The organism is Paenibacillus sp. FSL L8-0333 (assembly GCF_037965665.1).
Lineage (GTDB): Bacteria > Bacillota > Bacilli > Paenibacillales > Paenibacillaceae > Paenibacillus_AQ > Paenibacillus_AQ odorifer.
The window spans coordinates 2,422,201-2,479,871 of sequence record NZ_CP150186.1; the positions used below are offsets into that span (position 1 = coordinate 2,422,201).

General features: G+C 43.7%; 56 protein-coding genes and 1 tRNA gene (2 of these 57 only partly in view). 41 read left to right on the plus strand and 16 right to left on the minus strand.

Annotated features, from left to right (window positions below):
• The 8 genes from NYE72_RS10605 to NYE72_RS10640 form a co-directional block, all read left to right on the plus strand.
• Nucleotides 1-1,529, plus strand: partial view of a heparinase II/III family protein gene (locus NYE72_RS10605; RefSeq protein WP_076100860.1) — the 3' portion only. It extends 550 nt beyond the left edge of the window; only the last 1,529 of its 2,079 coding nucleotides appear in the window; its start codon lies off the left edge, out of view; its stop codon occupies nt 1,527-1,529.
• A gap of 2 nt (nt 1,530-1,531) precedes the next feature.
• A complete protein-coding gene (locus NYE72_RS10610; protein WP_076100858.1) occupies nt 1,532-3,826 on the plus strand; it encodes a DUF4962 domain-containing protein in 2,295 nt (764 codons plus the stop codon).
• 56 nt (nt 3,827-3,882) lie between these two features.
• Complete coding sequence (locus NYE72_RS10615) at nt 3,883-5,439, plus strand: extracellular solute-binding protein (RefSeq protein WP_076100857.1); 1,557 nt, start codon at nt 3,883-3,885, stop codon at nt 5,437-5,439.
• 213 nt (nt 5,440-5,652) lie between these two features.
• Nucleotides 5,653-6,051, plus strand: a complete 399-nt coding sequence (locus NYE72_RS10620; protein ID WP_339211764.1) for a hypothetical protein — start codon at nt 5,653-5,655, stop codon at nt 6,049-6,051.
• Between the two features lie 143 nt (nt 6,052-6,194).
• A complete protein-coding gene (locus NYE72_RS10625) occupies nt 6,195-7,367 on the plus strand; it encodes a serine hydrolase domain-containing protein (protein ID WP_038569878.1) in 1,173 nt (390 codons plus the stop codon).
• A gap of 48 nt (nt 7,368-7,415) precedes the next feature.
• Nucleotides 7,416-8,237, plus strand: coding sequence for an ABC-2 family transporter protein (locus NYE72_RS10630; protein ID WP_036689371.1), 822 nt, complete (start codon nt 7,416-7,418; stop codon nt 8,235-8,237).
• A complete protein-coding gene (locus tag NYE72_RS10635) occupies nt 8,234-9,016 on the plus strand; it encodes an ABC-2 family transporter protein (protein WP_036689373.1) in 783 nt (260 codons plus the stop codon). Before NYE72_RS10630 ends, NYE72_RS10635 begins: the two co-directional genes overlap by 4 nt.
• Before the next feature lie 34 nt (nt 9,017-9,050).
• Nucleotides 9,051-10,049: an ATP-binding cassette domain-containing protein gene (locus tag NYE72_RS10640; protein WP_244886461.1), complete on the plus strand. Its 999-nt coding sequence runs from the start codon at nt 9,051-9,053 to the stop codon at nt 10,047-10,049.
• Here NYE72_RS10640 and NYE72_RS10645 read toward each other — a convergent pair.
• Nucleotides 10,040-10,609 carry a TetR/AcrR family transcriptional regulator gene (locus NYE72_RS10645; protein WP_036689376.1) on the minus strand — a complete coding sequence of 190 codons (570 nt, stop codon included), beginning with the start codon at nt 10,607-10,609 and terminating at the stop codon, nt 10,040-10,042. The genes NYE72_RS10640 and NYE72_RS10645 overlap by 10 nt on opposite strands.
• A gap of 163 nt (nt 10,610-10,772) precedes the next feature.
• Between NYE72_RS10645 and NYE72_RS10650 the strand changes: the two genes are divergently transcribed.
• The 3 genes from NYE72_RS10650 to NYE72_RS10660 are packed head-to-tail and all read left to right on the plus strand — an operon-like array spanning nt 10,773 to nt 12,986.
• A complete protein-coding gene (locus tag NYE72_RS10650; protein WP_036689379.1) occupies nt 10,773-11,711 on the plus strand; it encodes a 2-dehydropantoate 2-reductase N-terminal domain-containing protein in 939 nt (312 codons plus the stop codon).
• A 27-nt stretch (nt 11,712-11,738) separates the two neighbouring features.
• Nucleotides 11,739-12,380 (plus strand): histidine phosphatase family protein, encoded by a 642-nt coding sequence (locus NYE72_RS10655; RefSeq protein ID WP_036689381.1) that lies wholly within the window; start codon nt 11,739-11,741, stop codon nt 12,378-12,380.
• Between the two features lie 15 nt (nt 12,381-12,395).
• Entirely contained in the window at nt 12,396-12,986 is a 591-nt protein-coding gene (locus NYE72_RS10660) for a class I SAM-dependent methyltransferase (RefSeq protein ID WP_036689384.1), read from the plus strand.
• A gap of 70 nt (nt 12,987-13,056) precedes the next feature.
• On the opposite strand, the gene NYE72_RS10665 is transcribed toward NYE72_RS10660, so the two are convergent.
• Nucleotides 13,057-13,152: a sporulation protein YjcZ gene (locus tag NYE72_RS10665; RefSeq protein WP_197069771.1), complete on the minus strand. Its 96-nt coding sequence runs from the start codon at nt 13,150-13,152 to the stop codon at nt 13,057-13,059.
• 112 nt (nt 13,153-13,264) lie between these two features.
• On the minus strand, nt 13,265-14,665 hold the full coding sequence (locus tag NYE72_RS10670) for an RsmB/NOP family class I SAM-dependent RNA methyltransferase (protein WP_339211765.1): 1,401 nt from the start codon (nt 14,663-14,665) through the stop codon (nt 13,265-13,267).
• Between the two features lie 157 nt (nt 14,666-14,822).
• On the opposite strand from NYE72_RS10670, the gene NYE72_RS10675 reads away from it, so the two are divergent.
• The 4 genes from NYE72_RS10675 to NYE72_RS10690 are packed head-to-tail and all read left to right on the plus strand — an operon-like array spanning nt 14,823 to nt 20,546.
• Nucleotides 14,823-15,959 carry a glycosyltransferase family 4 protein gene (locus NYE72_RS10675; RefSeq protein ID WP_036689393.1) on the plus strand — a complete coding sequence of 379 codons (1,137 nt, stop codon included), beginning with the start codon at nt 14,823-14,825 and terminating at the stop codon, nt 15,957-15,959.
• Between the two features lie 6 nt (nt 15,960-15,965).
• Nucleotides 15,966-17,318, plus strand: coding sequence for a DNA repair exonuclease (locus tag NYE72_RS10680; RefSeq protein WP_339211766.1), 1,353 nt, complete (start codon nt 15,966-15,968; stop codon nt 17,316-17,318).
• On the plus strand, nt 17,308-19,113 hold the full coding sequence (locus NYE72_RS10685; RefSeq protein ID WP_339211767.1) for an AAA family ATPase: 1,806 nt from the start codon (nt 17,308-17,310) through the stop codon (nt 19,111-19,113). Before NYE72_RS10680 ends, NYE72_RS10685 begins: the two co-directional genes overlap by 11 nt.
• Nucleotides 19,110-20,546 (plus strand): hypothetical protein, encoded by a 1,437-nt coding sequence (locus NYE72_RS10690; RefSeq protein WP_339211768.1) that lies wholly within the window; start codon nt 19,110-19,112, stop codon nt 20,544-20,546. Before NYE72_RS10685 ends, NYE72_RS10690 begins: the two co-directional genes overlap by 4 nt.
• Here NYE72_RS10690 and NYE72_RS10695 read toward each other — a convergent pair.
• Entirely contained in the window at nt 20,533-21,654 is a 1,122-nt protein-coding gene (locus tag NYE72_RS10695) for a membrane protein (protein ID WP_038569894.1), read from the minus strand. The genes NYE72_RS10690 and NYE72_RS10695 overlap by 14 nt on opposite strands.
• A gap of 196 nt (nt 21,655-21,850) precedes the next feature.
• On the opposite strand from NYE72_RS10695, the gene NYE72_RS10700 reads away from it, so the two are divergent.
• The 3 genes from NYE72_RS10700 (at nt 21,851) to NYE72_RS10710 (ending at nt 23,176) form a co-directional block, all read left to right on the plus strand.
• Nucleotides 21,851-22,423 (plus strand): xanthine phosphoribosyltransferase, encoded by a 573-nt coding sequence (locus tag NYE72_RS10700; protein WP_038569895.1) that lies wholly within the window; start codon nt 21,851-21,853, stop codon nt 22,421-22,423.
• A 101-nt stretch (nt 22,424-22,524) separates the two neighbouring features.
• Entirely contained in the window at nt 22,525-22,842 is a 318-nt protein-coding gene (locus NYE72_RS10705; protein ID WP_036689410.1) for a hypothetical protein, read from the plus strand.
• A gap of 115 nt (nt 22,843-22,957) precedes the next feature.
• On the plus strand, nt 22,958-23,176 hold the full coding sequence (locus NYE72_RS10710; protein ID WP_036689413.1) for a hypothetical protein: 219 nt from the start codon (nt 22,958-22,960) through the stop codon (nt 23,174-23,176).
• 96 nt (nt 23,177-23,272) lie between these two features.
• Here NYE72_RS10710 and NYE72_RS10715 read toward each other — a convergent pair whose 3' ends face one another.
• A complete protein-coding gene (locus NYE72_RS10715; protein WP_051491615.1) occupies nt 23,273-23,719 on the minus strand; it encodes a hypothetical protein in 447 nt (148 codons plus the stop codon).
• 182 nt (nt 23,720-23,901) lie between these two features.
• Between NYE72_RS10715 and NYE72_RS10720 the strand changes: the two genes are divergently transcribed.
• A tRNA-Leu gene (locus NYE72_RS10720) sits at nt 23,902-23,985 on the plus strand.
• 934 nt (nt 23,986-24,919) lie between these two features.
• Here the strand turns inward: NYE72_RS10720 and NYE72_RS10725 are convergent.
• The 3 genes from NYE72_RS10725 to NYE72_RS10735 are packed head-to-tail and all read right to left on the minus strand — an operon-like array spanning nt 24,920 to nt 26,861.
• Nucleotides 24,920-25,603 carry a hypothetical protein gene (locus tag NYE72_RS10725; RefSeq protein WP_339211769.1) on the minus strand — a complete coding sequence of 228 codons (684 nt, stop codon included), beginning with the start codon at nt 25,601-25,603 and terminating at the stop codon, nt 24,920-24,922.
• Nucleotides 25,603-26,493 carry an ABC transporter ATP-binding protein gene (locus tag NYE72_RS10730; RefSeq protein WP_339211770.1) on the minus strand — a complete coding sequence of 297 codons (891 nt, stop codon included), beginning with the start codon at nt 26,491-26,493 and terminating at the stop codon, nt 25,603-25,605. Before NYE72_RS10730 ends, NYE72_RS10725 begins: the two co-directional genes overlap by 1 nt.
• A complete protein-coding gene (locus tag NYE72_RS10735; RefSeq protein WP_339211771.1) occupies nt 26,490-26,861 on the minus strand; it encodes a GntR family transcriptional regulator in 372 nt (123 codons plus the stop codon). The genes NYE72_RS10730 and NYE72_RS10735 overlap by 4 nt, the downstream gene beginning before the upstream one ends.
• A gap of 200 nt (nt 26,862-27,061) precedes the next feature.
• Between NYE72_RS10735 and NYE72_RS10740 the strand changes: the two genes are divergently transcribed.
• Nucleotides 27,062-27,871: a class I SAM-dependent methyltransferase gene (locus NYE72_RS10740; RefSeq protein ID WP_036689424.1), complete on the plus strand. Its 810-nt coding sequence runs from the start codon at nt 27,062-27,064 to the stop codon at nt 27,869-27,871.
• Here the strand turns inward: NYE72_RS10740 and NYE72_RS10745 are convergent.
• Entirely contained in the window at nt 27,863-29,110 is a 1,248-nt protein-coding gene (locus tag NYE72_RS10745; RefSeq protein ID WP_339211772.1) for a S8 family peptidase, read from the minus strand. The two genes, NYE72_RS10740 and NYE72_RS10745, sit on opposite strands and share 9 nt — an antisense overlap.
• A gap of 166 nt (nt 29,111-29,276) precedes the next feature.
• On the opposite strand from NYE72_RS10745, the gene NYE72_RS10750 reads away from it, so the two are divergent.
• The 11 genes from NYE72_RS10750 to NYE72_RS10800 all read left to right on the plus strand — a co-directional run bounded on the left by NYE72_RS10750 (nt 29,277) and on the right by NYE72_RS10800 (nt 37,815).
• On the plus strand, nt 29,277-29,648 hold the full coding sequence (locus tag NYE72_RS10750; protein ID WP_051491616.1) for a hypothetical protein: 372 nt from the start codon (nt 29,277-29,279) through the stop codon (nt 29,646-29,648).
• Between the two features lie 194 nt (nt 29,649-29,842).
• The gene (locus NYE72_RS10755; protein ID WP_339211773.1) at nt 29,843-30,544 is read left to right on the plus strand and encodes a hypothetical protein; all 702 of its coding nucleotides are present in this window, start codon (nt 29,843-29,845) and stop codon (nt 30,542-30,544) included.
• Nucleotides 30,545-30,569: 25 nt separating this feature from the next.
• Entirely contained in the window at nt 30,570-31,121 is a 552-nt protein-coding gene (locus NYE72_RS10760) for a GNAT family N-acetyltransferase (RefSeq protein ID WP_036689430.1), read from the plus strand.
• 233 nt (nt 31,122-31,354) lie between these two features.
• The gene (locus NYE72_RS10765) at nt 31,355-32,392 is read left to right on the plus strand and encodes an ABC transporter substrate-binding protein (protein WP_339211774.1); all 1,038 of its coding nucleotides are present in this window, start codon (nt 31,355-31,357) and stop codon (nt 32,390-32,392) included.
• Nucleotides 32,393-32,408: 16 nt separating this feature from the next.
• Nucleotides 32,409-33,398 (plus strand): iron ABC transporter permease, encoded by a 990-nt coding sequence (locus tag NYE72_RS10770; RefSeq protein ID WP_051491618.1) that lies wholly within the window; start codon nt 32,409-32,411, stop codon nt 33,396-33,398.
• Nucleotide 33,399: 1 nt separating this feature from the next.
• Nucleotides 33,400-34,179, plus strand: a complete 780-nt coding sequence (locus NYE72_RS10775) for an ABC transporter ATP-binding protein (RefSeq protein WP_076100835.1) — start codon at nt 33,400-33,402, stop codon at nt 34,177-34,179.
• A 44-nt stretch (nt 34,180-34,223) separates the two neighbouring features.
• Nucleotides 34,224-34,751: a pyridoxamine 5'-phosphate oxidase family protein gene (locus NYE72_RS10780; protein ID WP_076100833.1), complete on the plus strand. Its 528-nt coding sequence runs from the start codon at nt 34,224-34,226 to the stop codon at nt 34,749-34,751.
• A gap of 3 nt (nt 34,752-34,754) precedes the next feature.
• Nucleotides 34,755-35,198, plus strand: coding sequence for a DinB family protein (locus NYE72_RS10785; protein ID WP_076100832.1), 444 nt, complete (start codon nt 34,755-34,757; stop codon nt 35,196-35,198).
• A 166-nt stretch (nt 35,199-35,364) separates the two neighbouring features.
• On the plus strand, nt 35,365-35,772 hold the full coding sequence (locus NYE72_RS10790) for a MerR family transcriptional regulator (RefSeq protein WP_051491619.1): 408 nt from the start codon (nt 35,365-35,367) through the stop codon (nt 35,770-35,772).
• A gap of 68 nt (nt 35,773-35,840) precedes the next feature.
• The gene (locus NYE72_RS10795; protein WP_081382578.1) at nt 35,841-36,770 is read left to right on the plus strand and encodes an alpha/beta hydrolase; all 930 of its coding nucleotides are present in this window, start codon (nt 35,841-35,843) and stop codon (nt 36,768-36,770) included.
• A gap of 454 nt (nt 36,771-37,224) precedes the next feature.
• Nucleotides 37,225-37,815 (plus strand): TetR family transcriptional regulator, encoded by a 591-nt coding sequence (locus tag NYE72_RS10800; protein ID WP_036689440.1) that lies wholly within the window; start codon nt 37,225-37,227, stop codon nt 37,813-37,815.
• Nucleotides 37,816-37,929: 114 nt separating this feature from the next.
• Here NYE72_RS10800 and NYE72_RS10805 read toward each other — a convergent pair whose 3' ends face one another.
• Nucleotides 37,930-38,262 (minus strand): hypothetical protein, encoded by a 333-nt coding sequence (locus NYE72_RS10805; protein ID WP_339211775.1) that lies wholly within the window; start codon nt 38,260-38,262, stop codon nt 37,930-37,932.
• A 68-nt stretch (nt 38,263-38,330) separates the two neighbouring features.
• Between NYE72_RS10805 and NYE72_RS10810 the strand changes: the two genes are divergently transcribed.
• From NYE72_RS10810 to NYE72_RS10820, 3 genes are all read left to right on the plus strand, one after another.
• Complete coding sequence (locus NYE72_RS10810; RefSeq protein ID WP_038569926.1) at nt 38,331-39,074, plus strand: SDR family oxidoreductase; 744 nt, start codon at nt 38,331-38,333, stop codon at nt 39,072-39,074.
• Between the two features lie 82 nt (nt 39,075-39,156).
• Nucleotides 39,157-40,242 (plus strand): glycerol dehydrogenase, encoded by a 1,086-nt coding sequence (locus NYE72_RS10815; protein WP_076100827.1) that lies wholly within the window; start codon nt 39,157-39,159, stop codon nt 40,240-40,242.
• 105 nt (nt 40,243-40,347) lie between these two features.
• Nucleotides 40,348-41,208, plus strand: coding sequence for a divergent polysaccharide deacetylase family protein (locus tag NYE72_RS10820; protein WP_076100825.1), 861 nt, complete (start codon nt 40,348-40,350; stop codon nt 41,206-41,208).
• Here NYE72_RS10820 and NYE72_RS10825 read toward each other — a convergent pair.
• Nucleotides 41,195-41,947 (minus strand): N-acetylmuramoyl-L-alanine amidase, encoded by a 753-nt coding sequence (locus NYE72_RS10825; RefSeq protein WP_235219580.1) that lies wholly within the window; start codon nt 41,945-41,947, stop codon nt 41,195-41,197. The genes NYE72_RS10820 and NYE72_RS10825 overlap by 14 nt on opposite strands.
• A 183-nt stretch (nt 41,948-42,130) precedes the next feature.
• On the opposite strand from NYE72_RS10825, the gene NYE72_RS10830 reads away from it, so the two are divergent.
• Nucleotides 42,131-42,319, plus strand: coding sequence for a YqzE family protein (locus tag NYE72_RS10830; protein WP_036689445.1), 189 nt, complete (start codon nt 42,131-42,133; stop codon nt 42,317-42,319).
• Between the two features lie 75 nt (nt 42,320-42,394).
• Here NYE72_RS10830 and NYE72_RS10835 read toward each other — a convergent pair whose 3' ends face one another.
• The 3 genes from NYE72_RS10835 to NYE72_RS10845 form a co-directional block, all read right to left on the minus strand.
• Complete coding sequence (locus tag NYE72_RS10835; RefSeq protein WP_339211776.1) at nt 42,395-43,417, minus strand: hypothetical protein; 1,023 nt, start codon at nt 43,415-43,417, stop codon at nt 42,395-42,397.
• A gap of 156 nt (nt 43,418-43,573) precedes the next feature.
• Entirely contained in the window at nt 43,574-44,638 is a 1,065-nt protein-coding gene (locus tag NYE72_RS10840) for a YqhG family protein (RefSeq protein WP_036689447.1), read from the minus strand.
• On the minus strand, nt 44,635-46,380 hold the full coding sequence (locus tag NYE72_RS10845) for an SNF2-related protein (RefSeq protein ID WP_339211777.1): 1,746 nt from the start codon (nt 46,378-46,380) through the stop codon (nt 44,635-44,637). The genes NYE72_RS10840 and NYE72_RS10845 overlap by 4 nt, the downstream gene beginning before the upstream one ends.
• 386 nt (nt 46,381-46,766) lie before the next feature.
• On the opposite strand from NYE72_RS10845, the gene NYE72_RS10850 reads away from it, so the two are divergent.
• The 4 genes from NYE72_RS10850 to NYE72_RS10865 all read left to right on the plus strand — a co-directional run bounded on the left by NYE72_RS10850 (nt 46,767) and on the right by NYE72_RS10865 (nt 53,347).
• Nucleotides 46,767-49,424, plus strand: coding sequence for an adenosylcobalamin-dependent ribonucleoside-diphosphate reductase (locus NYE72_RS10850; protein ID WP_339211778.1), 2,658 nt, complete (start codon nt 46,767-46,769; stop codon nt 49,422-49,424).
• An 801-nt stretch (nt 49,425-50,225) separates the two neighbouring features.
• Nucleotides 50,226-51,281 (plus strand): hypothetical protein, encoded by a 1,056-nt coding sequence (locus NYE72_RS10855; RefSeq protein WP_076100818.1) that lies wholly within the window; start codon nt 50,226-50,228, stop codon nt 51,279-51,281.
• A gap of 661 nt (nt 51,282-51,942) precedes the next feature.
• Nucleotides 51,943-52,998 carry an N-acetyltransferase gene (locus NYE72_RS10860; RefSeq protein WP_076100817.1) on the plus strand — a complete coding sequence of 352 codons (1,056 nt, stop codon included), beginning with the start codon at nt 51,943-51,945 and terminating at the stop codon, nt 52,996-52,998.
• The gene (locus NYE72_RS10865) at nt 52,976-53,347 is read left to right on the plus strand and encodes an ASCH domain-containing protein (protein ID WP_076100816.1); all 372 of its coding nucleotides are present in this window, start codon (nt 52,976-52,978) and stop codon (nt 53,345-53,347) included. Before NYE72_RS10860 ends, NYE72_RS10865 begins: the two co-directional genes overlap by 23 nt.
• A 331-nt stretch (nt 53,348-53,678) precedes the next feature.
• Here the strand turns inward: NYE72_RS10865 and NYE72_RS10870 are convergent, their stop codons facing one another.
• Nucleotides 53,679-54,077: a cytidine deaminase gene (locus NYE72_RS10870; RefSeq protein WP_036689594.1), complete on the minus strand. Its 399-nt coding sequence runs from the start codon at nt 54,075-54,077 to the stop codon at nt 53,679-53,681.
• A 239-nt stretch (nt 54,078-54,316) separates the two neighbouring features.
• On the opposite strand from NYE72_RS10870, the gene NYE72_RS10875 reads away from it, so the two are divergent.
• Entirely contained in the window at nt 54,317-55,267 is a 951-nt protein-coding gene (locus NYE72_RS10875) for a methylenetetrahydrofolate reductase (RefSeq protein WP_256717917.1), read from the plus strand.
• Nucleotides 55,268-55,354: 87 nt separating this feature from the next.
• Here the strand turns inward: NYE72_RS10875 and NYE72_RS10880 are convergent, their stop codons facing one another.
• Nucleotides 55,355-57,097 (minus strand): SGNH/GDSL hydrolase family protein, encoded by a 1,743-nt coding sequence (locus NYE72_RS10880; RefSeq protein ID WP_076100814.1) that lies wholly within the window; start codon nt 57,095-57,097, stop codon nt 55,355-55,357.
• 241 nt (nt 57,098-57,338) lie between these two features.
• Between NYE72_RS10880 and NYE72_RS10885 the strand changes: the two genes are divergently transcribed.
• Nucleotides 57,339-57,671, plus strand: partial view of a glycosyl hydrolase 115 family protein gene (locus NYE72_RS10885; protein ID WP_339211779.1) — the 5' end (the start) only. The gene runs 2,535 nt beyond the window's last position; only the first 333 of its 2,868 coding nucleotides appear in the window; the start codon lies at nt 57,339-57,341; the stop codon falls past the right edge of the window.

Here is a 57,671-nt window from a genome sequence, read left to right on the forward strand (position 1 = left end):
TCACGATGCTGGAGGAGAGCATGGAGCAATACCGCCACATCCTCATTTACGAGAAGAAGAATGCAGAGAACAATTATACCGCATGGCTGAACGCTAGCCTGGCTTGTGTATATGCCGCCAAAGGCACCAGAGAAAAGCTTGCTTCTTTGCTGGAGGGAGAAGGCGGATTCTATCATCATCTGTCCATTGGCGTGAAGCCAGATGGCTTTGAATTTGAAGGCAGCACGTACTACCACATTTTTGTATTGCGGGCTTATCTCATAGCAGCCGAGATGTCCGGGCGCTTTGGGGTTGACCTCTATGCTGCCAAAGGAGATCAGGGACAATCCATCCGTGGCATGTTTCAGTTGCTGGTAGAGCTTAGCGGCGATAACGGGGAGCTTCCAGCCGTGCATGATGGTCCTTATGCGCGCGTTCCTTTCGCCCGAGAAATTGCTGAAGTATTTGAAATAGGTATTGCGGTTTACAAAGACCCGAGTCTCCAGCCAATACTGGCGAATGCTTATAGGTATCTATATGGACAGGAATTAAGGACTGGTCTGGAGGCAGTGCTGTATGGAGCAGGTGAGAGTAAGGAACTTCAGACCAGTTACAGGGTGAGAGACTCTGTTCTACTGCCGGATTCCGGATTCGCCGTGCTCCGCCACCCGGGCAATCCGTTGTCCGTTCTGGCGGATTTCGGAGAGCATGGCGGATCACATGGGCATTTTGATAAGCTTCATATCACGATTATGCACCGATGGGGGGAGGTTGCTCCCGAGCTGGGCATGGTTCCTTATGGATCTGTTTTGCGGAAGGAATGGTATTCCGAAACCGCGAGCCATAACACGGTTACCATCGGAGGGCGCTCCCAAGCTCCACATACCGGAAGGTGCTGTCAATTCCGTCAGGAAGGCATTGCTACGTACTTATGGATTCGCTCAGACGGCGCCTATGAAGGAGTTGTTCTAGACCGGCATCTTGTATTGGCCGGCGGTTGGCTGCTGGATTGGTTTCATGTTGAGCAGGTGACGGAGCGGGATCAGGAAGTGGACTTATGGTTTCATCCGACGGGACATTTGCTGTTACCGTTCGACCTTCACCGTGTCCAGACGGACTCTCCGGCAGTCCTTGGTCTGGAAGCAGGTTATGGCTCAGTAGAAGTACTGTCCGCAATGAAAAATGAGACGGATTGTCCGTTAAATACGGAGTGGAATATCCGTTATGATGGAGTGAGCACCGGCCGGGAGTATGAAGTATCCACGAGTACTCTACTGGCGCCCGGCTCCACTATGTATGAAATCCGCACACCGGGTAATGCCGAAGACCCGAGTAGATTGCTACGAGGTATTATGCTTCGGCACAAAGGACCGTCGGTTAATTTTATTACGGTTTATCGGGACGGTCACGAACCTGCTGTACTGAAGCTAGTGAGTCAGGTGGGCGAACCGCCCCGAATCCAAATAGCAACAACTGGGCAAGTAGTGGTCTATTGCCTTGACCCTAAAGCGGGACTGATTCAGGAAAAGTCCCGGAATACGGAGGAGTAGAGATGTTAGAACCTTTATTTCAACCTACCAGCGGCGTACTCGACCTGTCATATGGGCCAGATGAACATACAGATGTTGGAGAGAATCCTCCGCGGTTTACTTGGATGCCTGCATGTCTAGAAGAGAGTATGTACGAGCTGCAGATCTCCTCAAACACTGGATTTGAGCCGGAAGGTACGTTGACCTACAGCAGAATTCCCTATAATTTGTTTACCCCGGATAAGCCGTTGGCGCCCGGCCCGTATTATTGGCGATACAGTCTTATCGGGGAGAATGATATCCGTTCCGAGTGGAGTAAAGTAAGAGCTTTTGTGGTGGAGGATGAATTGCCGCTAACGCCACTGCCTTCCCGTACAGAACGATATTCAACTGCTTCCGCCCACCATCCGCGGCTATGGCTTCAAGCGGAGCAACTTCCGTCTTACCGGGAAGTTGTCCGCCAAGACCCCATTTCCACTGGCTGGGATGACTTCCTGAAGCATTCCGTTTTACCCTGGACAAAGCGCGAGCTTATTCCCGAGCCTGCACCGTATTCAGATAATAAGCGTGTCGCCACACTATGGCGGCAGATGTATATGGACTGCCAGGAAGTTTTCTATGCTGTCCGGCATCTTGCTATAGCTGGAGTTGTGTTGGAGGACGAGGCGCTTATCGCCAAAGCTAAAGAGTGGCTGCTTCATGCGGCAAGCTGGAACACGGATGGTACCACCAGCCGGGATTACAATGATGAATGCTCCTTTCGCATAGCCGGAGCGTTGGCATGGGGCTATGATTGGCTTCACGGCTCTCTGGCGGAAGAAGAACGCCTTAAGGTAAGGCAGGCGCTACTGCGAAGAACCGGGCAGATCGCATTCCATGTCATCGAACGTTCCCGCATCCATCAAGTTCCTTATGACAGCCATGCGATCCGCTCTTTATCCTCTGTACTCGTACCGTGTTGTATTTCCATGTTGGGTGAGGAGGAGAAGGCGCAGGAATGGCTTGATTATACGCTGGAGTACTTCTCCGCCATGTATACTCCATGGGGTGGCAAAGATGGCGGGTGGGCCGAAGGTCCGATGTATTGGACCACTCAGATGGCATTCGTTACGGAGGCGCTCAATCTAATTCGCAAATACATGGCAATCAATTTCTATGACCGTCCTTTCTTTCGCAAAACCGGTGACTTTCCGCTCTATTGCTTCAGTCCGGATACCGTGAGGGCCAGCTTCGGCGATCAATCGTCACTGGGAGATCCGGTCAATCTCAAGACGGGCTTCAATATCCGCCAATTCGCCGGTTTAACCGGGAATGGCCAGTACCAATGGTATTTTGAGCAAACTAAGGAACTGAACCCTGACACCCAGATGATCTTCTATAACTACGGCTGGTGGGATTTCCGGTTCGATGAGATGGTTTATCGCACGGATTATCCGCAGATTTCTTCAGAGCCACCGGTGGCTGCAGAACCTCTGAAGTGGTTTCAGGATGTGGGATGGGTCGCCATGCATCATCGGATGGAGGATCCGCAGGAACATATCATGCTGTTGACCAAGAGCAGCCGTTACGGCTCTGTGAGCCATAGCCATGGGGATCAAAACGCCTTCCTGCTGCATGCCTTCGGCGAGCCTTTGGCTATTGAAAGCGGCTATTACGTTGCATTCAACAGTACGATGCATATGCAGTGGCGCAGGCAGACCCGCTCCAAGAACGCAATTCTTATTGACGGCAAAGGCCAATATGCTGGCACGGACAAGTCGAAGAACATGGCAGCCTACGGCAAGGTGTTGAAGGCGTATAGTACGCCCGGAATCAACTACACGCAAATGGATGCCACCGAAGCCTACCGCGAGAATGTACCCTATATCAAGCGGTATGTGCGGGAAATATTTTTCTTTGATAGCGCTTACTTTGTTATTGCAGACAGTGTCGAGCTGGAACGTCCGGGAAAATTGGATTGGCTGTTTCATACACTGTATCCCATGAAGTTGAAGGAACAATCTTTTAAAGTAAATGGTAAAAAAGCTCAGATGGAGGGCAGATTTGTCTATAGTTCCTCGGGAGAAATGACACTTAGCCAAAGCAATCAATTTACAGATGTAGATCCGAAAGAATGGGAAGGGCTGCCCGAGCATTGGCATTTGACTGCCTCTACCCAAGAGGCCGTAAGTCATCGGATCGTTACTCTTCTGATTCCCCAAAAATCAGGAAGCCGGGATTACGTATCGTACTTTATGGACGATCAGGACCATGGGGTTCATGTCTACTTTACGAATCAGGGAATTACCCACCGGGTTGAGATCCCAAAAGCTTATTAGCCTTAAAATATCTTCATTTACGTATACACCCCATTGTACAAGGAGAGGGTTATATTATGAAAAAATGGATTGGCATCTGTCTGGCTACCGTAATGGGTGCTACCGTTATTGCAGGTTGCTCGAACAAGGACAAAGAAGAGACTGCCGGAGGTTCGTCAAATACGCCGCAGAAAACTGAATTCTCGATCTCGATGCGGACGCTGGCTTTTAACTATGTTGAGAAATCACCCGACTTGAATAAGGACAAATGGGTGAAAAAGCTGGAGGAGATGACAAACACAGACTTGGATATAGTGTTGGTTCCTCATAAAGAGTTCGAGCAGAAAATGGTGCAGATGTTCGCCACTAATGATATTCCGGATGTCGTTCAAGGCTCGGGCGGCGTAAATGGCAAGGAAATGGCTGGTTCCGTTGAAGCTGGTGTGTTCATGCCCTTGGATGATCTGCTGCAGCAAAACGGCCAGAACCTTTTGAAAGTAATCCCGAAGGAAGCTTGGGAGAACGTCACCTATCAAGGGAAAATTTACGCAATACCGGAGTTTCTGTCCAATCCCTCCCGCCGGGCGACTTGGATTCGCAAGGACCTGCTGGATCAAACCGGCTTGCAGGTTCCAAAAACGGTCGATGAGTACTTGACTGTGTTGCGTGCCTTCAAAAAGCTGGGGATAGAGAACCCGTACATGGGCCGTCAAGACTTCAAATATGCGGATGCTTTCTTTGGCGCTTATGATGTTTTTCCGTATCTGACTATGTTCGAGGAAGTAAACGGCCAGGTTCAGCCGAAGTTTATGGATAGCGAAAATATGATGAAGGCGTTACAGACCTACAACACCATGTATACAGAGGGTTTGATCAACAAGGAATTTGCCACCATTAACCCGACCAACTACAAAAATGCGATTCTCTCAGGAAAAGCGGGCATGTGGACGATGAATGCCAACGAGCTTCTGCAGTGGGAGCAACAATTGAAGGCTACGACGCCATCCGCCAAGCTGGAGATTATTCCTTCGCCAGTGGGAACTGATGGAAAAGGAGGCTCCTACTTGTACGGCTCCGCTACGCGCACCTACTTTATCAAGGAAGGTACGAAAAATGCTGCGGATATCGTGAAATTTTTTGACTGGATGTTGAGCGAAGAGGCTGAGACCTTCTTTACCTTTGGGATCAAGGACGAAACCTATAAGGAAGAGAACGGCAAAATCGTATACACTTCTCCTGCGGATTCCGCTGCTATAGATGAGGAGCGCTACCGCCAGTCTTTCCTCTGGATGGTGCAGGATACTACTTATAATAAGGGTGTCCTTAACATGACAGAAGAAGGCAGAAGCTTGATCAATGTATATGATACTATTCTGGCTAATGAAGGCCGTGACGGAATTCAGTTCGACCCGCGGCTAGATGCCTTGGTGAAGAATCCAGACATTGCACCTAACTCGGACACGGCTCCTCCGGTACTGCTGACGCACATGGTAAAGATGGTATATGGCAAGGAACCTATCAGCGACTGGCCGAAGGTTGTGGAAGAGTGGCTTTCCAAGGGCGGCAACGATGTTATCAAGGAAGCTACGGAAAAATATAATAACAAAGTTGGCGTCACCATGCCTCGCAGATAAACTTACCCTCCAGAGGAGCTGGAATTCAATTAAAGTTGTAGAGAATTCACTATCTTTTCAGCATAAAAAGCAAAGGATTTATTAAGGGCTGCCGAGAGGTAGCCTTTTTAGTTAGGACCAGTTTACTTTAATGCAATATCCAAAGTATGGATTATATGGTAAGTTAAATAGAGACATTCTAATGAACTATCTAAAAAGAAACGGAGTGATTTCATGAAGATGCGGAATTCAAAATTTTTATATTATCTTGTCTGGATCATAGTGGGGGCGCTCTTATTACATTATGGCAACTCGCTAATTAGTCATTACACTGAAGAGGCACAAAAGAACTATCAATTAGAAAATACTGTGTGGATCACGGCTATTGTCCCGTTTGTCTATGGGATCTATCTGGCGTTGTTAGAAGGATTACCTAAAGCTTTTATTGTTAATTTGCCGCTGTTGTTTATTGTGTTTCTTCCAAGTTTTCTTCTGCTTATGTATCCGATTTTAGTAATGTATTTTAACATTTCGAACATAGAGATTTACAAATTTGCAAGCATACATGATGGGGTAGTATTTGGTCTGGTTAGTGGAATGGCACTAGTTAAATCTCTAACGACAAACCGTTAACGAGATTACAGCATTGCTGTTACAGAATTATTGGAGCAGTATAAAATAGTTATATGCAAAATCACCCTTTCAATTATTTGGGTTTTATTGCAAGATATTTATGCATCATGTATTTTATTGAATAATAAGGGGGAGTGCGAATAATGTTATCATCCACAGAGCTTAGCAAGCTGAACGAAGTGAATTACAGGGAGGACCGATTAGAGGCACTTAATCATTTTTATGAGGATCTCTGTAATAAGAAAGTAGCCGATGGCTATATTTATTCTCTTAGTCGTTATGGAAAAATATTTGCCAATGGAGCGGGGGGACGCTTCAGTTACGAAGAAGATAGCGACCAAGAATTGAAAACGGATACAATTTTTCGAATCGCTTCTATTACCAAGCTGTTTACGGCAACAGCGATCTGGCAGCTTGCAGATGATGGAAAAATTTTTATGGGACAACCAGTTAGTTCTATTCTTCCAGAGTTTGATGCCGACCCTTTTAAGCCGATTACAATTGCTCATTTACTGACTCATACCTCCGGCATCGCACCTGATCATGGAACTATAAGTGATACTTACTATAAAAGTGCATGGTGGTATATTTATGAATCAGAGCTTGGAAAAGAAAACTGGATTAAAGCTGGACTTTCCTATGGCATTCGTTTTCCGGTAGGGACTCAATGGATGTATTCCTCGTTTGGATACGTGGTTCTTGGTGCAATTATTGAGAAAATAACAGGTGTTTTTGCAGAAGATTACATAATGGACCACATTGTAAAACCGTTAGGCATGACAGATACTTTCTTTGATATACCGCCTGAGAAAGCTGGTAGGATCGCTATTCGTTCGGAAGAAGCCAAGGAATATCTTCAGAAGCTGCAAAACGGGGAAATTACGGATGAAGAACAAAGGTCTGAGGAAGAAATCAAGACTCCCGGAACTGGTGGGGGACTGTATTCAACCGTTAATGATCTACAAAAGTTCGGAATCATGCTGCTTAACCATGGGGAATACGAAGGGGGTCATGTCTTAAGTCGGATGGCTGTTCAGAGAATGACCAAGCGGTTCAATTCTGAAAAAATTCCAAACTACGCATGGGGAGATGGAGGAGCGGATAGACCATACGGTCTTGGGCCAGACCTTCGATATAATGAAAGTACATCTTATTCTGAAGGCACTTTTTTTCACGAAGGATGGGGGTCTTGTTCTTTGGTCGTTGATCCGGTAGAAAAGCTGATTGCCGTTTGGTATATCCCTTTTCATAAAAATATATGGGACGGTAGAGGGATTTTCGGTACAAACAATGTGATCTGGTCCGGACTCGAATAAGAAAAAGACTTTTTTATGTGATATCTATAGATAGGCAGGATGTGACTTATGTTTGAGATGATAAAGCACCGCTTTCGCATTATGAGGGCGGTTGCTTTTGTTACTTATAAGGAATGGAGTGCGTACAGGACGCATTCGATGGTTTCTATTTTTGTAGGCCCAGTGTACTTTTTAGTGCAGTATTATATATGGAGCGCTGTTTATAGCGGGGAATCTTACATCAACGGGATGTCACTCTCCCAAATGCTTTCCTATTTTTGTGCTACGATGTTGATCAACTATCTGACTATGGATTTTGCCGATTGGAATTTACAAATGCTTATTCGTACCGGGAAATTCATTACGTTTTCGTTAAGACCGCTAAATCATATGTTCTTTGCTTTATCTCAGAAGGCAGGGCATAGGGTACTTGGGCTTTTGTTTGAATTTTTACCCTGCTTTATGATCTTTTTCTTTATTTTTCATATTGATGTCTTACCCGCAAATTTACTCTACGCGATTCTTTCAATAGCTATGGCGTTTATGATGAATTTTTTCATTCATTATAGTATTGGAATGGTCGCCTTTTGGATGGTGCAATCCTCTAGTATTCGTAATTTTTTTAATCTCTGCGAAGGGATATTTTCAGGATCGCTGATTCCATTAGTATTTTTCCCAAAATCCTTACAAATGGCGTCCTTTTTCTTACCGTTTCAATATACGGCCTTTCTTCCAGCAATGGTCTATACAGGTAGCTATACTTTAGCTGATATAAGCTTACCTATTCCTCAAGTGTTATTGCTGCAGCTCATAGCCGTAATTATTGCCGGAGTTGTCTGCCGGGTGCTGTATGCGGTGTCGCTTAAGCATTTTACGGGGGTGGGCGCATGAAACGTATGTATCAAATATATAAAACCTGCATGAAGGCGAATATTGCTTCTGCTATCACTTATCGTGTTAACTTTATTCTTAATAGTCTTATCATGCTCATAGGGAATGTGTTGTTTCCTCTAGTAACGGTATTTATTTATAATTCGAATGCTTCATTTGCAGGATGGACCTTTAAAGAGGCGCTGTTAATTCAATCCGTTTTTATTCTGTCTACGGCTTGTGCCGGGATTTTTTTTAACGGAATTATGTGGAATACGATGTCTCATGTTGTAGAAGGGACTTTGGAAGTGGTATTAATTAAACCGACCTCGAGCCTTTTTCTGCTGTTGGCCAGATCTTTTGAGTTCGAAAGTATCGGGCTTTTAGGTGGAGGAGTAATCATGTTCGTATACGCACTTAGCGGAATCGATGGGATGACCATAGGCTCTTGGTTATTGTTCCTGTTGTTGTTTGGTGCAGGGCTGCTTGTTATGTTCGGTGTGGCGCTTATTGTGGCAGCGATTTCCTTCAAATGGGTGGCGAATTCCCGCTTGCCGGAGATGTTTGAGAGCATTAAGTCTTTTGGACGTTATCCAGGGACGATTTTTCCTAAGGCAGTCGTAGCTGTGAGTTCTTTTCTGTTTCCGGTCTCCATGATTGCCTACTTTCCAGCATCTACACTGATTGGCCGATGGGAACCCTATTTTTTTATAGCGATTATTCCTTGTGTATTATTTGCTGCCTTCGGAATTTGGCTCTATACATATATGCTTCGCAGTTACAAAAGCGCCGGAGGATAAAAGATTAGTTAAGATCTAAGAAGGAGAATTTCACTTGGACATTATTACCGTCAAGAACTTAACCAAGCAATATGAAACCTATCACCGTGGACAAGATGCAAAAAGTGTATTTAAAAGTCTGTTTCACCGTGAAAAATCGATAATTACCTCTGTAGAAGATCTTTCGTTTAGTGTTGGAAAAGGAGAAATCATTGGCATTCTGGGTCCAAACGGTGCAGGGAAATCTACGACTATTAAAATGCTGACAGGCGTTCTCTATCCTACCTCGGGCGAAATAAATGTTCTAGGGTACAACCCTCATAAGCAGAAAAATCAATATGTAAAACAAATCGGGGTATTGTTCGGACAGAAATCGCAGTTAATATGGGACATTCCCCCTTTGGATAGCTTTTATATGAACAAGGAAATCTATGATATTCCTACGAACGACTTTCGTACAAGACTAGACCAATTTGTAAACATGTTTGAGATTGGCGATATTATTACTAAGCCCACGCGCACCCTTTCCCTGGGAGAACGAATGAAATGCGAGTTTATTATGGCGATGCTTCATTCACCACCTGTGGTTTTTTTAGATGAGCCAACGATCGGGCTGGATGTAATAGCTAAACAAAGAATCAGAGAATTCATTAAGCAAATGAATCAGGAAGGCACCACATTTATTCTGACAACACATGACTTGGAAGATGTAGAGCGTTTGGTTCAAAGAGTACTTATAATTCATCAAGGGAAAAAAGTATATGACGACAAGTTCTCTGAACTTCGACTGCATCTGGGTGCCCAAAAAGTAGTTAGGCTTTCAGCCGCCACAACTATTGGAAATATTGATCTGCCTGGCACTCAGATATCGGAAAGAATATCGGATTACGAAGTGGAGCTGCTGATCGATACCGAGCAATGTAAAATGGGCGAGTTTCTGCATATTCTTAGCGAAAAGGTAGAGATCCTTGATATATCCATTAAGGAGATTCCCATTGAAAAAATTATCAGCTCCATTTATGAGATGGATATGGGAGAACATATTCAAGCTTGAGAACGGATCATCTGCAGATTTAGATCGAGCATGGACCATAACTTTTCAGTGATCTCTTTTGCAGAGCAAGGATTACTATGGGTAAACCACCATTCAATCACTCCGACAGTCGCCGAACTTAAAAATTGCACAGATATATCTTTACTCAGCTCATCGAGATTAAAATTGTTTTCTAAAAATTGTACCTTAATCTGCTCATTTATCATTTCTTGTAATTGGTTTCTAAAGGAGAGCAGAGCTTTGTTTCTTAATAAAGTCTTATAAAAAAGAGCATTCTCCTCCAATTGTTCCAGCGTGCGGAGCAATGACGCCTTCGAGGGATTGGGTTCGGTTTCATCCTCCACTGCGGAGCAGCTTTCGATTAGTTGCTGGAGCTGAGCCTCCAGGCATTTATCCATCAGATCGTATTTGTCCGCATAATGGGAATAAATCGTTCCGCGGTTTACATCAGCACGCTCTGCGATTTCGTTGATCGTTATTTTTTCAAAATCTTTTTCAGCCATCAGTTGAATTAATGCATTCATGATGGCTGTTTGGTTTTTTTTAATTCTTCTATCCATGATAAGACTCCCTTTTTATTAAACAATGTATTGTATTTTGTTGAAAAATCAACAAAACCGGTCAAACTAACGATTGAACCCTACCGGAGATGTGATAATCTGATTTTATCGAACAGTTGATCAAAATTCAACAAATGTCTAAAAAGGGATAGAGGAGCTAAATATGAGAGTTTTAGTTTTTGGAGCGGGAGTATTAGGCAGCTATCTTGCGCATGTTCTAGTGCGTGGGGGAAATGATGTCACCATGCTTGCCAGAGGGAAGCGAGCAGAGCAATTGACGAAAGACGGGCTTGTGCTTCGCCATTATTTTCAAATTAAAAACACTGTGGATACAGTAAAGGTCATCTCTACGCTTCGATCCGATGATCTCTATGATCTTATTTTTGTTGTTATGAAATATAATGATTTTCCATCTGTGTTACCTATTCTAGCTGAGAATCAGAGTCTGAATATAATTCTTGTGGGGAACAATGGCGATGCTCTTGGCATGCAAAAGGATCTCCAGGAAATGAGCAATGTGAGGAAAAATATACTCTTCGGATTTCAACTTAGTGCAGGAATTCGGGAAACGAGCGGTCGTGTTATTAAAATACACGCAGGAGGGCAAATGGTACTTGGCAGTTTAGACGGTGAGATTCCAATAAAACACTTACTGGAAAAAGCGTTTGAGAACGCTAAGTATAAGCTAACTTATCATGAGGATATGGATGCTTGGCTCAAAAGTCATATCGTGCCAATAGTGGCTTTGAACTCCCTTAGTTATCTGCATGACGGGGATTTGAAAAAGGTATCTAAAGATAAGAAGCTATTAAAACAAGCCATTTTAGTAATGGACGAGGGGTTTCAAATCATGGAGCAATTAAGCTATACTGTTACTCCAGCAGGTCAAGTTAACTTTGTTCGAAAGCACAAGCAGGCTGTATATTATGGTCTGACAATAATTCATAAATTACCGTTTATGAAATTAGTGGACGGTTCTTTCAGCGAAATAGCGGCTTTGTTTAATTCATTTGATATTTTGAAGCAACAAGCAAACATTGCAACGCCCAATTGGGATCAACTTAAAAAACAAGCGTTTTCGAAGTTTAATGCAAATGTATAACAATCTTGTTCAGGAGGTATACAATCGATGGCTATATATTTTATAAGGCATGGAATAGATGATGAAGGCTTTCGTGGGGGTTGGAGTCAACGTGGACTTGTAGTAGAGGGATATAGACAAGCCGAACGTCTTGGATATTATCTTAAGGAAAATCAATCTAGCTTTAACATAACCCGTATTCTTTGTAGTGATTTGCAACGTGCGTTAGATACAGCAAATGAGATCGCCAGAGAGCTTGATTTGCCTGTTGAAAGCAGCCAGTATTGGAGAGAAACGAACAATGGTGTAATCGCTGGAATGCCCCATGAAATCGTAAATGAACGATACCCGGGTCTTTATTTCTCGGCTTTAAGAATGGATGAGAGATTTCCAGGAGGAGAAAGTCCTCAGGAATTTTTTACGCGAATAAGTTCAAGTTTCTCAAAACTATGTAATGAACTGGAGAGTACTGATCCAAATGAAAATGTAATTGTGGTCACTCATGGTGGCGTAATTAATGTTATATACCATATTTTAAAAGGGCTAACGTGGACGAATAAGAATGCTCATTTCCCGACTTCATATACTAGTATTCATAAAATAGAGTATCAAGTAGATAAGTGGGCAGTTACAGCAGAAAATCTTACGGAACATATATCAAGTGATCAGGCTGCTGGTATGGCCAATTGATTGGGAGGTACAAATATGGGTTTATTGAATGCGCTGATTGAGCAAGCCAAGAATCCTAGAGGGTTCGTAGGAAATATCATGATCAAAATCATGAATCAGGCACATACCAGCATCACAACATGGGGACTTAGAAAAATAGAAATTAAGAGCGGCGATCCTATCCTGGACATAGGCTGTGGTGGCGGTCAAACTATACATACGTTAGCAAAACAAAATAGACAACATGAAATTTACGGCATAGATTACTCACAACAAGCTGTAGAGACATCTATTCAAAAAAACAATAAGGCTGTAATCGCTGGTAAGGTGAAAATTAGTCAGGGAGATGTGTCAGCGTTACCGTTCAACGATAGATTTTTTGGGACGATCACAGCGATTCAGACACATTATTTCTGGCCGGACCTCGAACACGATATAAGTGAAGCATTTAGGGTGCTGATGGCAGGCGGTACATTTGTTATTATTTCTGAGATCTATAAAATCAATTATCATATGAAGCAATTCACTAAGAACGAAGAGATGGAGCAGTTATTTCGGAAATCGGGCTTTCAGACGGTAAATATTCACGAGAATAACAAATGGAGATGTTATGTTGGAAAGAAATAAAGCGGCCGCACCGCCCCAAAAAGGACGACACAGCCGCTTCGTTTCACCAGCTATTTAAGCCGGGAAGGTATTAAACAAACAACGAACGGGAAATGATGACCAGCAAGATGAAAAGTACCAAAATCGCTCCGGTCGAAGTGAAGGCTCCTCCATGAAATTCACCCATGATTTATTCCTCCTCAACTTATGTCTTCTTCTCAATTGCTGTGACTGATGTCGCAGCTTTCTGAGATAATGACATCATATGCCGAAGAGGGCCTGTTGTACTGGTCTATGGCCTATTGCTCGTCAATATGGGCTTTTAGGATACGTAATCCTTTAGGCAGATGATTTTTAAGCTGCCCTAAACTCGCTTTGCCCCAACTAATCGGCAAACCATCTAAAGTTACAAGTGTCCATCCATGTAATTCGCTGGGGACAGGCAGGCTTTCACCACGTAGCCAAGCATGTATTTCCGGGCCATCACTGCTGAGATCAAAGCTTCGTGAAGCTTGTATGGGCTGTAGTGCCATAGCTAATGCATGAGCAGGTTCAATCCGATTTTTCTTCAAATGGGCGATATGTAGTCCAGCTCGTGGAATACGCAGTCCGTCCAGCAGCCCGGTATGGAGACTGCCATTAAAGGATTCTGGCAGCAAATAAAGGGATTCGCCGAAGAGCAGTGGCACACCTTGGCATGAAAGACCAGGCAGCTCTACCGCAGCCCAGTCTTGAAAAAACTGGTAGGCATCGCGTACAGAAGAATTAGTTTTTGGGTTGTTTTTACTTCGGCGTTTTTTGGCGTTGCGGTTGGCATCATCATTCACGGATGCAGTGTCAATTTGCTTACGCAGGAGTGCTACAAAGTGACCTTCGCCCTTTTCTAAATGCGGCCAAAGGCGTTTGCAGGTGAGTAGTTCCATATCGGGGTAACTAGCCGTCAATCGAGTAATGGTTTCTTCATTCTCTTGACGGTTAAAGGTGCAGGTAGAGTAGGCTAAAATACCCCCTGGTTTAAGCATAATGTAGGCGTCTTGCAGGATATCCCATTGTCTCGCTGCGCACATAACTACATGAGCAGGAGACCACTCTTGAATGGCTTTTGGATCTTTTCGGAACATGCCTTCTCCAGAACAAGGAGCATCCAGCATAATTCGGTCAAAAGCTTGCGGGAAACGCGCAGATAGCTGTTCTGGTGTTGCACAGGTTACGAGGATATTTTTAATGCCCAGGCGTTCAACGTTCTCTGCTAGAATTTTTGCGCGTTCCGGATGAATTTCATTAGAGATTAAGAGGCCTTGTCCCTGCATTAAACCAGCGATATGCGTAGTTTTACCTCCAGGGGCTGCTGCAAGATCGAGGACGGTTTCACCGGGTTCAGGTGTCAGCAGTTCAGCTGCGGACATTGCGGAAGGCTCCTGAATATAATATAGTCCAGCGGCATGGTAAGGATGCCTGCCTGGTCGAGCGGGCTCATCATAATAAAACCCGCCCTGGCACCATGGGATAGGTTTCAAATTAAATTGTGACACTGTACGGTCCACCGCAACTTGGCCTATGGCTGAGGTGCTTTTTAGCGGATTAAAGCGCAGTCCTTGAGTTCGTGGTGCTGAATAACTTTCTAGAAAAGCATCTGCCTCTTGCCCCAGCATTTCTTTAATAGATGCGGTGTAAGAGGCAGGCAGCTGTTCTTCCTTCATAGCTCATTCTCCTTTTTCTTAGTTGCTGTTTCATGTTTATACCGATAAAATCAAGGTATGGGGAACGTAATCGTACCTGAAATTCTACATATATTCAACTATATCATAATTGCCAAGTCTTACAGTACACAGGGCAATTGTAAAGGGGATGTACCATATGAATTTGCTGCAAGCGCTCTTCTTCCCGCCGGAGCAACCCGGTGGTGTATCATCTATGATCCCTTATCTTCAGGAAAGATTCCGTTCAAGCCGTTGGGAGATGGATTTGTTTTGGCTGCCTAAGCGGATTCGCAATAAGGGGCATGAGGAAGTAATATTCGAGACGTTTGATTGGACGCAGTATGGAGAAAGTCCGATCGTTCAGAAATATATTCAGACCTATCGTGATTATTTATGGTGGACTAAACTGCGGATGAGTAAGCCCTATGATCTTATTCATTCTCATCATCCGATTGCGGGCTTAGCAATGAAAAAAGTGTTCCCTGATACTCCGTTAATTCATACCCTGCATTCCAGTTACGAGCGGGAATTGATTCTAAATGGAGCGATTTCCGAGGATGGCTTGGAGCATCGTTTTCTAGTCTCACTTTATCGTGAGCTTGAGCATGTTAGTGATCGATTAATGACGGTGTCGCGATCTTTTGCAGATTATGTGGCCCCTTATATTATTGATCCTTCTAATATAGGTGTTATTCCGAATGGTTTTGATGAAAAAAGATTTAAGCCTGTTCCGCATGATAATGCTATTCCGCAGCTAGTGACCGTGACACGTCTGGTTCCGGCTAAAGGAATAGATATATTACTCAAGGCTTGCGCGGAGCTTAAAAATCGCGGCCATGAGTATGTACTGCATATTATTGGCGATGGTCCTTCACGTGCGGATCTGGAAAAGATGGCCCAACATTTAGGGATCTATAATGAAACGATTTTTTACGGATATACGCTGCACCCTGAAGAATTCATGCCATTCTTTGATATTTTCGTATTGCCCTCTCGGGCGGAGGCGTTCGGTTCAGTGTTTGCGGAAGCGGCACTTAGCTGCCTGGCTTTAGTGGGGACAAATGTGGGCGGAATACCGGAGCAGATTGAAGATGGTGTGAATGGTTTATTGGTCAGTCCTGATGATGAGATTGCTCTTGCTGACGCATTAGAGAAGGTGATATCTGATCCGGCTTATCGTTATGAGCTTTCACGTTCCGCTTGGGATAAAGCCAAAAGCCTATATTCGTTGACACGAGTTGCTAATGAACTTAAAAAAACCTATTTACAGTATCCCTCAGGAACGAAAGGGTGAGCAGCTATGATTCCATTTCGCTTTCTGCATACTGCTGATTTACATCTGGATAGCCGTTTTGCCGGGCTGGCGCATATTTCGCCAGCCATTCGTGCTTATTTACGTGAGTCTACCTTTGCCGCCCTCGGGCGGCTTGTCCGCGTTGCGATCCAAGAGAATGTTGATTTTATTGTCATTAGTGGAGATGTGTACGATGTTTCAGATGCTTCATTACAGGGACAGCTGCGATTTCAGGAAGCGCTCAAAGAACTCGGTGAGCACGGGATTAACGTGTTCCTGATTCATGGCAACCACGATCCGCTTGACGGACTGCGTCTGACAACGGAAATGCCAAAGCATGTTACCGTATTTGGCGGAGAGAAGCCAGAACACGCTACAGCTTACCGCCGTATAGATGGCCAAGAAGTTGCCATCGTTAGTGGAATCTCTTATCCAACGGCGAAAGTGACGAACAACACAGCTGTAACCTTTTCTCGTAAACCTGGCAGCCGCCTGTTTCATATTGCGATGCTGCATGGCAATGTAGACGGTGATTTGCTGCATGAGACCTATTCTCCTTGCAGTCGCAGGGACCTTATCGAACGGGGTTTTGATTATTGGGCGCTTGGACATATTCATAAACGGAGTGTACTGCATGAGAAGCCTGTGATTGTGTATCCAGGCAATATACAAGGGCGCAGCATTAAGGAAACCGGTGCTAAAGGCTGTTATATTGTGGATGTAGATGAGGCTGGAAGATCCGCTCTGCAATTTCATGAACTGGATTTCGTTCGCTGGCAGGTTAGAGACCTATCTATAGAAGGATTAAGCAATGAAGCAGAATGGATACAGAAAGTGGAGCAGGTTATTGAAGACATCCGCGCGGAGTTCCCGGAGCTCATGTCGGTGGTCAGATTTCGTCTATTTGGACGAGGGGACGTACATAAAGTATTGGCTGAAAAAGGGGCGGCAGAGGATCTGTTGTCAGAACTCCAGCGCCGTGAGGCGATTAGGGCTGAGCGTAAAGATTACAAAGGGCTTGTCTGGACCGAAGGGTTCGCCATCGAGTCCGGCTTAGCTATTGATCGCCAACGCTTATTGGAAGAAGATAGTTTTCTTGGAGAAATGCTGCGCATTGCAGAGCATACGGAACATTCTCCGGAAGCGCTCGAAGAACTATTAAATAGTGCGCTTAAACCGCTATTGGAGAATCAGGAGCTGCGTAAGCTGTTGTCTATGACTAGTCAAGAAGAGAAGTTGAGCTGGCTACGTGGTGCAGCAGAGCAGGGAATCACGATGCTTGGTGGGATGGATGATACTGTTGAAGCGGCGGAAAGTCTTTCGTATCAACAAGCCGGAGGGCAAAACGATGAAAATTGAACATTTGCATATCAATGGCTTCGGGCTTCTTCACAATCGAGAGATTCATTTAACGCAGGGAGTGACCGTACTTTATGGGCGTAATGAAGCAGGAAAAAGTACGACACTGCAATTCATACGCTCTATGCTGTTTGGAATTCCAAGCCGTGGAAATCCCTTGGAAAGGTATGAACCTATGCAAGGTGGATTGCATGGGGGGACCCTGAAGATACGTGACTGTGATGATGGTTTGTGGACCATTCGCCGTTTTGCTTCAGGTGCTGAGGGATCAGGAAGAAATGAAAAGCTGAACATTACAGTAAATCATCCAAATGAAACGACTCAAGAGCTAGGACAAGCTGAAATGGAAAGACATTTACTTGGGGGGATCTCTAGGAGTATGTTCCAGCAATTGTTCGCAGTTTCACTGGACGAGCTGCAGGAGCTTGCTGCCCTTCAATCTGAGGAGATGAGCAGCTTTCTTTTTCATGCAGGTATGGGCGGTGGAGGTGCAATCATGCGTGCGGAACGCCGTTTGGTGCAGGAAGCTGAGAAGCTGTACAAACCTCGTGGCAAGCTGCAAGAAGCAGCAAAAGTTGTGCAAGCCATTGAAAAGCTTGAGCGCCAAATGGTTGAGAGCCGTTCTTATCTCCCGCGATATAACGATAATATAGTGGCATTGAGGGCAACGGAGTCGGAGCTAGATGAATTGGAGCAACAGCGTAAGCTCACTGGAGAGCAGCTAGTGATGTTTCGAAAAGCACAGGAAGTCCGTGAGCTGTGGTTAAAGTGGAGCGAGGCTCAGCTAGAGCTGCAAGGATTGCCATTGATTTTAGCCTTTCCTGAAGAAGGGGCAACTCGCTTTCAGGCATTTGAAGGAGAAATTCGTAATGCACAGGGATCAGTAGTACGTTATGAACGTCTTCTAAGCGAGCTTACTATTGAACTGGCAAAGAACCCTCCAGATGAAGTATTAGCAGCGCAGGGGCCTGCTTTGGAGCGGCTGGACCGGCATCGGAGCAGCTACGAGAACCGTAGAACGGAAAGACAGCGGCTTGAGGGAGAATTAACAGCGCTGAATGAGCATTTGCGGCGAATTCTGCGCGGCATTGATGTGAGCTGGGGCTCTGCAGAGCTGACTTCATTCTCCGGTACAGCAGCGGATCGTGAAGCTGCACGGAAGTTTGCGGCGGCGTTCGCTAGTTATGACCGCCGCATGGAGGCGGAGGGTGCAACGCGGCAGTCGTTGCGATCCCGTTTGACCGCTGCTTCAGCGTCACTCCAAGCGGCAGAACGGGCGCTGGCGCGTGAGCACGCTACCGGCGCGGAATCTTTTGCGCAGCTGGCTCCGCGCAGCGCCCGTGAAGTGCTGCAGCTGTGGGACGAGCTGCAGCAGGCGGCCGAACGCTGGCGCGAAGCGCAGCTCAGCGAAGGGCCAGCGCGCGGCGCCGGAAGTGACGGCCTTGGCGCGAAGCGCATGGCCGCGCTCTACCGGCGCCTGCTGTGGGCTGGGGCAGCACTAACCGTGCTGCTGCCCGCAGCGCTGTGGCTGACCGGTGCTCCGCCGGCCAGCGCCGTGCTTGCGATCGGCCTGCTGGGCGCGGCCGATCTGGCCCTTTGGGCCGGCTTGCGCGGAGCGCGCCGGCAGGAATCGTCCCCGCCAGAGCATGGCGGGGACGTCAGCGCAGCCGCAGCCGAGATGCTGCGGCTGCGGGGCAGCTGCTCTCCGGGGCGGAGCCGGAGAGCGTTGTGCCGGGGCGGCGGACGGCCGCCCCGGGGTCCAGCCCTGACGCAGGCGGGCTGGAGGCCTCCATGAGGGAGCTTCGCAGGCTCATGGAGGCTTGGTCAGCTTGGCGGCAGCGCATCGAACGCTATGCCGCCGAGCGTGATGCCTGCCGCACGGAGCTGGAGACACTGGCAGGCCAAGAGAAGCTGCTCGCTGAAGAAATGCACCGGGCGGAGGCGGCATTTACGGAAACTGCTGAGCAATATGAAGAATGGCTTCGCCAACGCAGGCTGCCTGAAGGGTTATCCCCTGAAGGGCTGCCGGATATTTTTGCTATGGTTGAACAAGGGAATGAGCTGCTGCGCCAAGAGAATAAACTCTCCTTACGATTGAAGGAGCTGGAAGCAGAATGTAACATGTTTGAGGAGGAGCTGCTCACACTTATCTATGAGTCGGGTGCTGATCTTGGCGACGAGTCTGGTGTAGCGGCAGCTGGCTTTGAAATAGATCCGCAAGAGGGGAAACGAATATCTGCGTTATCCTTACTAAGCTGGCTGGAACTGCGAAAAAGAGCGTGGGATGATCTGAAAAAGGACTTGATTCGCCGGGAAACTATGCAGTCAAGATTGCAAGATGTGGATGAAGAACTCAAGGAGAGCCACAGGATATTAGGTGAGCTGAGAGAACAGCGTGAGCTTCTGATACAAGAAGGCGGGGCGACTGGTGGAGAAGACTTCTTACGCAGGTCAGCAGCTGTGCAGCGGCGCAGTGATCTGAATAAATCGATTCGCCAGTGGGAGCTTGTTATGTTCGGTGGTTGGGAGGAGGAGCGGGTTACTGCTCTGCTGGAATTATTAAATCATCATGATGCGGAAGCATTGCAGCTGAAGCGGTCATTGGCTGAAGAGTTGATGGAACGGCAGGAAGAGGGTTGGAACACCCTGCTGGAGCAGCGAGGCAAGCTGCTTCAGGAAAGGGAGTATCTGAAGGAGCGCTGCGTGGAGGATTCCGTTATTCAGCAACTGGAAGAGCAGAGAGCAGCCTTGCGGATCGTGGCTGATAAATATGCAGTGGCAGCGATAACTGCCGAACTAATCGGGCGAACTCGTCGTGTGTATGAGCAGGAGAAGCAGCCACAGGTATTACTGCTTGCCTCAATTTATTTCTCCAAGCTGACGGAAGGGGAATATAAAAGGGTTGTTATGACACTAGGGCACAAAGAGCTGAAAGCTGAACATAAGAATGGGGGATTACTAGACAGCGGACTGCTCAGCCGAGGGACGGCAGAACAGCTGTATCTTGCCATCCGGCTGGCATTGGCAGAGACCATGTCACGGCAAGTATCGCTGCCGCTGTTATTCGATGATCTCTTCGTTAACTTTGATGAGTCTCGTCTTCATGCTGCGCTTGGACTTCTTGGAGAACTGTCGATCTCCCGCCAGATTGTGATGATGACCTGTCACAAGCATGTGGCGGAAGCGGCAGCACGTATGATTCCTACAGCAGCGGTTATTTCCGTGTAGTTCGGGTGATTGGTTTTACGGATACGAGACTGTTCCCCTTCTCCTTTGAGTTCGATGAAGTATTACTACCTGGTGGAGAGGACCATGGCGTGCGCAGCAGCTTGACAGCCCAGACCAATGATAAACCTCCGAAGATTGGGTAGAACACGGAGAGCAGTGAACTAAAGCCAAACTGGCTCAGTAAATAGCAGACCAACATCAGAAGTGGTGTGATTAGTGCAGTTGATAGGGGAAGCCGTTGCTTAAGCTGTACAGCTACTCCATAAATATCGGCGACAAAAGTGCTGAAGATCTCCAAAAAGATCAGCAGGAGATATATAGTTTGCACTACAGTACCCAATCGGACGGCGATGCTGCCCATCGGAATTTCAAATTTGAGAATCCCTGGCATCTGTGAGCTCATTGCGAAATGTGCGGCGATCAACATAAAACCAATCCCGGTACCCCCAATAATACCGCCCCATACAAGGGATTTTTCTTCCTCTGTGTGACGAGCCATAGGGACTAAAACAGCTTGTGCCATCCCTAAATTAAAGGCGGTGTAGAGCAGCGGTGACATCCATGCTCCAAAGAGAGAGCGATCGTTATCAAGGAACAGGAACCGTCCAGCTCCCGGAATTTGAAAAGTATTAAAAATAATGATAAGTGACAGAGTAAGCATTAAAGGTACAACAATACTGTTCATTTGCAGAATACCGGAAATTCCTCGTTTTAGCAGAAAGTATGAACCAAGCAACGTGATAATTAGTCCAGTCTGATAATGAAGTCCGAGATGCTCCTGAAAAATAGCGCCGGCCCCTGCAAGCATAATACTGTTTACTCCGATCAGGACGACCATCGTGAACAAACTGATGGTGCTTCCGACCTGTTCCCCGAAGAGGTGGCGGTTAAAGTCTTCATAGGATTCCGCTTCTATTCGCCGAGCAATGACCATCATTTTTGTACCCAGCCATATGAACAATATAGTTGAGAGCAGGATGGTCAGGACTGCCCAGTGCCCGTAACGTGTGAAAAATTTTAATATTTCCTGTCCGGTGGCGAATCCGGCTCCTACAATGGTGCCAATATAAGTGAAAGCGATCTGTAATGTTCGGACATGTGATTTCATGGCTCCCCTCCTAATAGTTTTACGAAGCTAAAGAAAAATCATAACGAGTGCTATGCAGGATAACCTTGTGTACTCTGTATAGTACAGGTTATGATGAGGATCAGTAGGACATGACTTCCGTCGTAATTGCTTTATGATCAGTGATTAATTTGTACGGAATGTCAGCGATTATAAAGGGTATTGGAGGTTCAAAGTCATGGAAGTGTTGAAACAGCGGATTTTGGAAGAAGGTGTCGTCGTTTCGGATGAAGTGCTGAAGCTGGATGCACTGCTAAATCATCAGGTTGATCCACAGCTTACGATGGAAATGGGACGGGAGTTTGCCGGGAGGTTTGCGGACTCAGGAATTACACGTATTGTGACCGTTGAATCCTCGGGCATTGCCGTGGCATTTGCCACCGCGTATGAATTAAAGGTGCCGCTAGTTTTTGCACGCCGCAAAAAAACTCTGTTAGCTGATCCAGATGCGCTTTGCGAAAGAGTTCCGTCTTTTACAAAAGGTATCGTTACTGATATTATGTTGTCTCGCCAATTTATCTCTCCAGAGGATAAAATCCTCTTTATCGATGATATTATTGCCAATGGTGATGCAGCGCGTGGGTTGATTAAGATCATTCAACGTTCTGGCGCTGAGCTAGTTGGTCTTGGTGTTGTAGTTGAAAAAAGCTTTCAGGCAGGGGCTCGGACGATCAGAGAGCAAGGCATTCGTCTGGAGTCACTCGTAAGAATTACCTCTCTAAATGGAGGCACCATCGAATTTGGGGAATAACCTAATTGGCAATAAGAACAGGCCTATTTTTTAAACAACTGCTTTTCACCCTATGGATTTTCCTTTATAATAAAAATTAGACATAGGGAGGAGGCGTCACAATGGGGAAAGAACCGGTGACTGAACAATTTTTTATTGATAAATTAACCGAGGCCAAGGATCATTTCGAGCGTGCGCTGGACTGCAAACACACGGAATTCGACGATCTGTATCCCTATATGATTGAACATCCTCAGTTTTTTTGGTACAAACGCTATGTAGCCTGGTCAGAGCTTCTGACAATCAAAGGTTTGTGTGAAGAGTTATCCTTTCCTTGGAGGGAAAAATTCACTACTAACCAAGTGGAGTATCTGGAGCAACGTGTGATGTCCGCTAAAGTTCTTGACTTCTGGTTTGAGAAGAATGAAGCGCTGATATAAGAATGCTTTAGTAGACATGCAAGTCGTTAATTGCCTACATGAGACCCAGATGATTTATCATTTGGGTCTTTTTTCTGAGACTAAATAGGACAAGCTATGACAGGAGGGATTAATGATGATTAGCGATGAGCAATTGGATGCTTACCGGATTTCCGGTGAGAAAATTCGTGTAGTGCGCGATGGCTTGGAAAGTAACGACGTAAAAGGGATAGTTCTTGCATGGGATGATTCTCAGGTGATGATACGTCGTCAGAATAGACGAGTAGTGAAGCTGGATCGCAATTATTTATTCCAGCCATTTAGTGAACCAAGACAAGATCCGGATAATATATAATTTTTACAGTAATAATATCCGCAGTAATAATCTTCATAATACAAAACAGCTCCTCGCCCTACTGGGCGGGAGCTATTTCTGTAATGTCATTTGGGACTATATAGTTAGAGCAAGTTCAGACGCATTCTCTTCTCTGGAGAGTATGGAGAGTTCTGTTGACAGTCCAAGATACGCGCGCATGCGCAGCATCATTTCTCTACGGAAGCCTGGCCATAATATATTCATCTCTCCTTGAAATCCTCTGCAGGAATATAATGCCTCGACTCCTCGCTGATCTTGGCGAACGGTAGTAATCTTCAAATCATGGGAGCTCAGCTCGCGCGTAACCTCTTGAAGCATTAGTGACGTCTTCTTAGTGGCACCAGATACGAGCTCCATATATAGCTGAGGGGTCTTAAACAGGCCGCTTCTACTGATTACACGGCAGTCGCGTTCGAAAACTTTATGAATAAACGTTAGCAGCAAATAGCTTCTGACCAGGGACAGTTCTTCTTTAGTTACTTCTTCATCAATAATGGATGTGTTTAGCTTCGTAGTCGCCATTATAAATCACCTCATTTATATTATGCGAACTTTTGTTCTCATTATACCTTATATTCGGCAACAAAAGCAATAATTATCCATAAATTAATGAATGATAAGAAAATGACGGAAATATATTGACGTTGGATTCTCAGCGTGGTATGATCTATCTTGTGACCGCAATAAGCGAGTCATTATAATACGCGGTCATGGCGGAATTGGCAGACGCGCTGGCTTCAGGTGCCAGTGGTAGCAATATCGTGGAGGTTCGAGTCCTCTTGACCGCATAGCTAAAAGGATTATAGAACTGCTCCAGTAGCAGTTTTATAATCCTTTTTTTTGTGTTTTTCAGCAGACGGTAGTGCTTAAGCGAAAGAAATTTTTAAGAAACATCTCCTGAGGCTTACGGACCCAGATGAAGCTATTTGCTCATTTATCGCTTTTTGAGCATAGTATCGGGCCCCAGTGCAGCTATCGCATAGGAAAAGGATCGAACTTGGCGTTTTTTATACCAATAGCGACTGTGGGGTCCGATAGGAATCTAAATGTGCTCTAAAGCTGCGAATAAGGTCAGCTGAGTCCGATAGCATCTTCGTACGCGCAGATTGGAGAAATACTAATTTGTGTTTTACTTCTAAGCTACTCACCCCGCGGAATCATCATCACCTAAGGCTTACGGACCCAGCTGACGTTATTTGCTCATTTATCACCTTTTGAGCAAAGTATCGGACCCCAGTGCAGCTATTGCATGGAATAAGGATCGAATTTGGCATTTTTTATGCCAATAGCGACTGTGGGGTCCGATAGGAATCCAAATGTGCTCTAAAGCTGCGAATAAGGTCAGCGGGGTCCGATAGCACTTTCGTACGCGCAGATTGGGAAATACTAATCTGTGTTTTGGTCCTTCGCTATCTGCAATAGAGGCACTACGTTCTACTTTAAGCTACTCGCCCCGCTGAGTCCGATAGCGCCTTCGTACGCGCAGATTGGCGAAATACTAATCTGTGTTTTGGTCCTTCGCTATCTGCAATAGTGACACTGAATTTTGCTTCTACGCTACTTAACCCGCTGAGTCCCATAGCAACTTCGCGCGCGCAACTATGCTTGAATCCAATGAAGTTTGTTGTCTAGATCAAAGTCTAAGACCCGAAATAAAACAGGTGCACCCAGCAACCATTGCATTGCAATTGGGACACACCTGTTTTTTTATAGGATAATGAATTACACGGTTGCTCTACGCAGCATCAAAAACGATAAAAGAGCGTACACGACTGTCAGAGGCATGGACCACAAGGCAAGTTCAAATGCGGTATATCCAGCAAACCAGTTAAAGAGGTCTACCCACCACTGATTATAGGTCATTAACAATACGCCGAGACTGCACAGGATAAACGTAACCCCTGAGAAAATGAACAAACCGCTTCGGCCAAATCTCCGGAAGATGCTGGATATCATTAGCCCCAGAAAAAACATATGCAGAAAGAGCGCAAAATACATCCATAGCTGTTCGAGGGCATTACCATCATTTAAATAGGGCAAATGAAAATAATGTAGTCCCAAACCCCAGCCACCTGTCAGTTTGCTTTCAATGATGGAGAGCAGGTAGAGGAGAATTGAGTAGACGGCGCTAGTTATAATAGCCATTAAGGAAGTGCCTATGAAATAATCCGTTCTTCGTTGGCTTAAGCCCAGAGCAAAAGGGAAGGTCTGCACCAAAATGAGTATACCGGTGATTAACATATAAATGAAGATAGAAACCAGACCGCCGGTATAAATCGGTTCTTGGATGAAAGAAGCGACGATGACATTTACCAAGAAGCTGGATAACAAGATTACCCAAGGCGTATACAACCATAACCACTTATCTCTGAAATGCATTTTTAACATACCTGCCGTAGGATTCATTACACGGTCACTTCCTTTCCTAGAGATTTTTTATTTGTGAGATGAACAATTAATTGCTGTAAAGATACAGGTGAGATTTCTAAGCCTAACTTTTCAGCATGTGCTTGATCCTTCACGTTGAAGCCGATAATGGTGGCTGTAAGCAATCCGCCAAAAGACTCGCGGGAAATGACTTGTTTGCCAGCGATAAAATCTTCGATCTTTGCTGTCGCGCCGATTACCGTAACAGCTTGCCCGCGAAGGGCTTCAGCATCTTCGTTAATAATTAGCTTGCCGTTGTCGATGACGATAACATGCTCTAAAAGCTGACTTACTTCATCGATCAAATGGGTGGACAAAACAACCGTACGTGGATTTTCAGCATAATCTTCAATTAGGCGATCGTAAAATAGGCTTCTAGCTACTGCATCAAGACCTAAATAGGGTTCGTCAAAAATGGTAAGTGGAGCACGGCTGGCTAGACCTACTACAATTCCTACAGCCGAGAGCATACCTCGGGACAACTTTTTTATTCTTCTTTTTAATGGCAGATTGAAATCCTTGATTAAAGAGTGAGCATATTCCCGATCAAAGTTTGGGAAAAAAAATTCGGATACCTCCAGTACATCGATGATTCGGTACGTGTCCGGATACCTTTGGCTTTCCTTAATGAAGCAAATCTGCCTGAGAACCCGGTTATTCTCGTACGGATGTTCACCAAATACGTTCAGGACACCACTTGTAGGGAAAAGCTGAGCTGTGATCATATGCATTATTGTGGTTTTTCCTGCACCGTTTCTGCCGAGTAGCCCGTATATCTTATTTTTCTCCAAAGAAAAACTGAGTTCATGGATGGCAGTGACATTTCCGTATGACTTAGTCAATCCTTTGATTTCAACGACTTCATTCATGACTTGTTGTCTCCCCTCTGAATCATAATTGTTAATTGATCCAACGTAATTCCTAATTTTTCAGCTTCACGGATCATGGTTACTACATACTGTTCATAAAATTGTTCTTTTCTCTTCTCCATCAATACTGCACGCGCTCCAGAAGCTGCAAACATACCGATTCCTCGTTTTTTGTACAATATCCCTTGATCCACAAGCAAATTCACACCTTTCGCAGCCGTAGCCGGATTGATCTGGTAGAAAACAGCAAACTGATTTGTCGAAGGAACTTGTGACTCCTCCAGCAGTGTTTCTTCGATGATGTCATTTTCTATTCGTTCGGCGATCTGCATAAATATCGGTCGTGTATCATCCATTAAGTTTCCCATGTATTCACCGCCAACTTCATTGGTTAGTTAGTTATGTAATTAACCATATATGCAACGAAGTTAATTGTCAATATTTTTTAATTATTTTGGGCTGTAGCCACATAAATAAAGGCTGCCCAGAATGCTCTGGATAGCCTTTTATTTGCATTACATAAATGCTATGATTTTGTCCTTGGTAAAAAAGAAGGGGGAGTTCAGCTATGAATGATTATGGTCCGGATCTGTTCAAAGATACTGCAAGCTATTACACCAGATATCGCCCGCTATATCCGTCCTCACTGATTCGATATCTAGTGAACAAATTCTCACTTAACGGAGAGGGCCGGTTGCTAGATTTAGGTTGTGGTACTGGGCAGTTAGCGCAAAGGTTTACGGATTGGTTCGAAAAAATTGTTGGCGTAGATACTGAACTAGAGATGCTAGAAGAAGCAAAGCTGTTATCAAAGTACAACAGGGTTGAGAATGTTAGCTGGCAACAGGGGAGAGCGGAAGAACTATCCAATGACTGGGGTTCCTTTCGTCTCATCATGATGGCTAAGGCGTTTCACTGGATGGACCGAGAATCCATTCTTGAAATTCTCTATCACAGTTTAGATGATAACGGCGGTATTGCTGTAATTGATACTTTTAATGAACAACAAGAACCGTTACCTTGGCAACAAAAGGTAGATGAAGTAGTGAAACGCTGGTTGGGTGACGAAAGAATAGCCGGGAACAGTACATATAGACATCCACAAGAAAGACATGAGGATGTTGTAAAGCGATCCAGTTTTACAGATGTTGAAAGACAGGTGTTATCGAGTTATTCCATCACTTGGACTGTTGATTCTATTCTAGGAAATTTGTATTCTACGTCTTATGCCTCTAAGCGATTATTTAGAGATAACTTAGAACGTTTTGAAGATGATATGAAATCAGCTTTATTAGAAATAGAGCCTACAGGTATATTTACAGAGGAATTGTCGGTTTCAATCATTACTGCCTTTAAAAAAGAAGCGGATTTACGATAAGAATCGCGCATTGATCTCACCGCATCCTGCTGTGTTAGGACTTAGTTTAAGGCGAAATGTGTTCTTTTTTAGTATGGATTTTACTTGCTTAGGCGTAAGAGAAGGGTTCCTCTGGAGTAGTTGCGCGATCACACCCGAGATGATAGGTGTTGAGACACTGGTACCGGACAGCACAAAGTAATCTTTAGCTATCCGCAAATAAGGAAGCTCGCGATCCAGCTTGGATCGTGGGGCACGAAGGGAGATGATCGTTTCGCCTGGAGCAACGAGATCCGGTTTCTTCCTTCCTCCCGGTGCGGGTCCACGACTGGAGAACCAAGTGATTCGGTCGTCCGCTTGCGTGAGCGTGCGACGGTCATCCACTGCACCGACAGTAATTGCTGAAGGACTAATCCCTGGAGATTCGATCGTACTGCGTCCCGGTCCGCTGTTTCCAGCTGCTATTACAACGTTCAGTCCGGCTTTAATTGCTTTTTCTACAGCTTGGCAGAGTGGATCATCTGAACAAGGAAGATTCACCTTACCCCCGAATGACATCGAAAGAATACGAAGATTAAGTCTTCTCCGATTCGCAATACACCATTCAATTCCTTTAATGATTGTGGAATCATATCCATCGCCATTTTTATCGAGTACTTTGACACCTACTATCCCTGCCTCTGGAGCAGGGCTTTTGTATTTTCCTTTACTCATCCAACCGTTGCCTGCTGCATCCCCTGCGATATGAGTTCCATGGCCGTTATCGTCATAGGGCTGTTTTCTATGATTGATAAAATCTTTAAAAGCAACTATGCGGTTAACAGGGCGAAACAGGTCAGGGTGCCGATACACCCCTGTATCAAGAATAGCAATATTAATCCCTTTTCCGGTAAGCCGCTTTTTCTTTTGGGCAGCTGTGGAACCAATGGATGGTGTCGCTATATTAAGGGATGTTTTTTTGACTTGATCCAAATAAATTTTTTCGATACCATCCCAGCGGCACATCCGGTTCAGGCAGTTCTTTGAAACTTTGGATGATATCGAATTGAGCAGGTGAAGATGATGTCTGATCGGAAGGTCGTGGGATTTTAAATGGTTTTGTAAAGACTGTAGCTGGGCTGTAGTTATTTTTTGTTTGAATTTAATGATAACTGGAATGGAATTTGCTTTATGTGCTGGAAGATAGGAACGTTGAACTCTTTTTCTCAAAGAATGGTGCATTTTCGAATGATATTGCTCTAGCCATTTTTGACCGTTCATTAGTAATGAATCACCTCTTGAAGGTATTATATGCACTGCAGAGCTAGTGGACACGAAACTATGAAACTAGGATTTAACACATTTTCAGATTTGTAGGTGAAAGAGAGGTCAAACATTACGATTCTTGCATTTACTAACGTATCCTAAAAAGAAAGTGGTGAAGTAAATGGCAATTATTAAAAAACCAGTTAACAAGAAAGCAGTTATGGCTAGCAAAGTTCTCGCGGCTAAAAAAGCGAAAGCAGCTCCTACGAGAAAGAAACGTAGAATTAGACAGACTCTGGATAGATTTATTGTTGTTGCTATTGGTACAAATGCAACGGGTACACCTAAAGATACTACGGGGTGGTCAGCTTCATTGAGAGCTGGAACTACAACGGTAACTGCTGATTTTGACGAATTTGGTGTAGTTAGATTCCCAACAATTAGTACCTTAACATCAGTACCTTATCTTCTCACTTTAAGAGATGAGAGTGGAGCTACTATAAGAAGTTTTAACGTTCCCGCAGACCGCGAATTTTTTGTGGCTAGATTCTAGTTTGGACAAGCCAGGTCAAGTAAACAGCATGTGTCGATTTTATATCGATGCGTGCTGTTTTTTATGTATTTTTCTAACTTTGATTCAAGTGAGTGATTTGTTACAGACAAACAGAATGGGGGGATGCCATACTTTCAGCATCATAATTTTGGGAATATAGTACAAAAATGGACATAAGGCGGGTGAGAGGTTTCGTGAAAGAAAAAGGGAATATATCAGGTATTCAATATTTTTTATTAGGACTGCTTGTATTTTTAATGTTAGGAATGGATATGTTCATCATGGGATTAGATCAATGGTTATGGGGGGATTTGTTTAATATAGACGACTTTTTTGTCAGCCCTTGGTACGTACTAGTTGTTCATTGGAGCATAGTCACCATATTGTGGACAGTTGGAGCTATGATATTTCTACTTTGGTTCAGGAAGAGGAAGTTGATTGAAAAGGTTATATCTTTGCGTTGGAGCTCTAAGGTCATTCCTTTATTAATTGTAGCTTTTATATCAAGCTTTTTGTTCGCTGTGTTGGAATTTTGGATTAATGGGGAGAGCATTCCACAGATTTATAGAGAATATGAAAACTTCAAGTTAGAACATGGTTTTATGGGCATATGGGTTGCCTTGGTTCAAAACATATATTACATTGTGGAAGCTGTACTAGTTGTACTATTGGTTGCGCTAATGCAGTCTGCAGGAGAAGTATGGTTTAAGAAACCTTCTCTTCCTTATGGCGGAATAGGTTTAATGCTGACTTGGGGATTAGGTCATTTGACACATGGTCTGCAAAGCGGCTTGTATATTACTGCTTTTTCTTTGGTGTTTGGCTGGCTGTTTGTGAAAGCGGGTAAGCAGTGGTGGCCAAGTTTTCTGTTCATCTGGCTTGTATTTGTTTTATAATATTTAGTTTAACGGGGGGATACCATTGTACAATCCAGAGAAGAGAACAATTACTACTGAAAGATTGATTTTAAGACCTTTTGCATTGTCTGATGCACAGCGTGTCAGTGAGCTCTGCAATAATTATAATGTTTACAAAAGTACATTAACTCTACCTTATCCATACCCCATTGAATGTGCGTTATCATGGATTGAAACACATGAAGATGAGTTCAATAATGATAATTCATATGAATTCGCTATTACTGATAAAAATACAAACGAGCTGTATGGTGCTATAGGACTGAGAAATAACCGGACACACAGAAACGGCGAGCTTGGATATTGGATAGGTGAGGATCACTGGGGTAATGGATATGCTACAGAAGCAACAAAAGCGGTCATTAATTTTGCTTTTACAGAAAAACATTATCACAAAGTGTATGCCAGATTCTTTGCTACAAATCCTGGTTCGGGACGGGTTATGCAAAAATCTGGCATGCTGAAAGAAGGCGTTTTGTTACAGCATATTTATAAAGAAAATGAGTTTGTAGACCTTATTCATTATGGGATTTTAAATGCGAGAGCTACTGACTAACGCTTGGATTTCATACACCACTATTTGAAGTCACGCCCAATGGGCGTGGCTTTTTTTATTAGAAATGCTAGTCCGCTTCAACGGACAATAATGAAATTCCTTCTTATTTAAAATTAAAATAAAATTCTTGACACTTCTCATTGATAACGATTATCATAGGAAGCGATTAGTGAAAATGAAAATCATTATCACTACATGAAACGTATAAATATACATATTCGGAGGGATAGATTTTGAAAAAAATATTAGTACTCCTGGTTGTTGCAGCGCTTACTGCAATGACTGCTTGTTCGTCTACTAATACAACGGACAATCGAAAAAATGAAGCAGTAACGAATACAACTGCTAATGAATCGAAAGAAGCGAATGCAGCAAATACAACAGAAGTAGCGAATACAGCGGAAGCTGCCGGCAAGGTGTACAGTCTGGAGAATGATGGTGTGGATGAAACATTGTTCAACGAAGCCTTAAGCCAATTCCCTTCTACAGTACCGGAGCGTATTGTAACAACTTCTGTACCGTTAACAGAAATGCTTTATTTGCTCGGCATAACTCCGGTAGGTGTGCCTACTTCAACGAATCCAATCCCTGCTGATTTCGAAACAATTGATCGTATTGGATCTCCTATGGCACCGGATCTGGAAGTAGTGACAAAACTTGAACCAGACTTGCTGCTGGGAGCGGAATCACTTCGCAGCACATTAGACAAATCGCTAGAAGGAATCGACCTACAAAAAGCATATTTGAGAACAGAATCATTCGAGGATTTAAAGCTTAGCCTCAAAGTTTTAGGCACTTATTTTAATAAAAAAGATGAAATGAATGCTGCTTTAACTAAGATTTTGGACAAAGAAAATGAGCTGAGTCAATTAGCCGAAGGCAAAGAGCTGCCAAGCGTGCTGCTCGTAATCGGAACCGCGGATTCTTTTATGGTCATGAGTGAGAAATCTTATTTAGGTAGCTTGGTGAAAAAGCTTGGTGCTGATAACATCGCAACTTCTGTATTGAAAGTTACTGACACTTATTCACCTATTAATATGGAGAACATTGTAGCCGCTGATCCAGACATCATTCTCGTACTCGCTTCAGGCGACCACGGAGCGACAGAGGATAAGTTCAAAAAAGAAATAGAGAAAAATGAAACTTGGACAAAGCTCTCAGCTTATGCAAATAACAAAATCAACATTCTAGATTACAGCGTATTCGGTGTTACTTCGATCCTTAACGCCGAGACAGCCTTAACCGAAATTGCAAAATACTTCTATGAATAATTAAAGGAGACAGCAAGTGATAAATACATCTCGTAGCAGAATTATTGTTATTGTAACGTTAGCACTTGCGCTCGTTGCCGCCATAATTGCGATTGGACTAGGCTCAGTATACATCCCCATACCAGACATCCTAAGCACAATCTTTGGGTCAGCGGCAAAAGCGGTGAATGCCACCATCATATGGGATATTCGTCTGCCGCGTGTATTACTGGCGATGATCATTGGGGCAAATATCGCGGTTTCAGGCGCTCTGCTGCAAGCTGTGATGGGCAACCCACTTGCTGATCCAGGATTGACCGGTGTAACGAGTGGGGCGGCTGCATGTGTGCTTGTCATTATGCTTGCAGCACCACAATATACGGAGTTTATTCCAATTGCGGCTTTTGTTGGTGGACTAATCGCTGCAGGGATTGTATATGCATTAGCGTGGAGAAGAACCGGCATTTCGCCGATCACTATTATTTTATCAGGAGTTGCTGTGAATGCTCTTTGCGGGGGATTAATAGGACTCCTGACCATCATGTACAGCGACAGACTTCCGGCAGCAGTCCAATGGTTGAACGGCAGTTTGGCTGCAAAAGGGAACAATGCCTTGATGATGGTTTTCCCGTATGCCATTGCAGGCTGGATCTTATCCTTTTTCGCGATCCGCAAGGCGAATATTATACGTTTAGGCGATCAGGTGGCTTCGAATTTAGGTGAAAATGTGGATCGAATTCGTATTCTACTTTCCTTGCTGGCAGTATTTCTAGCGGCTATCTCTGTAGCGGCTATAGGGATGATTGGCTTTGTTGGACTTGTTGTGCCACATATGGCTCGATTGTTGGTGGGTTCAGACTATAAATTTCTTTTGCCGATGAGTATGGGACTTGGAGCATTGGTATTGTTGATAGCAGATACAGGTGGACGTACCTTATTTGCACCTTTAGATATTCCTGCGGGTATCCTTATGGCGGTGATCGGTGGACCATATTTTCTATACCTGATGAGAAAGAAGGCGTTCTAACATGTTTACTGTCGACTCTATTTCGATTCGGTATGAGCAGAAAAACATTATTAACAACTTCTCTTTTTCCGTAAAAAAGGGTGAAATCGTCTCGATTATAGGACCAAACGGTTCAGGTAAATCTACATTACTTAAGGCGGTATCACGACTAATTCCATATCATACGGGTGCGGTCACACTCGATGGTACGGATCTAAAGTCCATGACCGCCAAACAAGTGGCTCGAAAAATGTGCATGCTGAGCCAGAAGAACCAAGCGCCTAATGATATGACCGTGATCGATCTCGTCTCCTATGGAAGGTATCCTCATAAAAAATGGTTCGAAAAATTAAATCATGAGGATATGGAGATTGTCCACTGGGCACTGGAAAAGACACATTTAAAGGATTATAAGGATCGAGCAGTTTCCTCGTTATCCGGTGGTGAATCACAGCGTGCTTGGATTGCTATGGCCTTGGCGCAGCGCCCTTTGGTTATGTTGCTTGACGAACCGACCACTTACTTGGATATTTCTCATCAGCATGAAGTTCTTGAGCTAGTACGTGAGCTAAATCAAGACATGGGGATGACCGTCGTGATGGTGTTGCATGACCTCAATCAAGCCTCTACCTATAGTGACAGTATTGTTGTGGTGCAGGCGGGTGAAAAAGCGATGTATGGGGCACCAAATGAAGTTATGACAACCGATATGATCCGGAATATATACCGAATGGATGCCGAAGTTCAATATGTTCCTGCAGAGACGAAACCTCGTATTCATTTGTTAAGTACCGTTCGCTAGATTCGTGGCTAGATTACATAACCTATTAATGGAGGGATTTTATAATGAAGAAGCCTGTAGATGTAAAGAAAAATAAAGAAAACTATTTGCAATTTATTGCGAATCGTAAAAATCTGATTTTGAGCTTAATAGATGACGAAGGAAAACCTTTTATCAGCTATGCTCCTTTTGTTAAGCATGAAGGCAAACTTTATATTTACATTAGTAAGATCGCCGAACATTACAGATATATGGAAAATAACGAGTTTGTAGATGCGCTTCTAATTGCAGATGAGGCTGCGACGAATAATAAATTTGCAACGGAACGTGTGCGATGGAATTGCACAGCAAGCAATATCGGGAATGACGGGCATGAGGAGATCTTTGAATTGTTTAATGCTGATCATGGGGCGGCAATGGTGAATTTGCTGCGTGGATTGGATTTTTCACTGTTTGAATTGACACCTGTCCAAGGGCGTTATGTTGTTGGTTTTGGCTTGGCCTTTGACATCGACGTAGATGCGAACCTGTTCAATCATGTGGTGATCGACAAGAAAAAAGACGAAGAAGCCACTGTACAAGGGAGCAAATAATCTATGACTTTCACTTTAGTGTTGCCAATCTGGCAAGCGGTACAAACGCGATTTCATAAAATGGTGAAGGCATTGCCGGAAGAGGATCTTAACCTTAAGCTAGGGAACTCTATGATTGGGGGATTAATTCAGCATAATGCGGAAGTTGAGTTTATGTTCGCAGAGTGGTTTTTTGCAAGACCTAATCCTCTAGGCGACAAGGCAGCATATTCTACATTGAATGAACTCGTTGATCTGCTGACTGTTTCCAATGAGAATCTAACTGCTGCGATGCAGGAATTTCCGGAAGAAGCGTGGCATGTGAGTGTGGATTCGGCTTTTGGCACATCTACACCGCTTGAAGCGATAGGCAGGCTTATGTATCATACAGGCATTCATGCCGGACAGATTTCGCTTATACAGAAAAATGCAGTCCGAAGTGAAGTGAGTAAATTGGGAAATGATTGATGAGAAAACGGCAGAAATGTCGTTTTTTTCGTGCGTAAATAAGGAGTTTTTAAAAGGGAGCTTGGTTACTTGTTGACGTTCTTTTGATGTCCCTTGATGGCCTTTTGATGTCCTCTGCTGCCTCTGAATTTGGTATAATGTAGGGGATTATAAGGGGGCGCTGATTATGACAGAATACTTGCGAGGCCAAATTGCTAAAATGGCGAATGTGAATATGGAGACGTTAAGGTATTATGAAGAGCTCGGATTAATTAGCACTCCCTTACGTTCAGAAGCTGGTTATCGTCTTTATTCGGATGAGGTGCTTAGCCGACTTGTTTTTATACATAATGCTAAACTGTGTGGTTTCACTTTAAAGGAAATCAAGAAGGCGCTCACTAAATCTGAAAGCAGCGGCATTAGCATAGATGATTTTGTAACTGTTGTGGATAAGAAAATGGATCGAGTTCGTGGCGAAATTGCAAAACAGGAAATAAAACTAACAGCCCTCGCAGATTTGAGAAAAAATTTGTTAGCCACAGATAAACATCCAGGCGTACAGTCCACGCTCGAAATCCTAAAAATGGATTCTTAACTTGACCTTGTAGTCTCCTACAGACTTTACAATCTGAGTTGAAAAGAATTGTAGGAGGGATTAACGATATGGAAAAGTCAAGTACAGAGCAGCTTGCAGCGATCAAAGATTATTTGCGACAAAGCAACCGATTGGATAGCAAGTCTATCGGGCAAATACGGCAGGAGATGGCCGCGACGGCTGCGAACATGCCCATTCCTACGGATGTTATCGTCGAGCGGGTCATGATTGGACCCTTAAGTGGAGAGTGGATTATTCCTGTGAAATCTGCTCCACCCGCTGATGAAGTGATCCTTTATTTCCACGGTGGGGGTTTTATTTCTGGGACTTGTGAATTTTATCGAGATTTGGTTACACGAATTGCAAAAGCTAGTGGTAAGAAAATCCTAATCATTGAGTATCGCTTGGCACCAGAATTTACTTATCCGGCTGCTAACGAAGATTGTATAGACGCTTATCTGTGGCTGCTCGCGAATGGATATTCTGCCGGGAATGTCTTGCTTGGAGGGGATTCTGTTGGAGCCAGCCTTGCGCTGATGACGTTGATTACTTTACGGGATGCGGGTGTGGAACTGCCGGCGGGTGCTTTTTTAATCTCGCCGCATACAGATCTCGTCCATTTGGATGGTGAATCGTATCTGAGTCGGGCGGAGTTTGATCCAACAGGCAGCATAGACGGAAATAAACGAATAATTGATGTTTATTTAGGTGCTCGGACAGAACTAGCTCCTATATTATCTCCTTTAAGGTTGGATTTGCAGGGATTACCTGATTTACTTGTTCAAGTAGGCGACCACGAGGTATTGTTAAGCGATACAACGAGGTTGTCTGAACGAGCACAAGCCGCGGATGTTCATGTAGAACTGGAAATATGGGAGAACATGTGGAGCGTCTTTCACTTTTTAGCTTATATGCTGCCAGAGGCGCAGGAAGCGATCGCGAATATCGGTAAGTTTGTTAGAACGAGGCTAGATCGAATTGAGGAAAAAAGCAGCTGATATTACCCGCCTTCTTGAGAGATCAAGGAGGTTTTTTGGCGAAATCGTTAGGTTCGCAGAAGGTGGATTGCTAGATGCTGGGCTTCTTCATCGTAACGGACCGTATTGCAGCTACTTGCTCAATTTAGCGTGTTTGGCTAACTTTTCGGACTGCATAGCTCTTATTGGCACATAAGAACGCCGAAAAGGTGGGGATTTGGGTGGATAGCTGCATTTGAGTCCGATAGCATGGTGAATTACGGTGATTTTCGGAAATAAGGGCTCCTCAGTCCGAATTCATGTAGTATGGGGCTACGGAGAATAAAATACTAAACTGGGACCTTAGTTTAATAATTGGGTACGAGTATATACTGATAATGATTTAACGAATGACAAAGTGGTAATATTGTCAGTTCGTTTTTGGACATGATATGCTATGATAATTACCACCAGAGATAGAGCGAGGGGAATACATATGTCGAATGATCTTCCATTATCAAAAGAAAACATTTTGGACGCGGCTGAACAAGTGCTCCGGCGTTTTGGCCCGGACAAGACTTCTGTTGTTGATGTAGCGAAGGTGCTTAAAGTAAGTCATGGTACGTTGTATAGACATTTTTCCAGTAAATCTGCTTTGCGAGAAGCAGTAACCGAAAGATGGTTGCAGTATAATATTTCAGAGCCTTTAAAGAATATTTCAGAGCATTTTGATGGGAATGCCAAAGAGCAGCTCCGATTATGGATGGACACGCTGATTCGTAGTAAACGCACCTATGCTGTGGATGATGCCGAAATGTTTGCTATGTACGCAGCTGTAACTTTAGAAGCGGTGGATATGATTACCCTACACGTAGATCAATTAATTGGGCAAATTGCAGGCATTATTGAAAAAGGCATACAATCCAAAGAGTATAGAGTGGTGGAACCAGTGGTAACGGCTAGAGCAATTTTTAATGCTACTTCGCGGTACCATCATCCAGCACATGCTATAGAGTGGCAGTCGGCTACGATTGATCAGGATTTCGCCTCTGTTTGGGATCTGCTCCTTTCCGGGATTTCTTTGTAGCATCTAATTAAAACCTTCTGATGTTCAGGAGGTTTTTTTGTGTCTTATAGGGGTATAAATCCCGTAGATTAGTCTGAATCGAGCGACTTGCAGCGAATGAACGGTATAAATCCCCTAGATTAGTCTGAATCGAGCGACTAGCAGCAGATGAACGGTATAAATCCCGTAGATTAGGCTGAATCGAGCGACTAACAGCAGATGAACGGTATAAATCCCGTAGATTAGGCTGAATCGAGCGACTAGCAGCAGATGAACGGTATAAATCCCGTAGATTAGGCTGAATTGAGCGACTAGCAGCAGATGAACGGTATAAATCCCGTAGATTAGTCTGAATCGAGCGACTTGCAGCGAATGAGCGGTATAAATCCCGTAGATTAGTCTGAATCGAGCGACTGTTGCAAAATATGTGAAAAGCGAATTAGAATGACAAATATTAAAAAATGTCACTTGTAATTTGTAATCGATCGATTTATAATCAGACCAACAAGAAGGACAAAGTAATAGGAGGAATAAATATGAACCACAATTTAGCTGGAAAAGTAGCATTAGTAACAGGTGCATCGAGAGGCATGGGCCGGGAGATTGCGGAGAACTTGGCACAACAAGGTGTGAAGGTGGTCGTTAACTATTCGAGTAACCCCGGCAAAGCCGAGGAAGTCGTAACCGGTATTAAGCAAAAGGGTGGAGAGGCCGTCGCTATTCGGGCAGACATCAGCCAGGTGGCAGAACTTGAACAGTTATTCCAAACCACACTAGAAGCCTATGGACAACTCGACATTCTCGTCAATAACGCTGGTATTATGATCACGAAGCCGATTCTAAATATGACAGAAGAGGATTTCGACAAGCAGTTTGCGATTAATGTGAAAGGCACCTTTTTTGCTTGCCAGCAAGCAGCTAAATATATGAATGATAACGGACGGATTATCAATTTTTCAACTTCCGTTACGGGTCAAATGTTCCCGACCTACAGCGTCTATGCAGGAACTAAGGGAGCAGTGGAACAAATCACTCGTCAGCTGGCCAAAGAATTTGGACGAAAAGGAATCACTATCAATGCTGTTTCACCGGGACCTGTGAATACGGAGTTATTTACCGTAGGGAAATCAGCGGAAGAGATTGCAACCGTGGGAAATATGAATTCCTTTGGACGTTTAGGCGAGCCTGAGGATATCTCAAACATTGTGTTGTTCTTAGCCAGCAAGGAATCACAGTGGGTTACAGGGCAAACGATCCGTGTGAATGGTGGATTTATTTAAGCTGGTGGCTAAAGGGATCTTTTTAATAGCTGAATGTGGTCAATCCTTCTAATATGAATGTAAATAAAAGGAGGAGTGAACCATGACGCAGATCATCTGCTCACCAACTAAATATATACAAGGACATGGTGAAATTCGTAAGTTGGGAGATTATTGTTCGCAGCTTGGAGCGACAAGAGCTTATGCCATTATTGATCCTTATATTTTCTCTGTGTACAAAAAAGAGATCACATACAGTTTTGAAATGAACGAAATGCCACTAGTGATGACTGAATTCAAGGGCGAGTGCAGCAGTAATCAGGTTAATGAGATAGTTGCAGCACTTGGCTTGAAGGATGCGGAAGTCATTATAGGGATTGGTGGCGGCAAGACCCTGGATACGGCAAAAGCAGTAAGCCACATGAGTAACCTCCCGGTAGTTATTGTACCCACAGTGGCTTCAACGGATGCACCTTGCAGCGCTTTATCAGTGTTGTATACGGATGAAGGAGACTTTGACTGTTATCTTCCATTAAAAAGAAATCCCGATCTGGTTATCGTAGACGTCGATATCATTGCCAAAGCTCCTGCAAGATTGCTTGTTGCTGGAATGGGTGACGCGTTGTCTACTTTTTATGAAGCAAGAGCTTGCCGAGAATCTGGGGCTATTACCCATGCAGGTGGGACTAGCACAATTGCAGCCCTTTCATTAGCTCGTGCCTGTCTGGATACCCTTCTAGCAGAGGGTGAAACGGCATTAAAAGATGTTAAGCAAGGCATTACCTCTCCTGCGGTGGAACACATTATTGAAGCCAATATTTACTTAAGTGGCATTGGGTTTGAAAGCGGCGGACTTGCTGCGGCGCATGCGATTCATAATGGATTGACGCTGCATGAGGAATGCAGGAATACTCTTCATGGTGAAAAGGTTGCTTTTGCTACGATCGTTCAGCTTGTACTGGAGAAAGCACCATATGAAGAGATTGATCAGGTGATTGATTTCTGCAAAAAAATCGGCCTTCCCGTTACTCTCAAAGATCTTGGGATTACCAATAAGGATATCGATCAGTTGATGACTGTAGCTGAAGCTAGCTGTTCTAAGGATAGCCCCATCTGGAATATGCCAATTGAAATTCAAGCACTGGATGTGCTGGAAGCTATTCTTGCCGCAGACGCACGGGGACAATAGAAAAAACTCGACTGTAAATTATTGCGAACCTTCCTCGTACATATTTAACCTTCGTGAACCAAACAATGAGAACAATTGTTTAAGACGAAGGAGGCGTTCCTCTTGATGAAGGACAGTCGAAGTTTCAAACGTTATTTACTGATTTGGATTGCTGTTGCTGCTCTAATGGTTACTTTAATCGGTTCCGTGGTACCGTCTGTTTCAGCTGCCGAGTCCAGAGACAACCCTACAAACACACCAAGTGAAGAGAAGGCATCTCGACGTAATAAGGTCGTAATTATTATTGACGATTTCGGCAATGACATGAAGGGGACGGATGAAATGTTTTCACTGCCGATTAAGCTTACGGTGGCGGTCATGCCCTTTTTGCCTACATCTGTGAAGGATGCCACACGCGCGCATGAACGCGGAGATGATGTTCTTCTCCACTTACCGATGGAGCCGCGCCAAGGTAATCCTAAATGGCTTGGACCAGGAGCTGTACTGGCCAAGATGTCTGATGAGGAAGTCCGTCAAAAAGTAGAGGCAGCACTCGATAATGTGCCTTATGCTATCGGCATAAACAACCACATGGGCTCTAAGATTACCGGGGACGAACGGATTATGGGTGTGATCTTATCCGTGTGCAAAGAGCGGGGATTGTTTTTTGTGGACAGTAAAACCAACTACCGTTCTGTTGCTGGCAATATGGCTTATCGAATGGGGCTGCCGCGTGTAGAGAATCATATCTTTTTGGATGATACACACACAGCCAATCATGTCCTGAAACAAATGGGCCTCGTAAATAACCTGGCGAAGGATCAACGATTCTGCGTAACCATTGGTCATGTTGGTGTATATGGAAAAGAAACCGCCGCAGGCATCCGCAGCGGTGTTGAGCAAATAAAAGATGATGTTGAATTTATAGGCATTTCTGATCTAGTCAAAAACGAAATGAACTGGAACTCGAATCCTACACTTCCATAAGATAAGCTACTATGCCGCCAGCAATCGCTTCTGCAATTTCTTGTTGCCCTTTAGGGGTGCATAGCTTTTCGCGATCTGTCGGACTGCTTACAAAACCCGCCTCAACAATTACAGTTGTGGCGGTTATTTTGTTGAGTAAATAAAAGGGCTTACCCGGTCTTGTCTCAGCACGGATATTATAGAGACTGTTTAATTGTTGCTGAATGGTCTGGGCAAGGATAAAGCTGCGGCCTTCTTGGCGATATAATACAAGCGGACCATGTTTGGAAGGAGAAGGTGCCCAGTTAACATGGATGCTGACCACTACGGTAGCTGGTAATGTCTCAGCCAGTTCTTTACGCTGGGCAAGATCGCGCAGATGTCGGGATTTACTGCGCAGCCAGCGGTTCTCATCACTTGGGGCATAATCTCCATTACGATTTAAGGCAACATCAAATCCATCACTGCGCAGCAGCAGAAATAATCGGCGTGAGATATCTAATGTAATATCCTTCTCAAGAATGTTGCCGTAGGAAGTACCTCCGTCGATCCCCCCATGTCCTGCATCAATTAAGATCATACGGTGGCCGTGGCTTAAGAGATGCTGACGTTCATCATTCACTACGGGTTTGGATGGAGTTGCAGAAGCATATGCACTCCCCACAAACAGCATTAGAAGTCCAACTGTAGTTAAAGTAATACGTAAGCCGCATATTGCAGCTGCTGTCTTGGAATAAGCTTTATTTCTCCCATTGTTCAAATGAACTCCTCCTTGCATGTGAATAACCTCGTGCCCTAGATTCTTTGTTAGATTGTGCTTTAATAGGTAAACCTATTCGAACAATCCGGGACAAGAGTTTAGATATATGCTCGCTGGTGCACACTAAGAGCATGGAACGACGCTGGTTATCTTAATTCACTTATAATGTAGGAGGTGTTACAAATGGCTTCCGGCGGCGATGAGCTTGTAAAGTATATCACTGAGAAGGTAGTTGTTTATATCGAGGATCCGCGTGCCATTCATGCTCGAAGAGCGGCTACTAAGCAGCCGTGGTCACAGAAATGGTTCGGTATGCTTCCGCTTGGTTGGTCGATCTGGCGAAGCAAATGGAGCCACAGTGATAAGGATTGAATATCACAAATAACAAATAACAAATAACCTTCCAGTGCCTAATCGAGGGTGGCAGCAGAAGGTTATTTATTATGTTTATTTATAGATATTTTTGTCGGGCAGCTTGTGCAGTGTTCCGATAGCCTGCAAGGCAGTGAGTGGCAAATACCGTCTTCCTTCTAGCCCTGATGCTGCGTAAACGGTAGGCATGTTGTTTATTGCTTGTGTTTTATTCGAAGCAGGCAACCAGTTTTGATAACCTGTAATCATAAAAGGGGCCCCTACGATATCATTTCGGCCAGCGGCTTGATAAGCGATACTTTCCTTGGGACGAATCAGTGCGGCGATATTGTCACCGCCTACAGCAAGCAGTTTTGGGGAGGTCAACCACATGATATCTTTATAAGGATCATCTGTTCCCCCGCTTTGATAGGCAGAAAGCGGCGACAGGTCAGTAGTTAAGTTAGTGATTACATCCGTTTCTGTCTGCTGCCCTTTAAGCACTTCTTCCGCTTTACTGAGCGTCCATGGTAAAACTTGGGGTACGGAAGCATTGATAAAAATCGTCTTATCGTCAATGGAGATTTTCCATACGGGTAGAAGTGGTGCATATAAGGCTGTAAGTTTTATTTTGCCTGTAAAAGATGAAGGTATAAGTCCTTCCTGCACCAAAAATTGGCGCAGTTCTAATAAACTATAGGGGAGACCGTAAGTGCCAGCTCCATATTCGCTAAGCATATAACCACCTTGATCCGTAGCGGAAATGATCATGTAACCGATCCGCTGTTCACCTTTCATAACGTTGACAAGCCAGCTATGAGTACCTGGACCCAGAGGATAATATTCTATTCCTGCGTCCTTCCAGGCTGTAAATGGAGCTTCTGCTGCGAGCTTGTTCAGTGTACTCTTGGCGAATTCTTGGACCGTACCGGGTGAAGGTAAGATATCCATCTGCAGTACAGGTATCAAATCCTGTGAGACTGAATCAACTACACTTACTCTGGAAGCGGCAAGCGCAGAAGAGGAACCGGAGCTCGTTGTGATGAGTCCGATGCATAGAAGCAGGAGGAAGCAGCTTTGACCTGCAAGAAGCAGCCTCCGCCGTACACTTATTTTCATGGCGTCGTTCACCTTTCTTTGTTATGAAATATCAGAAAGTATAAGCTTCCTTTTTATTGTAGAGGACAAGCTATAAAAAGGCTGTTGCTTGCTGTCGCGCCGGAAGGCGGAAGTTCTCTTGTTTTTTTGCCTGCTTTTAGCGAGTAGGGTCGCATTCTATAGGCTCCGCAGATGAAACAGTCCATAGGTTACCGCAGAAACTGCGATTTGCGGCTCATATTGCCAAATGGTCTCTTGGCGACGACGGTTATACTGTTCTTGTGTCGCTAGGCGTTTTTCTTCATCAGGCTCCTTCAACAGCTCTCCATAATAGACATCAATGATGTCCAGCTCAACCCTTAGCCGCTCACGCGCCTGTTCTGCCCAAGTATAGTCCAGTTCGGCTAGCTGAGCGGTTAGATGAGTTTCCAATAGTTCGGTAGCGGCTGCTACTGTCATTTCATAAGGCTGGATATGCACATTTTCCGGCAAGCGTGGCATCATCTCTTTTGTGGAAACTTTTGCATTAAAGTCATCAATGATGGTTCCCTTTGTTAGGGAGATGCCAAGATAATGGAGTTCTTCACGTTTCAAATCGCAGCTCATCTCCACTTTATAGCAGACACTAAGCCATGGTTCGTAAGCGGCAGAGAACAGCGTATTTCGCTGCCTGCTGCCCGGGTCCTCAAATAAATAAAGGCATTTCCCTTCGTCCCTAGCGGCGTTCCAAATTTGTTGCAATCGCTTGCTTCCGTAAATAATATCCTCTCTTCGGATCATCCCGGGTCCAATTCGTGGGAGTGCCGGCACAATGCCGAAGTAGCGGGCTAGGATACTTTCCTCCGGGTCAGTAGATGGAGCATTCACTGCTTCTGAGCCCGGGGAGGCGGATTCGAGTAAGTCAGCGCTGGCCTCTGCATCGTTTGTTACACCTGTAGTTAGGCTTCCGGTGACAACTTGATTCAAAATGCCAGCACTACGATTTGCAATGGGGGGAACCTCTACAGCAGCTTGACTGTCGTATTTTTCCGGATCAAAAACAAAGGTGAAAGAAAGGGTCTCAGGATCTACACCTGTGCGCTCCACGAATCCCCAATAATACGGCCGGTCGGTGAGCATTTTGTCAGCTCTAGGTGATAATTTCACAGTTACGTGAAGGGGCGAAGCCTCAATGATGGAGCATTCAGTGGCTTCAAGATAGTCCATCACATGCTTGCGTACTTCCTGTGCGGTGAGGGTCATGTCGCAGTCCCACTTTCTTTTTTAATACCCTGTGTCAATTCACTGAGGGATTCACCAATATGGTCCAGCTCATGCCGCAATTCTTCGTCGGAGCGGGATTCGAGCATGATTTTGTATAAACTCTTCTCCAGCGATTCCTTCTTTTCAAAACGTTCCAGGATTACATCCAGCCCGCCAATCACCATTTCAAACATATTGATTTTCTCATGCAGCAGATGCAGGATATGTTCTTCAATCGTGCCTTGAGTAGACAAGTTGTAGATCACTACGTCATTTTCTTGCCCTAACCGGTGGACACGGCCGATACGCTGCTCCACGCGCATGGGATTCCAGGGCAGGTCAAAGTTGATCATATGGTGGCAAAATTGCAGGTTTATCCCTTCTCCGCCGGCTTCCGTAGCAATCATAACTTGAGCCCGGCCGCGGAAAAGATCCATCATCCAATCTTTTTTGCCACGGTTCATTCCGCCGGAATAAGAGACACACATCAGCCCATGTTCACGGAAATACTGCAGTAAATATTCTTGAGTTGCGCGATATTCCGTGAAGACGATGACCTTTTCATTCATTTCTTGAATGAGTGCTAAGGTTGTTTCAGCTTTAGTGTTTGTTTTAACAGTACGGAGGGTTTGTAGTAGCTCCATCATCCGGTCTCTTTTTGGTGAATCCGTAGGCAGCTTTTTGATCAAATTAACTAAAGTGATAAAAACGGCATCCCGGCTGCTGCACACCTCACGTTGAAGGGTTACCAGAGAAAGCATGCTGCTAAGATTGCCGCCGGATTCCTGATACTGGTCTTTGACAAAGGAAGTAACACTGTTATACAAATCTTTCTCTTCTTGGGAGAGAACTAAGGGAATATTACGGACTTTTCGTTTCGTGAAATTAACTGGACCTTCACCACGGCGATTGCGGATCATGACCTTCGAAAGCTCGTCCCGCAGTTGACCTTCATTCTTGGGCTGGCGTTTATCAACCACGAAATTCGAGGAAAAATCGCCCTGATTTCCAAGTTGCCCCGGCTTCAGTATAGTGATCAGATTAAAGAGTTCGCCCAGATCATTCTGAACGGGAGTCGCGGTGAGCAGCAGGCAATATTTTTTGCGTAATTGCTGTACAAATAGATAATTGGTCGATTTTTTATTCTTCAGCTTGTGAGCTTCATCAATGATCAACATATCGTATTCATTTTCCAGCAGGATTTCCTTATGCGGATCGCGTTTTGCGGTATCCATCGATGCGACGACTATGGCGTTACCCCAGGAATAGGCTTTTTTCTGAGCGACAGCAGTGATGCCGAATTTCGCATTCAGCTCACGAACCCATTGCAATACTAGAGAAGCAGGTACGAGAATAAGCACTTTGGAGACAAGACCGCGTACGAGATATTCTTTGAGCACCAGTCCTGCTTCAATGGTCTTGCCCAGTCCAACCTCATCTGCAAGAATTGCGCGGCCTGACATTTCGAACAGAACCTTATGCGCTGTATCCAGCTGATGGGGAAGAGGGGACAAGCCGGATAAATGCTTCATACATTGCAGCTCATCGAAGCTCGTTACTAGACCTGTTTCTTCTCCTTGTACGGCAAGCTTGGACAAACGGTAGTCTCCCCAAGGGCCGCCCTTTTCCAATTTGAGCTCCAGATCTTGCAACCAATTCCGGTCAAAAGAAAGAGGAACAGGCAGTATCGGCGCGGGTGTTCCCCCTTGCTGGGGTAGAGAATTACGGAATAATTGCGTCATAATGCAGCCTCCTCAAGCTCGGATTTATATCACCATTCGTAAGAGTAGTATGCTCGTAAACGAGAGAATTCATAACCTCCTATTTTTCACGATAGCCTTTAAAAAAGAGAGCAAGAGCGAGAAAAAGCAGCAACGTTAGCGATAATTCGGCAACTTGACTCTATTTTCGAATAAGACCTTCGATACAATATGTGGTATAGTTTAAAAGCTGACGCACACAATATATTGTGACAAAAGCTTGAATATGTATTTTTTATAGAGTGCTTAGCTGGTATTTGTTATTGACAAGATGAGCTTCCTACATACACCTGTTAAGCAGCGGAGGATGGTAAGGGAGTTTTTGTTGTGGGCCCATACCTTGGACCGGAAACTGATATCTACTACACATGCGGGAGGTTTTTTTATTGAGTAAAGTGGAACGTAAGCAACGCCTTGAAGGGCTAAGTGAAAAAATATTTTTGGATCGTTATGCTTGGAAGGATGCAGACAGCAACAATGCTAAAGTAGGCGACGTTGTATTGGTGCTGACCAAAGATGATCCGAAGTTTCCAACTAAGGAAGTCGGAGAAATTGTGGAGCGCAGTGGTCGAATTGTAACTGTAAAGACACGCAGTGGCGAGCTTGTGAAATCGGATGTTGAAAAGTTGACCCTTAATATAGAAAAAACTCCTGAGGAAATGTGGGACCGTCTATCCACAGCGATGGCTTCTGTAGAGAAGACACCTGAGCTTCAAGCAGAATGGGCAGGCAAATTCCGTTCAATCCTGGATGATTGGAAGCTTGTACCGGGTGGACGTATTGCGGCTGGTGCAGGTGCTAGTGAAGAATTAACATTGTTCAACTGTTATGTGATTCCCTCTCCAAAAGACAGCCGTGGCGGCATCATGCAGACATTGTCTGAAATGACGGAGATTATGGCCCGTGGTGGCGGGGTGGGCATTAACCTGTCTTCATTGCGTCCTCGTCGTGCGATTGTTAGAGGGGTTAATGGTTCATCCAGTGGTTCCGTATCTTGGGGCGGTTTGTTTAGTTATACTACGGGGCTTATTGAGCAAGGCGGCAGCCGTCGTGGTGCGCTCATGCTAATGATTAATGACTGGCATCCCGATGTTGAGGACTTCATTACCGTGAAGCAAACGATGGGCCAAGTCACTAATGCTAACCTTTCGGTATGTGTGAGCAATGGTTTTATGAAGGCTGTAAAAGAAGATCTGGACTGGGATCTCGTATTCCCGGATACAACCGATCCTGAATATAACGAAATGTGGGATGGCGATCTCGACAAGTGGAAAGCTGCCGGCAAAAACGTTATCCATTATCGCACCGTAAAAGCGCGTGACGTGTGGCGTACGATCATTGAATCGGCATGGAAATCCGCTGAGCCGGGCGTCGTATTCATGGAATACTATAACCAGATGTCTAATAGCTGGTATTTCAACCCGATTATTTGTACGAATCCGTGTGGAGAGCAAGGACTGCCAGGCTGGGGAGTCTGCAATCTGTCTGCGGTGAACCTGTCCAAGTTCTACGATGAGAAAAATCATGATGTAGATTGGGAAGATCTTGCGACTACAACCCGTTATTCGGTCCGTTTTCTGGACAATGTAATTGATAAAACACCTTATCATTTCCCGGAAAATGAAGCGAATCAGAAAAAGGAACGCCGCGTGGGTCTCGGAACCATGGGATTGGCGGAGCTGATGATTAAATTGAACATCCGTTACGGCAGCCCGGAATCGTTGGAGTTTCTGGACAAGCTATACGGCTTTATGGCTCGTGAAGCCTACCTTGCTTCGGCAGAAATTGCTGGAGAGAAGGGTTCCTTCCTAGCTTTTGATACTGAGAAATATCTAATGAGCGGCTTTATGAAAAATATAGTCGAAGCGTATCCAGAGGTTGGCGAAGCGATTCGTGAACATGGTATGCGTAACGTTACAGTGATTACACAAGCACCTACAGGTAGTACAGGTACAATGGTAGGTACTTCTACGGGAATTGAGCCTTATTTTGCCTTTAAATATTTCCGTCAAAGTCGTCTTGGCTATGATGAACAGTTTGTTCCAATCGCTCAAGAGTGGCTGGAAGCTCATCCGGGTGAAGAGCTACCGGACTACTTTGTAACTTCGATGGATCTGTCAGCTAAAGATCATATCCGTGCGCAAGCAGCGATCCAACGCTGGGTAGATAGCTCTATTTCCAAAACAGCGAACTGCCCGTCTGACTTTACGGTTGAGGAGACGGCAGAGCTATATGAAATGGCCTTTGATCTAGGTTGTAAGGGTGTTACGATCTACCGCGATGGAAGCCGTGACGTTCAAGTCCTGGAAACCACGAAGAAGGAAGACAAAAAAGAAGCCGCTCCGGTTGCGGCAGAAGAAGCTACAACTACTGTAGAAGCGAGTACAAGTGTTGTAGCAGCAAGTCCAGCGCCTCAAGTGACTACAAAAGAGGCGGATAAACAATACAAAAAACGTCCGCAGGTTCTGCGCGGCGCTACCTATAAAATCAACACACCATTTGGGATGGCATATATTACGATCAATGACCTTGATGGAATACCGGCTGAAATCTTCCTGAATGTAGGTAAAGCGGGTTCTGACGTCTTTGCTATGGCTGAAGCATTAGGCCGTGTCTGCTCCTTGTTCCTCCGTTACGGAGATCATGGTGAGAAAGTGGAGCTGTTGATTAAACATCTGAAAGGCATTGGCGGATCAGGTGCTATCGGCTTCGGCGCGAACCGGGTTGAATCCATTGCTGACGCTGTAGCTAAGGCACTGGAATCACATGTGCTGAACAATGCTCATGATGATCATGTACCTGCTCCGATTGCGGCAACTTTGGAGCTGGAGGATTTCAATGAAGCATTAAATGCGGAGTTGAAATCGAGCGTTCCGTCAGCTACGGAAGATGGACATGGTGGTCATCATGGACATAACCATGCTACGGCTTCCCGTGACCTTTGCCCATCCTGCGGCAGCGCCTCGCTGATTAATATTGAGGGCTGTAAGACTTGTGGCAATTGCGGGTATAGTCGTTGTGGGTAAACGTTAGAGCCAATAAGTGTTTTATGGGAAATGTGATTTTTCATTTTAAATGAGATAATGAGAAACATACATCAAACTGCATATTAACTCATTGGAGGGGATGACATGTTTGTTATCAACCTCCTTTGTTTTAAATAAGCGAATAAAGCTCTATTGGGAAGCGGGGTGTCGTAAGTTAAGGTTACTCATTCGACCGAAGCCATTTTTAGACGAGAGTTTATCTGGGTACATTACTTGATTATTTGAAAGGAAAATTATGAATCGATGATTATCTTTTTTTAAAAAAGCTTCTTTGTATGGTAAAAGTTTAATGTATTCACCGTATAAGCTTGATGTGAAGCAATTAGAAAATTTAGCTGAACTTACGAATGTTGATGTCCAAATATTTTTAATTGTATATCCCCAATCTTTGATACAACTGTTTAAAGAAGATCCCTCCAATACAGGTACGCAATCCACACAACAAAAATAAAAATATGTCTGAAGTGCTTGAACGAAAACGGATATCATAAAAAAATATGGAATCTATCTCTTGTAACTACTTGTCCATTTTATGATTGTTTGCTGGTTGATATTTGTCCGAATTGCAACCAATTCTTAAGGATATATGGTGATAAGCTAAATGGTTTTACTTGGGGCGAACCGTTACATGTATAGGGTGCTGAAAACCGAATGTAACAAACTAACGAAAAATCATAAAGGTATTAGAAGAACTAATCAAGTTCTGTTTATCCGCATTTACCTAGCTCCCCCCATTTGAATGTTTCATATTATAATGCATTCGAGTTGTAGGAGGATCTAATGAAAAGAAAAATTGCAAAACGCAAAATATCCAGAAGGCTAAGTAAGCCGTTAGTTCATCCAAGAGTTGCTCCTAAAAGAGTATTTCGTCAAGCATTTGATCGTGAGAATATATTAGGACTTTTAGAGCTCTGCAAAACTAATTGGCTGGGATTTACAGAGGCTAGTAATAATAATATATATTTCATTAAAGTTGATCAGGTAACGAGTACCTCCATTATTGGGTTAAGAGTATGGGAAGAACCTGGATGGAGGAAAGGTCGCAAAGAATATGTTACAGTCCCATTCACAGAAATCGGAGGACTCGTTGGATGCAGAGACGGTACCTTGCCCTATCCAGGGGGGGTGGTTATAGTTTGTATTAGTGGTCGTGGAGGGGGTGTTACTGGTCCTAACGGTATGACGAAACTACGAGATACTTTGCGTTCTAAACTTACATCAACTCATAAAGGTATAAACCCAAATAACATTTTTCATATTAGTTGGAATAAAAATAATGATTCCAATCCTTTAGGCACACCTCTTATTAGTGATATATTAAAAGCTATCAAATTAAGAACTAGAAATATCACACCAAGCTATCTTGCTATTATTGGCCACTCTTATGGAGGGTGGGCAGCTTCTATGTTATCAAGAGTTACTTCGCCTCCAAATTTTGTGGCACTTATTGATCCAGTGTATGGTTCAACCAATACAATGACATCAAGTGATACACCAAGAGGAAAAATAATTAAAAATTGGTACCAAAAATTTGGTATTACTGCTGGTGAACCTTGTACTGGTATTGGAAGAATTAAATGTTCTCCTGCTAGAGATGGAGTAGCATGTGGGTATCAGAATGTTCCAGGAGCACAGAACATCAACGAGGTATTCCTAAAGACTTGGAATGGGACAGTAAGGACTGTCCCCTGTTTAGGAAAGAACCCTGTTTCCTTGCATGCTTCACACATAGATATTGATGATGATGAATGGATACACCGTCAAATATTTGATCAAATCAATAAAGATCTATCTAAACAGATTGAAATGTCAAAAAAGAAAGCCCGAAGAAAATAAACTCTTCTGGTAATATCCCTTCAAGTAGACACTCAAAAACCTCAATATTATTATTGGGGTTCAGTATACCTCAATTAGGTTATTCTGTTTCGAGTACGTAAGTTTTAATAAATCTATTCCCTAAAAATAAAAAAGTTTTTTGAAAATAATCAATTCTTGAGACATTCTTAATCTCCCCATACCGTTTGCTTATTAGAGTAGGAAGAGAAGGTACTCTTATTTATTCGGATGGTAGCTTATTACTGGATCCAAAATCAATTAATGACAATGAATTTATGGGACGAAGATTGAGATGAGACTGCTGAAAAAACTGAATATTTTCACCAAAATTAATTGGAAGATTAACAACTATGCACCATATTGTCATTTTAAATGCATACTACAATAAAACCCAAACTTGAAGGTTTGGGTTTATTGCAATGCTGCTTAACAATTCTCAATTACTTGTAAAATAAGCACCTTATATACAGAACGTTAGTTCTTGTTTTGCGTAAGTAGTGATATACTAAAATTAAATAATTAGTTAGAAATTTTTAGAGTTTGATTTGTTTCAATGTATTGTTTGTTTGGGACATTAGTCTATGACAACAAAAAAAAGACAACAATCGGCATGTATCATCTGGTATTATTGGACTATATTACCATGCATGGAGGCGTTGTTATGAATGGAATTATTGAACCTAAAAAATTTTATCAGATTAACCTAAACGATCCTTTCTTTGAAACGCTAAAGGAGGATTATCCTGAATTTGAACAATGGTTTAAGAAAAAGGGGGATGAAATAGCCCAAGTATTTTATAATGAATCAGATACGCTGGAAGCCTTCCTATATATGAAGACTGAAATAGGTCCAATTAATGATGTTCAGCCCATACTCGATGGCGGACTCTGGTTAAAGGTCGGAACTATGAAAGTTAATCCTCATGGCACAAGACTCGGAGAGCGGTTTATAAAAAAAATTCTCGATTATGCCATTGTTAAGGACATCTTAAATATTTATGTTACTGTTTTTGAAAAGCATCAAAAATTAGTAGAAACTTTTAAAAAATATGGATTTAAAGTGAGTGGGAAAAAAATATCTTCTGCAGGTGAAGAATTAGTATTAACAAAAAATTTGAAAAACACAGTTAATAATACCCTACAAGATTATCCACTGGTCATATCAAGAAATAAAGCTAAACATTTGTTGGCGATAAAACCGAAATATCATACTAAGTTGTTTCCGGATTCTATTTTGAAAAATGAGAGCTTTGATATCATATCGGACGTTTCCCATACAAATAGCATACATAAAGTGTATCTCTCCTCGATGCCTGGATTAGCTTCTGTTAAAAAGGGGGATTTGTTGGTAATTTACAGAACCAAAACAGAAAATACATCTGCTTGGTATACATCTGTTGCAACTTCTATTTGCGTAATTGAAGAAGTTAGAAGCCCTCGTGAGTTTTCAAGTCTAGAATTGTATATGAAATATTGTAAAAGTTACTCCGTATTTAATGATTCTGAATTGTTAGAATACTGGTATAAAAAAGGGCGCGTCTACATAATCAAAATGACATATAATATTGCCTTTAGAAAAAGGTTAACTAGAAAAAAATTGGTTGAAGAAGTTGGGTTAAATGAGAAAGATTATTGGGGTTGTATATCTCTTTCGGATCAGGAATTTGAAAAAATACTAACATTAGGTGATGTTTATGAAAGTCTTGTTATCGATTAAACCTGAATATGTAGAAAAAATATTTAGTGGAGAAAAAAAATACGAATATCGCAAAGTCATTTTTAAAAAGAATGTTGATACCATTGTCGTATATTCAACAATGCCTGAGGGGCGAATAGTAGGAGAGTTTAAAATTGATACGATCCTATTTGATAGTCCTGAGATAATTTGGAGTAAAACAAAAGAGTATGGCGGCGTCAGTGATTTATTCTTTAAAGAATACTTTGCAAATAGACAAGAAGGATATGCAATAAAAATAACTGAGCCAGTAAGATATGAAAAGTCAATAGACCCTAAGCTTGAGTTTAAATCTTTCCATGCCCCTCAGTCATTCTGTTATATATCTTAGTATTTATAGTTTTTTAGTAAGGGTGGATCAATGAATATTTTTACAGAATCTAGAATTATTTGAGGCGAATTCGCCCAAGCTACATAAACCCAACGACAACTAACGAATCTGTCCAGTGGAATTTATTCTACCCTGCAAGAACAGTAACGAATATAGAGATCGATAATAGTGGTAAAGGTTGGAATTGCGATTTGGTAAGTAACAACGTATTTACGCGGTGTGTCTGGTCTGTGAACTCGTGTCTAGCTAAGCTTTTTAACACAAAAAACACGCGTACTTGTCTAACAAAGGTACGCGTGTTTTTGTTATTCCACTACGAGAGGAATTATTTTTACATATCTAAATTTTTGAATGCGTAAGGCAATAAATCCCTTAAACTCAGCTCTAAGATTTCTTTTTTCTCATTGGTTAAATAGACAGGCATGTCGGGCAAACAGAATTCCGATAATACTTGTCTGCAGATACTGCATGGCGGCAGAAAATCCATTGTGTCACCTGCTACAGCTATAGCCTGAAAATCACCTTTAGTATAGCCTTTTGTAATAGCTGTGAAGATTGCTGTTCTCTCTGCACAATTAGTAGCACCAAAAGATACATTTTCTACGTTTACTCCATTAATAACATTTCCATCTTTAAGCAATAAGGCTGCTCCAACTGGAAATTTAGAATAAGGGGCATAAGCAGCTTTCTTTGTGTTACGTGCGCTTTCCATTAATTCTTCTTTATTCATAATACTCACCCTTTTTAAATAAGAATGAACCTTTCGGTCCCCTTATCGCCAACTTTAAGGTTGGCAGGACTTCTAATATTATAGTCACATCAAATGGTTGTCAACATGTACTACTCGATAAGTATCATTAGGGAATCATAGCTTTAAAATATAACTAGATATAGTAAATAGAAGTTACACATATTAAGCCTGCCATGGTAACCTTATCTTAAAAGCGACGAGTAGAGGGGTTTTATAATTTGGGAGCGGCAGAGAATACATTTAAACAAAAAATATTGAGCAAAAAACCGGGTATTATAACATATGGGATGACACCACCGAAGGCAAGCCACGCCCCAGAAAAGGTCTTGGAAATCGCTCAGAAACAGGTTGAAAGACTTAAAAACCTTGATTTAGATGCGTTAATTCTGTACGACGTTCAGGAAGAAGTAGACAGAGTGGATCATGAAAGACCTTATCCCTATTTACCAACGATTGATCCGGCTGTCTATGGTGATAAATATCTAAGACAGGTGGAGGTCCCAAAGATAATTTACCGGTGCGTCGGTAATGATACAAGAGCCCAGTTCGAGGATTGGGTTAAAACTGACGACAATGAAGATAGATTTTCAGTGTATGTGGGCGCTTCGTCAAGTAAACAAGAGGTGAAATTGAATTTACCAGATGCTTATGAGCTAAGTAAACAGTTAAATAGTAATTTAACTTTTGGTGGGGTTGTCATTCCGGAAAGACATATAAAAAAGAATGATGAGCATATACGGGTTGTCGAAAAGACCAACAATGGGTGCAACTTTTTTATCACTCAGGCAACTTATAATGTAGAGGCATCTAAGAATTTATTGTCTGATTTATATTATTACTATACAAATAACGGTTTTGAGATGGTTCCTATTTTATTTAATCTTGCACCATGCGGCACAGCGAAAACATTACAATTTATGAAGTGGTTAGGGATCAGTATCCCGGGATGGTTAGAAAACGAGTTAAAATACTCGAATGATATTTTGGATAAATCAATCCAGCTATCGCAAAAAATCTTTGAAGAATTACTAGATTTCGGGCTGGAGAAGGGGATTCCAATTGGTTGCAGTATTGAAAGTGTTTCAACAAGTAAATTGGAGATTGAAGCGTCCGTACAGCTTGTTAAAGATGTAAAGGCCATTCTAGATAAAAAGCTGCCTACTAAATAGAAAAAGATTCCTCAAATTATTGAGAAACCCAGGTCATTTAAAGACCATGGGTTTCTTTTTAGGTTATATGCCACTAGGGTCAACTCATTAAGCATTATAGCCGAAGCCAAGTATAGTAAAAGACTTGTACTGATCTTCCGGCACCATTCTGATTTCTACCTGATGCTCCCCGCTAACCTCATTTTGATAAAGAATTACCGGATTGCAATGTGTCCAGTTGTTCTCATGTGGATCAGCGGTGACTACAAGACAACCATCGACGTAAATGTTCGCCTTGCCGAATTCGCTGCTGCCAGAATCCTTGTATACGAGGATGAGATTTTTGCTTGTTATCGTCAGCTTGAAGCTGTGTTCCCCAGAAGACGCTGAATGCATCCAATTATGAGGGAATTCCGGAGTTCCGAAAGGATCGGCATCCATTTCTACCCGCTGCAAATCGGTATCGATCCCCGAAAATCCGCCCACCTCGATCCTGCCTGCGTCAATATGGCTTTTGCGGTCCAGCAGGAGGGTTCCCACAAAATCATTCCCGATGACCGGATGCTGATCCAATAGGAGATCATCTTCGTCCATTAGCGTTTTGTGGGTTTCGGAGAATAAATAAGCCAGACAATCAGCCATCACCCGGTGACCCTCATTAGTAGGATGATAGATATCATAGAAAAATTGCCGTTTCGAGAGGATGTTCCCCTCATTTTTGCTTAGGCGGAACTGCCCGGATACCGCATCCTTTACACTAACCATAGGAAGATTATAAGCCCGGCCAATGGGGGAGAGCCGTTCCTGCAGGTTCCAGTCATTCATAAACACGCTGAACAGGAGAACTACTGCCGGTCTATTATCGGCGGAAAGTATTTTTAGGCATAAGCTTTCAAAACAGTTGCCTTTCGTTTCATCCCCTTCGTCGTTTACCGCAAATTCTACCACCACGATATCAGGTGTTACAGAACCTTCCCGGAGAATATCCCTTTCATAACGGATGACCCCAAGCTCGGATGGTGTTCCACCTACCCCAGCCTTCACAAAATGGATGTTCTCGCCACCATTCGTACCGAATAATTCCTTAAATCTCAGATACGATTGGTAGGCATAACATTCTGTATGGATCGGTTTAGCGCCTGCTCCCTGAGTAATGGAACCCCCAATATAAGCAATCGTGACATCCTCACCTTTTATAGCCTTATGGATGGCAGTTTTTAATCTTTTATTATTGCCCGGATGAAGCAAGGATTGGGTAATGATCTCCCGGTATTCGTTAGAATCAAACGCTACGGGCGGTTCAATGACTAGCTCTGGTACAGAATAACCGTCATGCAAATAAAAAATTATACTCGCAATGGCCAGTTCCCCTTCATGTTTAAATTCAAAGGCGAATTTGCCAAGCATCGCATCCTCTTCAGACCATTCCAAATCCTCTAACTTCAAGAGAATCTCAGAACCGTCGGGGGGACAGGGCACACGTATGCTGCTGCCTGTTTCGTATTTGCTGGTTTTGCCCCAGTTCTGCAATAGAAAAGAGATGGGCTCGTTCTGCTCAGGATCCCTTCTCACAGACACTCCAATACTATGAACCAATTTGCGAAATCCAACGCAGTTTCCTAGCAGCTCCAGTATTGTCTCATCAGTGACGCCGCCAATATATCTGGCCTTGTCAATTAGATAGTTACCTTCCAGATAAACTTCCTGTGAAGGTGGACCTTCGGCCCGGGCTGTCGCCTCAATCGCGGTTTCGTAGAGCACAAAAAAACCGTTCCTGCGTTCAGCCGGATCCTTGGGCGCCTTTGAACCTTCAATCTTGCCTACTGTAATGATCCCGTTATTGTTTTTCATATTGATCATCCTCGCTTTTTGTATAAGCTTTTCTTGTTATGGATGCGCTTGCGAAAAACATACTTCTGTTAGATAGAATACCTGTTAACACTAACACCAAATATCCTGATTGTTCAACCGATAAACAAAGTTTCATTTAATAATTACAAAAAGTTGCTAGTTTACACATGGATGTTGAAATCGCTTACTTATATAATGTGCCTAGTCATACGAAAATAGGATGCTTAAGGGGAGAATTATCATGCCTACGAAGGAATTGCACCTTGTGAAGCAGGGCAGTGCTGCCAAGATTTACGTAGACCCCAAGGGGAAAGATTATGAGGGATTACGCCGGGTGGCACAGTCTTTTACAGCAGATGTTAAACGGGTAACAGAGGTAGAGCCTGAGATATATACACAATTGAACGAATTGGATGGAACAGTCATAATCGCTGGATCGATAGGCAGCAATGATTTTATCGATGGTCTAATCGCGGAGGGAACCGTTGATGTATCGGCCATCCAAGGTAAAAGAGAATGTTATAAAATTCAGGTGGTTGAACAACCCACAGCGGGAGTGGATAAGGCGCTCGTC

Coding starts and splice junctions, on each gene's coding strand:
- NYE72_RS10610 (WP_076100858.1), top strand. CDS start 1,532: ATGTTAGAACCTTTATTTCAACCTACCAGCGGCGTACTCGACCTGTCA.
- NYE72_RS10615 (WP_076100857.1), top strand. CDS start 3,883: ATGAAAAAATGGATTGGCATCTGTCTGGCTACCGTAATGGGTGCTACC.
- NYE72_RS10620 (WP_339211764.1), top strand. CDS start 5,653: ATGAAGATGCGGAATTCAAAATTTTTATATTATCTTGTCTGGATCATA.
- NYE72_RS10625 (WP_038569878.1), top strand. CDS start 6,195: ATGTTATCATCCACAGAGCTTAGCAAGCTGAACGAAGTGAATTACAGG.
- NYE72_RS10630 (WP_036689371.1), top strand. CDS start 7,416: ATGTTTGAGATGATAAAGCACCGCTTTCGCATTATGAGGGCGGTTGCT.
- NYE72_RS10635 (WP_036689373.1), top strand. CDS start 8,234: ATGAAACGTATGTATCAAATATATAAAACCTGCATGAAGGCGAATATT.
- NYE72_RS10645 (WP_036689376.1), bottom strand. CDS start 10,609: ATGGATAGAAGAATTAAAAAAAACCAAACAGCCATCATGAATGCATTA.
- NYE72_RS10650 (WP_036689379.1), top strand. CDS start 10,773: ATGAGAGTTTTAGTTTTTGGAGCGGGAGTATTAGGCAGCTATCTTGCG.
- NYE72_RS10655 (WP_036689381.1), top strand. CDS start 11,739: ATGGCTATATATTTTATAAGGCATGGAATAGATGATGAAGGCTTTCGT.
- NYE72_RS10660 (WP_036689384.1), top strand. CDS start 12,396: ATGGGTTTATTGAATGCGCTGATTGAGCAAGCCAAGAATCCTAGAGGG.
- NYE72_RS10665 (WP_197069771.1), bottom strand. CDS start 13,152: ATGGGTGAATTTCATGGAGGAGCCTTCACTTCGACCGGAGCGATTTTG.
- NYE72_RS10670 (WP_339211765.1), bottom strand. CDS start 14,665: ATGAAGGAAGAACAGCTGCCTGCCTCTTACACCGCATCTATTAAAGAA.
- NYE72_RS10675 (WP_036689393.1), top strand. CDS start 14,823: ATGAATTTGCTGCAAGCGCTCTTCTTCCCGCCGGAGCAACCCGGTGGT.
- NYE72_RS10680 (WP_339211766.1), top strand. CDS start 15,966: ATGATTCCATTTCGCTTTCTGCATACTGCTGATTTACATCTGGATAGC.
- NYE72_RS10685 (WP_339211767.1), top strand. CDS start 17,308: ATGAAAATTGAACATTTGCATATCAATGGCTTCGGGCTTCTTCACAAT.
- NYE72_RS10690 (WP_339211768.1), top strand. CDS start 19,110: ATGAGGGAGCTTCGCAGGCTCATGGAGGCTTGGTCAGCTTGGCGGCAG.
- NYE72_RS10695 (WP_038569894.1), bottom strand. CDS start 21,654: ATGAAATCACATGTCCGAACATTACAGATCGCTTTCACTTATATTGGC.
- NYE72_RS10700 (WP_038569895.1), top strand. CDS start 21,851: ATGGAAGTGTTGAAACAGCGGATTTTGGAAGAAGGTGTCGTCGTTTCG.
- NYE72_RS10705 (WP_036689410.1), top strand. CDS start 22,525: ATGGGGAAAGAACCGGTGACTGAACAATTTTTTATTGATAAATTAACC.
- NYE72_RS10710 (WP_036689413.1), top strand. CDS start 22,958: ATGATTAGCGATGAGCAATTGGATGCTTACCGGATTTCCGGTGAGAAA.
- NYE72_RS10715 (WP_051491615.1), bottom strand. CDS start 23,719: ATGGCGACTACGAAGCTAAACACATCCATTATTGATGAAGAAGTAACT.
- NYE72_RS10725 (WP_339211769.1), bottom strand. CDS start 25,603: ATGAATCCTACGGCAGGTATGTTAAAAATGCATTTCAGAGATAAGTGG.
- NYE72_RS10730 (WP_339211770.1), bottom strand. CDS start 26,493: ATGAATGAAGTCGTTGAAATCAAAGGATTGACTAAGTCATACGGAAAT.
- NYE72_RS10735 (WP_339211771.1), bottom strand. CDS start 26,861: ATGGGAAACTTAATGGATGATACACGACCGATATTTATGCAGATCGCC.
- NYE72_RS10740 (WP_036689424.1), top strand. CDS start 27,062: ATGAATGATTATGGTCCGGATCTGTTCAAAGATACTGCAAGCTATTAC.
- NYE72_RS10745 (WP_339211772.1), bottom strand. CDS start 29,110: ATGAACGGTCAAAAATGGCTAGAGCAATATCATTCGAAAATGCACCAT.
- NYE72_RS10750 (WP_051491616.1), top strand. CDS start 29,277: ATGGCAATTATTAAAAAACCAGTTAACAAGAAAGCAGTTATGGCTAGC.
- NYE72_RS10775 (WP_076100835.1), top strand. CDS start 33,400: ATGTTTACTGTCGACTCTATTTCGATTCGGTATGAGCAGAAAAACATT.
- NYE72_RS10780 (WP_076100833.1), top strand. CDS start 34,224: ATGAAGAAGCCTGTAGATGTAAAGAAAAATAAAGAAAACTATTTGCAA.
- NYE72_RS10785 (WP_076100832.1), top strand. CDS start 34,755: ATGACTTTCACTTTAGTGTTGCCAATCTGGCAAGCGGTACAAACGCGA.
- NYE72_RS10790 (WP_051491619.1), top strand. CDS start 35,365: ATGACAGAATACTTGCGAGGCCAAATTGCTAAAATGGCGAATGTGAAT.
- NYE72_RS10795 (WP_081382578.1), top strand. CDS start 35,841: ATGGAAAAGTCAAGTACAGAGCAGCTTGCAGCGATCAAAGATTATTTG.
- NYE72_RS10800 (WP_036689440.1), top strand. CDS start 37,225: ATGTCGAATGATCTTCCATTATCAAAAGAAAACATTTTGGACGCGGCT.
- NYE72_RS10810 (WP_038569926.1), top strand. CDS start 38,331: ATGAACCACAATTTAGCTGGAAAAGTAGCATTAGTAACAGGTGCATCG.
- NYE72_RS10815 (WP_076100827.1), top strand. CDS start 39,157: ATGACGCAGATCATCTGCTCACCAACTAAATATATACAAGGACATGGT.
- NYE72_RS10820 (WP_076100825.1), top strand. CDS start 40,348: ATGAAGGACAGTCGAAGTTTCAAACGTTATTTACTGATTTGGATTGCT.
- NYE72_RS10830 (WP_036689445.1), top strand. CDS start 42,131: ATGGCTTCCGGCGGCGATGAGCTTGTAAAGTATATCACTGAGAAGGTA.
- NYE72_RS10835 (WP_339211776.1), bottom strand. CDS start 43,417: ATGAAAATAAGTGTACGGCGGAGGCTGCTTCTTGCAGGTCAAAGCTGC.
- NYE72_RS10840 (WP_036689447.1), bottom strand. CDS start 44,638: ATGACCCTCACCGCACAGGAAGTACGCAAGCATGTGATGGACTATCTT.
- NYE72_RS10845 (WP_339211777.1), bottom strand. CDS start 46,380: ATGACGCAATTATTCCGTAATTCTCTACCCCAGCAAGGGGGAACACCC.
- NYE72_RS10850 (WP_339211778.1), top strand. CDS start 46,767: ATGCGGGAGGTTTTTTTATTGAGTAAAGTGGAACGTAAGCAACGCCTT.
- NYE72_RS10855 (WP_076100818.1), top strand. CDS start 50,226: ATGAAAAGAAAAATTGCAAAACGCAAAATATCCAGAAGGCTAAGTAAG.
- NYE72_RS10860 (WP_076100817.1), top strand. CDS start 51,943: ATGAATGGAATTATTGAACCTAAAAAATTTTATCAGATTAACCTAAAC.
- NYE72_RS10865 (WP_076100816.1), top strand. CDS start 52,976: ATGAAAGTCTTGTTATCGATTAAACCTGAATATGTAGAAAAAATATTT.
- NYE72_RS10870 (WP_036689594.1), bottom strand. CDS start 54,077: ATGAATAAAGAAGAATTAATGGAAAGCGCACGTAACACAAAGAAAGCT.
- NYE72_RS10880 (WP_076100814.1), bottom strand. CDS start 57,097: ATGAAAAACAATAACGGGATCATTACAGTAGGCAAGATTGAAGGTTCA.